Origin of the sequence: Deinococcus actinosclerus (assembly GCF_001507665.1) — a bacterium.
In the GTDB taxonomy this organism is placed as follows: Bacteria; Deinococcota; Deinococci; order Deinococcales; family Deinococcaceae; genus Deinococcus; species Deinococcus actinosclerus.
Genome location: NZ_CP013910.1, coordinates 1,054,569 through 1,109,989 on the forward strand (window position 1 = coordinate 1,054,569; position 55,421 = coordinate 1,109,989).

Here is a 55,421-nt window from a genome sequence, read left to right on the forward strand (position 1 = left end):
CCGGCGGAACCAGCCGCGCAGCCCGCCCTGCGGCTGGAACTCCCGCACCCTCGCGCCCACCAGCGCGCCGCCCGGCGTGACGCTCAGCAGCCCACCCTGCGCGCGGAACCACGCGGCCTGATCGAAGCCACCGGGGGTGCGGCGGCCCTCCGGGGCCAGCAGGCGGCCCGATACCCGCAGCCGCCCCGGTCCCTGCGTGGGCTTCGGCGCCAGGGTGAGGCGCGCAGGCGGGTCGCGCAGGGTCAGGAACTGCCCGTCCCACTCGCCCTGCACCGTCACCTGCGCCCCGAACCACGGTGTCAGGGTGTTCGGGCGGGTCAGGACCGCGTGCGCGGAGGCCCAGCCCGCCGCGCCGCCCAGCGCGACCAGCGCCAGCAGGACCGGCCGGGCGTGCCACAGCGCCAGTCCCGCGCCGGCCAGCAGCGCCGCCACGCCCCACGCCTGCCCCAGCGCCAGCAGGATCCCGCCGATCACGCCCGCCACCGCTGGAACTGGCCACGGCAGACTGCCCGCTCGGGCCCGGGGCGCGTTCAGAACGACACCAGCGGCCCCAGGGCCTTCAGCGCCGCCGGCCCGACGCCCTTCACGCGGTCCAGATCCGCCAGCGAGCGGTAGGGCCGGCCCGCCACGATCCGCGCCGCCAGCGCCGGGCCCACCTTCGGCAGGGCCTCGAGCTGCTCCAGGCTGGCCGAGTTCAGGTTCACCCGGCCCGAGATCAGCGGCGTGACGCTGGTCGTGGTGGGATAGACCGGCGCCTGCGGCGTGGTGGCGACAGGCGTAGTGGCGACAGGCGAGGTCGCGGCGGTCAGCGCGGCGCGGGTCACGGTCGGCACGCGCGGCTGCGGGAACAGGGCGGGCCCCAGGGTGAAGGCCGCCGCGAGCAGCACGGCCCCGCCCAGCAGGAGTGTCCAGGCGTCGGGCCAGGCTGCCCGGGATGTCCGGCGTGGCCTGGGCGCCGGGTGCCGGTCCGGGGGCACCGGACCGTGTCGTCCGGAGCCCGGGTCAGGGGCCGGCGGGGGCGCAGGGCGATGGGGGGTCGCCTCGGGGCTGGACATGCGGTCAGCTTAGAAGTCGGGGCGCAGGCGCGCTGCCGCAGATGCCCTTTGCCCGCCGGGCCCGGGTCATGCTACACTCCCGGAGTTTGCCTCCCGAGGGAGGCGTTCCCGCGTGACGCTGCGCGCCCGGCCAGGAGGCCGGCGGCTCCGCGAGAAGAAGAGGAGAGCACCATGAAGCGTACCTACCAGCCCAACAACCGCAAGCGCGCCAAGACCCACGGCTTCCGCGCCCGCATGAAGACCAAGTCCGGCCGTAACATCCTCGCGCGTCGCCGCGCCAAGGGCCGTCACCAGCTCACCGTCGCCGACGAGTAAGCTCCCCCACGGAGCGGCCCTCATCGCACAGTCAGACCTTCCCAGCGCCACCCAGGATCGGCCCCGCCGTCCGGTGGCGCTGGACTCGTTACGGGGCGACCGCGATTTCCGCAAGGTGCGCGCCCACGGCCAGGCGGTGCGCGATCCCCTCTTCACGCTGCGCGTCACCGAGTACCGCCCGCGCCACGGGGAAGTGTGGCAGCCGCGCGCGATCATCGGCATCGTGGTGAGCAAGAAGACCCTCAGGCGCGCCGTGGACCGCAACCGCGCCCGCCGCCGCGCCCGCGAGGCCCTGCGCACCCTGCCCGGCGGTCTCCCGGCCTGCCGCGCCATCCTGCTCCCCAACCCCGCCATCCTGACCGTGCCGTTCGCGGATCTCCAGGCGGCGCTGGAACGCGCGCTGAAACGCGCCCCCACGCGCGGCCGGGGCGGCAAAGCTGGCGGCGGCGGGAACCCGGGCGGGGGGCGGCGCGTACCTGCCCCCGTGCCCCCAGCCGCCCCCCAGCCCGCGCTAGACTCACCGGAACCCGACCCGCAGGGGGAACGCGCGTGAACGCGCCCCGCAAACTGATGGTCCGGGCCGTCCGTTCCTACCAGCAGCACCTCTCGCCCCGCAAGCCCGCGCCCACCTGCCGCTTCACCCCGACCTGCTCGGAGTACGCCGCGCAGGCCATCGAGCGGCACGGCGCCGTGAAGGGCGGCTGGCTGGCCGCGTGGCGCGTCCTGCGCTGCAACCCCCTGGTGCCCGGTGGGTTCGACCCCGTCCCCGAGCATTTCCCCAAGAGGCAACCCCGAAACCCATGAAGACACGACACCTGCTTCCAATCGCTGCCCTGGGCGGCATGCTGCTGCTCAGCGGCTGCGGTCAGACCGGCCCGCTGCCCACCTTCGGGAAGGCCATCACGCCCGAATGGATCAAGACCGACTTCGACGGTCAGCCCGGCGACGAATTCATCGCCACGAGCAACCTCCAGGACGTGGTGTTCAATGCCCGCGGTGAGATCATCGGCTGGTACGTCAAGGGTTACGCCGGCACCCCCTACATCAAGAAGAAGGGAGACGGCACCTACGACTTCAGCGCCCTGACCAACCAGAAGGGCATCGTGAACATGGTCGCCGGGCGCAAGGCCCTGGCCGTCGAGGACAAGGCCGCCGGGCTCGACCCCGCGCAGACGGCCGAGACGAGCGAACCGACCGGCCTGACCACCGACCTGAAGGCCAACCGTCAGGACGCCGTGTTCCGCTACACCCAGGGCGGCGTGACCGTCACGAAGACCGTCACGCTGCACCCCCGCAACTTCAAGGTCGACCTGAAGACCGAGGTCACGGGCGGCCCCGAGCGCGTGAACATCCTGTTCCCGGGTCTGGGCAAGGCCGACAACCCGCGCGTGCAGGCCTACGCGCAGGGCGGCGCGCAGCCTGCCGCCGTGCAGGGCAGCGGCACCCTGAGTGTCGAGAACGTCCAGTACGCCGCGCTGCAGGAAAACCCCAGCCAGATCGCGCACGCGCTGATCATCCGGCCCCAGGGCGGCACGCAGGTGAACACCACCCTGACGGGCGGCGCGCAGGGCCTGATCACGGCGTCCGTGCCGGCCAGCAGCAACCTGGAAGTGTACGGCGGCAAGAACGAACTGATCCACCTGTACCAGAGCGGCTACACCGAACTGCCGGGCCTGTTCAAGCCGAACTTCTTCGGTCAGATCAGCCTGCTGATCGTGAAGCTCATGGAGCAGCTGTACAAGTTCATCGGGAACTGGGGGCTGGTGCTGGTCGTCCTGACGATCCTGCTGCGCGCCATCATGTGGCCCCTGATGCAGGCGCAGGGCCGCACCACCGCCCGCATGCAGGTCATGCAGCCCAAGATCAAGGAGATCCAGGAGAAGTACAAAGACCGCAAGGACATGGACTCCCAGCGGGCCATGCAGGCGGAGATGCAGCAGCTGTACCGGGACTACAACTTCAACCCGGCCGGGTGCTTCTCCACCTTCATTCCGTTCCCGGTGCTGATCGCGCTGTGGTCCACGATCCGCAACTTCGAGTTCGACAGCGGCTTCCTGTGGCTCCCGGACCTCGCGATTCCCGATCCGTTCTACCTGCTCGCCGTGGTGTACCTGATCGTGAACATCGGGCAGCTGTACGTCATGACCCGCAAGAACCCGGATATGTTCCGCCAGCAGGCGTTCATCTACCTGATCTTCCTGTACTTCGCGCTGACCTTCCCGGCGGGCGTGACGATCTACATCATCCTGTCCACCCTGATCGGCATCGGGCAGCAGATCCTGATCAACCGTCAGGTCGAGAAGGAAACCGCCAGCATCGGCCAGAAGGTCGAGAAGGCCCCGGCCCGTCCGGCCACGAAGGCCAGCAAGACCATCGACGCACCCAAGAAGTAACGCCGAGGTCGCAAGTGAAAGCGCCCACCCCTGACTGCGGGTGGGCGCTTCCGTTCAGGTGTCAGGCCTTGTCGGAGTCAGCCTTCTTATCGGGATCGGTGGTGGCGCCGCTGGCGGGCAGGCTGCCCTGCATGCTCCCGAACGAGGACGGGTTCACGTCCGTGCCGCCCTGTGCGTCGGACCGGGGGTCGGTGGTGAGGCTCACCTGCTGCGCCTGCGAGGTGGTGTTCCCGGCGTCCGCATTCGCGTCGCTGACCCCGGTGTACTGGCCCTTGGTGGCGGCGTCCCCGGCGTTCTTGGGCGTGCCGGTGTTCCACTGGCCCTGGTCGTTGATGGTGTCCTGTGAGACGTTCGCGTTCGCCTGCCCGTTCGGTCTGCCTTCTCCCATGTCATGCCCTCCCGCCCCGCCTGCGCGGAGCACCTGAACTGAAGTGTGTCGCCCAGCGTAGGCCCCCGCAGGCGGGCGCCGGGTGGGGGCCGCGTTCACGAGACCTTACGGCCCGCGCAGGCTCAGCGGCCCTCGCCCTCGCCGCCCTCGCGTTCCCCGCCGAAGGTCGCCTCCAGGCCCGCTGCGAGCTGCTCCTTCTCCTGGGCGCTCAGGCGGGCGGTGGGGTGCAGGGGCAGGTAGGTCGGTTCGGGCATGCCACCACTCCGGACCTCCTTGGCCGCCTCGTCCGCGTCCCGGCCGTACCCAGGGACGTTCACGTTGAACCGGCTGCGGCCCTCGTCCACGTGCCGCTGCACCAGCCACGACACGGGCGCCACGTTGCTGTACCAGGGCCACACGGTCGCGTGGCTGTGGCAGTCCGCGCAGGCGCGCGTGAACAGCGCCTCGGTCTGCGGACTGTCCCACCTGGGCTGCGCCTGAACGGTGGGGTTGGCGTGCGCCCGGCCGTAGGGCACGAGCTGGATCAGCACGAACAGGGCGATCAGGCCCAGCAGCAGGCGGGGCAGCAGGGGGCGGCGGGCGGGATTCAGTCTCATAGGGTCCTCCGGGAAACGTCCGGGCTTCAGCGTCGGCGGCGCGGGCCGGGGCAGGATGTGGAGCGGCTTGCGGGAATGTTGGGGTGGTGCAGGGGACGGGGGCAGCCGACCACCGTCGTCACTGCCCCCGTGCGCCGCCCGCCTATACCCGGTGGCGCAGCAGGCGCAGGCCCATGAACACCACGAACACCGTGCCGCCCTCGTGCGCCAGGACGCCCAGCGGCAGCGGCACCTTGCCCGCCACGGCGAGCGGCGCGACGATCAGGATTACCCCGAACGCGAAGGCGAGGTTGGTGATCACGGTGCGCCGCGCGTCCCGGGCCAGCCGGACCGCGCCCGCCAGTTTCCCGAGGTCGTTCTGCATGAGCACCACGTCCGCGCTCTCGATGGCGACGTCGGTGCCCGAGGCGACCGCCACGCCCAGGTCGGCGCGGGCCAGGGCGGGGGCGTCGTTCACGCCGTCCCCGACCATGGCGACCGGGCCGGGCAGCTCCCCGATCAGGCGCAGCTTGTCCTCGGGCAGCAGGCCCGCGCGGAACTCGCTGAGGCCCACCTCGGCGGCCACCGTGCGGGCCACCTCCTCGCGGTCGCCGGTCAGCATGACGCGGTGCGTGACGCCGCTGGCCTTCAGGGCGTCCAGCGCGGGGCGGATGTCGGGCCGCAGGGCGTCCGCGACGCCCATCACGCCGCTCACGCGGGGGCCGACGCCCACGATGACGCTGGAGCTGCCGCGCGCGCCCATGTCACCCAGGGCCGCCTGCTGCGCGGCGTCCAGGGTCGCGCCCTGCCTCTGCGCGAGGCGGAGGTTCCCTGCCCACGCGACCTGCCCGTCCGGCAGACGGGCCTCGATGCCGTGCCCGGGAATCGCCTGCGCGTCCGTGACCGTCAGGGGGGTCACGCCACGCTCGCGGGCAGCGGTGACGATCGCCTGCGCGATGGGGTGCTCGCTGTGGGCTTCCAGTCCGGCGGCCAGCGCCAGGGCCTGCGCGTCGTCCTCTGCGTGCACGGCGGTCAGGGTCATGCGGGCCTGGGTCAGTGTGCCGGTCTTGTCGAACGCGACGGTCTGCACGCCCGCCAGGGCGTCCAGCGCGGCGCTGCTCTTGAACAGCACCCCGGCGCGCGCGGCGGCCGCCATCGCCGAGAGCATCACGGCGGGCGTGCTGATCACCACGGCGCAGGGGCTGGCGACCACCATGAATGTCATGGCGCGGTACCACGCGTCGTCCACGCTCAGGCCGAAGCCGTATCTGAGCAGGGCGTATGCGGCGGGCACGAGGGCCAGCACGATCATCGCGTACGGGCTCTCCCAGCGTTCGGTGAGGCTCTCGGTGCGGCTCTTCTGCGTCTGCGCCTGCTCCATCAGGCCCACCAGCCGCGCCAGGGTGCTCTCGCCTGCCGGGCGGACCACTTCGGCCTCCACGCTGCCGTTCAGGTTCACGGTGCCGGACGCCAGTTCCGCGCCGGGCACCTTGTCCACCGGGACGCTCTCGCCGGTGATGGGGCTCTCGTCCACGCTCGTCTGGCCCCGGATGACCCGCGCGTCGGCGGCGACGCGCTCGCCGGGCCGCACGACGAGCAGGTCCCCGATGCGGATCTCGCCCAGCTCGCACCACCTCTCCACGCCGTCCCGGCGGACGGTGGCGCCCTCGGGGTTCAGGTCCATCAGGGCCTGGATGGCGCTGGACGTGCGGCCCATCGCCCAGTCCTGCAGGGTGTTGCTCAGGCTGAACAGAAAGAGGAGGATCGCGCCGTCCGCCGCCTGCCCGATGCTCGCCGCGCCCAGGGCCGCGAGCACCATCAGCAGGTCCACGTCCAGTTTGCGCTCTGCGAACAGCGAGTGCAGCGCCTCGCGCCCGGCGGGAATGCCGCCCGCCAGGAACGCCGTGACGTACCCGGCCCACTGCAGGGCCGGGAGGTGCAGGAGGTACTGACCGGTCAGGCCCACGAGCAGGCCCGCCAGGGTCAGGGCGGTCAGGGTGACGGCGCGGCGCAGCTCCGGCGACATCGTGAAGTGCGGCTCAGGCCGGGCGCTCGGGGGGGTGAGGGTCTGGGTGGTCACGGGGGGCCTCCGGAGTGGGGGAGAGGGACGACCCTCCTTAATAGGAAGGATTCTCAATAAGAGAATTCTACTCCCCCCGCCCCCCGAACTCAACGCAGAACACCCACCGGAATGCTCGGCAATCCCGGCCCCAGAACAGGCGAGGGGGCCGCCCCCTTCCACGCGAGAAGAAGGCGGCCCTCCGTCAGACCGTCTGCCTGTTACTGCCCCTGACCCATCGAGAAGCCCGGCACGCCGTCGAAGGTGTACAGGTGCTCGGTCTTGATGAAATCCAGCCCGCTGCCCAGCAGCGCCGTTAGCAGCGCCACCACGTCCGCGTGCTCTACCGGCTCGTCCGCGCCCGCCAGGAAGCGGCAGCGCCAGTGGTCCGCGCGGAACGTCTCCGGCTGCCCGCCCGGCCAGACCTTCACGCCCCGGTTCGTGATCATGCTCAGCCGCAGCCGCCCGGTCGCCAGCGCCTCCAGCCGCGCGGCCAGCACCGCCGGGTCCCGGTCCGCCTCGGCCCACTCGAAGAACACGTCCGTGCCCACCAGGGTCTTCACCACGTCCCGGCGCCCCGGCTGCGGCGCGGGCGCCGGCAGCTGCCCCGGGCCCCGGCGCGCGGCGGGCAGCACCTGCGGCTCCTGCCCCAGCCGGGCGATCACGGCGTCCGCGAACTCGCGCGTGCCGACCCGCTCGCGGGTGTGTTCCCCCGCGATGTCGGCGGTGTGCACGCCGTCTTCCAGGGCGCGCAGCCACGCGTTCTGCACCCGCACCGCCACGTCGTGCTGCCCCAGGTGCCCCAGCATCATGACCGCCGCCTGCAGCAGCCCGCCGGGGTTGGCGACGTTCTGCCCGGCGATGTCCGGCGCGCTGCCGTGAATCGCCTCGAACAGCGCGAAGCTCGGGCCGATGTTCGCGCTGCCCGCCAGCCCCACCGAGCCCGTCACCTCGGCCGCCACGTCACTGATGATGTCCCCGTACAGGTTCAGGGTCACGACCACGTCGTAGCGTTCGGGGCGGGTCGCCAGCCGCGCGGTGCCGATGTCGATGATCTGGTGCTCCTGTTCGAGGTCCGGGTACTCGGCGCCGATCTCGCGGAACACCTGATGGAACAGGCCGTCCGTGAGCTTCATGATGTTGTCCTTGCTCAGCGCCGTGACCTTGCGCCGCCCGTGCGCGCGGGCGTACTCGAAGGCGTAGCGCACGATCCGCTCGCAGCCGTCCCGCGTGACGAGTTTCAGGCACTGCACGACCTCGCGCGTCTGGCGGTGCTCGATCCCGGCGTACAGGTCCTCCTCGTTCTCGCGGATGATCACCACGTCCGTGCCCGCGTGGTGGCTGGGTACGAACGGCGCGTAGGCGCGGCAGGGCCGGACGTTGGCGTACAGGCCCAGCGTCTTGCGCAGCGTGACGTTCAGGCTCTTGTACCCGCCGCCCTGCGGGGTGGTGATGGGCGCTTTCAGGAGCACGCCCGCCGCGCGCAGGGTCTCCCAGGTGTCGGGCGTGAAGCCGCTGGTGTGGCCCTCGCGGTACACGGCCTCGCCGATGCGGATCGGGACGGGCTGGATGCGCGCCCCGGCGGCGGCCAGGATCCGCAGGGTGGCGTCCATGATTTCGGGGCCGATGCCGTCCCCATGGGCGACGGCGACGGTGGTGAGGGGCGCGGCGGCAGTGGTCTCCAGGGTGAGTTGCGTCATGATTCCTCCAAAGAGCGACATTAAATACGCGAAAAGTATGTCGTATTTTGTGTGCTAAGGTCAACCTACCCATGACCACGCCCGCCCCGTGGACGTTCCTGACCAACCACACCCACGTCCTGCTGTGCCTCCAGCAGCGCCCCGGCGACACCCTGCGCGAGGTCGCCGTGCGCGTCGGCATCACCGAACGCGCCGTGCAGCGCATCGTCCGCGACCTCGAGGACGCCGGCGTCCTGACCCGCGAACGCCAGGGCCGCCGCAACACCTACCGCCTCCAGCCCAGCGCGCCCCTGCGCCACCCCCTCGAAGCCCACCACAGCGTCGGCGAACTCCTCGACCTGCTGCGCTGAGCAGGCCACCGGCGCGTGCCACTGTCCGGTCCCGGACACCGTCCGCCCGGCCCGGAACCGCCCCGGCACGGCCGCACCACGCCGTCCCGGCATCTGCCCGGACAGCCAGGCGGGACGCCGGGTGCACGCTCGCGCCGCCGCCCGGGCCGCCTGTGCCATACTCCCGGCACCCACAGTTCAACCGCCCCCGGCCCCGCAACGACGCGGTGGGCTGACCCACGGAGGTACCCCATGAAGAAGGCACTGTTCCTGAGCGTCCTGGCCCTGTCGTCCCTCGCCGCCGCCGAAATCCGCGTGGGCGTGATCGTCTCCGCGACCGGCCCCGCCGCCAGCCTCGGCATCCCCGAGAAGAACACCGTGGCCCTGCTGCCGCAGACCATCGCCGGGCAGCCGGTCGTGTACACCGTCCTCGACGACGCCTCCGACACCACCGCCGCCGTCACGAACGCCCGCAAACTCATCCAGGAAGGCAAGGTCGACCTGATCATCGGCACGACCACCACCCCCGCCTCCCTGGCCATGATCGACGTCGTGGCCGAGGCCAAGGTGCCCATGATCAGCCTCGCCGCCAGCGAGGGCATCATCAAGCCCGTGGACGCCAAGCGCGCCTGGGTATTCAAGACCCCCCAGACCGACGCCCTGATGGCCGCCGCCATCGTGCAGCACATGGTGCAGAACAAGGTCCGCACCATCGGCTACATCGGCTTCAACGACGCCTACGGCGAGGGCTGGGCCAGCGAACTCAAGAAGAACGCCGCCGCGCGCGGCCTGAAGGTCGTCGCGGAGGAACGCTACGGCCGCAGCGACACCAGCGTCACCGGCCAGATCCTCAAACTCGTGGCGGCCAGGCCCGACGCGATCCTGATCGGCGCGTCCGGCGTGCCCGCCGTCCTGCCGCAGAAAGCCCTGAAAGACCGCGGGTACGCGGGCAAGATCTACCAGACGCACGGCGTCGCCAACGCCGACTTCCTGCGCGTCGGGGGCCGCGACGTCGAGGGCGCGATCCTGCCCGCCGGGCCCGTCCTCGTGGCCGACCAGCTGCCCGGCACCAACCCCACCCGCAAGGTCGGGCTGGCCTACATGAACCTCTACGAGGCGAAGTACGGCAAGGACACCGTGAGCACCTTCGGCGCGCACATGTGGGACGCGGGCCTGCTCATGCAGAAGGCCGTCCCTGCCGCCCTGAAGAAGGCCAAGCCCGGCACGCCCGCCTTCCGCGAGGCGCTGCGCGACGCCCTGGAAGGCACCCGCAACGTCATCGGCGCGCACGGCATCTTCAACCTGAGCGCGACCGACCACCTGGGCCTCGACGCCCGCAGCCGCGTCATGGTGCAGGTCGTGGACGGCACCTGGAAACTGCTGCCCAGCCGCTGACCCTGCTCCCCCCGCCGGCCCGGCGCGCTCACGGCAGGTGAGGGCCGGGCCGGTTGCCCCGCCGCTGCGCCCAGCCGCTGCCCCCGCCCCCTCACTCCATCCGGGCTGCCCCCACGGGCGGCCGAAAGGCGCGAATCCCCCATGCAGATCTTCGACCCGAGTATCTTCCCGATCCTGGCGGCGGACGGCCTCACGAACGGCGCGGTGTACGCGCTGCTGTCGCTGTCGCTGGTGCTGGTGTTCGCCGTGACCCGCGTCATCTTCGTGCCGCTGGGCGAATTCGTCGTGTTCGGCACCCTGACCCTGGCCGCCCTTCAACTCGGCCGCGTGCCCGGCACCCTGACCCTGGTGCTGATCCTGCTCGGCCTCGCCGCCCTGATGGACGCCGCCGGGCACCTGCGCCGGCGGCAGGCCGGGCGCGCCGCCCTGACGCTGGGCGGCGCGCTGGTGCTGGGCGGGTGTGCCTGGGCGCTGACGCACTGGCTCGCGCCGCTGAAGCCCCCCCTCCCGGTGCAGGTGCTCCTGACCCTGGCGCTCGTCGCGCCGCTGGGGCCGCTGCTGTACCGCACGGTCTTCCAGCCGCTCCAGAACGCCACCGTCCTCGTGCTGCTCATCGCGTCCGTGGCCCTGCACCTCGTCCTGACCGGCGTGGCGCTGGTGTTCTTCGGCCCGGAAGGCTCCCGCACGCCACCCTTCGCTGAAGGGAACGTCACGCTGGGACAGGTGACGCTCAGCACCCAGAGCCTGCTCGTGATGCTCGTCTCGGCCCTGCTCATGCTGGCGCTGTACCTGTTCTTCGAGCGCACCATGCCCGGCAAGGCCCTGCGCGCCACCGCCGTCAACCGCCTCGGCGCGCGGCTCGTCGGCATCAGCCCGTCCGCCGCCGGCACGCTGACCTTCACGCTGGCCGCCCTGATCGGGGCGCTGGGCGGCATGCTGATCGGCCCGTCGGTCGCCATGACTTACGACAGCGGCTTCCTGATCGGCCTCAAGGGCTTCGTCGGCGCCATCATCGGCGGACTGGTCAGCTATCCGCTGGCGGCGGCGGGCGCCCTGCTGGTGGGCCTGATCGAGAGTTTCGCCTCGTTCAGCCTGTCGGGCTGGAAGGAGGTCATCGTGTTCACCCTGATCCTGCCCGTGCTGCTGTGGCGTTCCCTCGCCACCCGCCACACCCCGGAGGACGAGGAATGACCGTCCCCGCCGAGCCTGCCGCGCGGCGCGCCCTGCCGCTGCGCGCCGCGCTGAGCGTCCTGGCGGTCGTGATCGCCGCCGCGCTGCCCCTCGTCCTGCCGCTCTTTCAGGTGACGCTGCTCGTCAACGTCATCATCTTCGCCATCGTCGCCGTCGGGCTGGTCCTGCTCACCGGCATCCTGGGCCTGACGAGCTTCGGGCAGGCGGCCTTCATGGGCGTCGGCGCGTACACCACCGCCCTGCTGACCACCCAGGCCGGCTGGAGCCCCTGGCTGACCCTGCTCGCCGGCTTCGCCGTGACGGGCGTCATCGCGCTGATCCTGGGGCTCGTCACGCTGCGCATGCAGGGCCACTACCTGCCGCTCGCCACCATCGCCTGGGGCATCAGCCTGTACTACACGTTCGGCAACACCCCCGCGCTGGGCGGCTTCACCGGCCTGACCGACATCCCACCCATCGGGGTGTTCGGCGCGGCCCTGACCTCGCCCCGGCACTTCGCGTACCTCGCGCTGATCGCCCTGGGCCTGACCGGGCTGGGCGCGCAGTTCCTGCTGTCCTCCCGCACCGGCCGGGCCCTGCGCGCCCTGCGGGGCGGCCCCGTCGTCGCCGAGGCGTTCGGCGTGAACCCCTTCGCGCTGAAGGTGCAGGTGTTCGTCCTCAGCGCCCTGATGGCCTCGCTGGCCGGGTGGCTGTACGCGCACAGCCAGCGCTTCGTGAACCCCACGCCCTTCAGCCTCCAGGCCGGGATCGAGGCGCTGTTCATGACCGTCGTCGGCGGTCCCGGGCACGTGTGGGGCGCGCTGCTGGGTTCCGGGCTGATCACCACCCTGCGCGAGTGGCTGCGCGGCGCGCTGCCCGCCCTGATCGGCGCGCAGGGAAACTTCGAGGTGATCGTGTTCGGCATCCTGATCATCCTGACTCTGCAGTTCGCCCGGCGCGGCCTGTGGCCCCTGCTCGACCGCGCGCTGCCCGCCCCGCCCCCCGCGCCCCCGCCCGGGTGGGCGCCCTGCCCGTGCGGGCCAAGCCCCAGCCGGGCGCGCCCCTGCTGGAGGTCGAGCGGGCCGTCAAGCAGTTCGGCGGGCTGCGCGCCGTGTCCGACGTGAGCTTCAGCCTGCGCGCCGGGGAGATCCTGGGCCTGATCGGCCCGAACGGCGCGGGCAAGAGCACCCTGTTCAACCTCGTCACCGGCGTCAGCCCCGCCACGGGCGGCCGCGTCACCCTGGGCGGCCAGGAGGTCACGCGCCTCCCGGCCCGGCAGATCCACCGCCTCGGCGTGGCCCGCACCTTTCAGCACGTGCACCTGCAACCCGACCAGACCCTCCTGGCGAACACCATGATGGGCGGCTACGCCCGGGGCCGCGCCGGCCTGCTCGCCAGCCTCCTGCACCTCGAACGCGCCGAGGAAGCCGCGCTGCACCACGAGGCCCTGCGCCAGCTCGAGCGCGTCGGCCTCGGCCCGCACGCCTACACCCTCGCCGGGAACCTCGCGCTGGGCCAGCAGCGCATCCTCGAGATCGCGCGCGCCCTGGTTGCCGACCCCACCCTGCTCCTTCTCGACGAACCGGCCGCCGGTCTGCGCTACGGCGAGAAACTCGAACTGATCACGCTGCTGCGCCGCCTGCGGGACGAGGGCGTGACCATCCTGATCGTCGAACACGACATGAACCTCGTCATGACCCTCGTGGACCGGCTGGTGGTCATGAACTCCGGGGAAAAACTCGCGGAGGGCAGCCCGGACGAGATCCGCGCCCACCCCGCCGTGCGCGAGGCGTACCTGGGCGTCGACCTTGAGGAGGGCGCCGCGTGACCCCGCCCACCCCACTGCTCGACGTCCGCGACCTGCACACCCGCTACGGCCGGGTGGAGGCCCTCGGCGGCGTGAGTCTCCAGGTGCCCCAGGGGCAGATCGTCAGCGTGATCGGCGCGAACGGCGCGGGCAAGACCACCCTGATGAACGCCGTCATGGGCGTCCTGCCCGCGCAGGGCCACCTGAACTATGCCGGCGAGGACCTGCGCGGCGTGCCCCTCGAGGGCCGCGTGGCGCGCGGCATCAGCCTCGTGCCCGAACGGCGCGAACTGTTCGCGTCCATGACCGTGCAGGACAACCTCCAGCTCGGCGCGTACCTGCGCCGCCGCCAGCCCTGGCGCGCCGACCTCGACACCGTCTACGGCCGTTTTCCCCGCCTGCACGAACGCCGCACCCAGCTCGCCGGGACGCTCTCCGGCGGGGAGCAGCAGATGCTCGCCATCGGCCGCGCCCTGATGACCCGCCCCCTCCTGCTGCTCCTCGACGAACCCAGCCTGGGCCTCGCCCCGCTGATCGTGCGCGACATCCTGCGGATCGTGCAGCGCCTGCGCGACGACGGCGTGACCATCCTGCTCGTCGAGCAGAACGCCCGCGCCAGCCTCGCCATCAGCGACAGCGCCTACGTCCTCGAGACCGGACAGGTGACCCTCAGCGGCCCCGCGGCGACCCTGGCCCGCGACGAGAGCCTCACTGCCAGTTACCTGGGTGGGTAGACCGCCCATCCCCGCGGCCTGACGTCGCCCGCCGCAGCTACTCCAGCTGCGGCTGACGTTTCGGACTGAGGGAGCGGTCGAGCGTGCCGAGAAAGTAGGCGAACGTGAGTCCCTGACGCGGCAGCGTGGCGGAGGGTGCCACGTCCGGACGCAGGGGGGCCAGCCGGAAGCCGTCCTCGTACGCGTCGATCAGGGTCTCCAGGGCGACGTCGGCGGACTCGGCGGACAGGGACGTGTCCACGGCGAACTCGAGGAGCCGTCGCCGGATGGCGGAGCGCGCTGGGAGGGGCAGGGAGTTGGGCATCAGGGGAAGTTACGACTGGGGGGACATGCTGCACATCAGGTGCCAGTACGTCACGAGGGTATGCACCTGCTGTTGGAATTCGGTAAACGTGCCGGGCTTGATGAGGTAACTGACGGCGCCCTGCGCGTAGGCGGCGGTGATGTCCGCCGAGTCGGCGGACGTGGCCAGCACCACGACGCGCACCTGCGTCAGGGCAGGGTCGTCCCGGATGAGGTTCAGCAGGGTCAGCCCGGGTGAGCCGGGCATGTTCAGGTCCAGCAACACGAGATCCGGGGCCGCGCCGCTCGCGGCCTCGCGGCGCAGCCAGGCGAGCGTGTCACGGGGGTCGGGAAGGACATGCAGCCGGGCGAGATCGGCGTACGGTTCGAAGGCCGCTTCGGCCAGAAGCTGAGCCGCGGGTTCATCGTCAACCAGAAGAATCTGAAGAGGACGGAGAGGAGTGATGAGACTCATCCCTTGCAGGGTGGCAGAAGTGACAGGAGCCGCAAAGAGTGGCTGGACACTGCCAGAGCCTTTGTCTACTGATCGCCCGGCGCGACCGAGGCCGTGGCGGCTCCTGCGCGCCAGTCAGGCGTTCGGCACCACGCGCCGGCGCCCAGGCCCGAACGCAGGAAGGCGACCCGGAGGCCGCCTTGATTTCTTCACGCTGGGGCGCTATTCACCCGGGGGCAAGCCTGCGCCGCGTCCCCTATCTGGTTTCGGCGGCGAGGTTCAGCACGGCCTTTTTCAGTGTGACGGCCCCGGCTCCGGCGGCCAGCACCTCACCGGTGGCGCCGTCCACGATCCGGGCGACGGCGCGCGCGGCGCCGCTCCCGTCCGGTTCCACGCTGATCTCCAGGCGTTGCCCGTGCCCGAGGCTGGTGGCGGCGGTGTTCAGGCACCAGTCGGCCCAGTTGATCTTCTCGGGCGGCGGGGCGCTCGCCTTCGCCTCCTGTTTCTCGCGGTACGCCTGGGTCTTCTGGTCCACGTGGGTGCGGATGACCTCGAAGCGCTCGGGGTTGCTCAGGGTGTCGAAGGGCACCTCGTCGCCGCTGTCCGGGTGGTGCACCAGCGCGTCGGGCTGCAATTTCTTCACGACGCTCGCCATGATGCGCACCTCGGCGGCCGGGACGTCCCAGGGCGCGTCGTCCTCGTGGTCCGGCCCGGGCTGGGTGCCGGGGGCGGCGGTCTCCACGAGGCGCGCGACCACGCGCTGCTGTTCGGGTTCCAGTTCCGTGATGATCCGGGCGGCGGCGCGGTACGAGCGGGCCTGCGCCTCGTTCTTCGGCTGGATGCCCAGCGGATCGAGGACCCTGGCCACGTCGGACGCGTCGATCAGCCGGCTGGCCTGCGGGGGCGTGAAGCCCCAGCGGTCCTGCAAGTAGGCCTCGAAGGAGTCGTACGAGGCGCGGTAGAAGCCGTTGTCGCGGATTTCCGAGAGGGCCTGCCCGGTGCGGCGGAAGTCACGCAGGCCGTCCCGGACGGTCTGTTCCAGGGCCGAGAGTCGCGCGGACTCGTGGGGAGCGAGGGGAGCAGCAGAGGTCACCTGCTGAGTATGCCGAACGGAGCAGGTCGCGGCCACTGCGCGGCGTGAGGCCGCAGGCGGTGACGCGGCGCCGGACGCGGCCACGCGGGGGCGCCGGGGTCAGTTGATCTCGATCAGCTCCGCCAGCAGGAACGGCTTGAGGGTGTCGAGGACCAGCCGGGGCGGGGCGGCCGTGCGCTCCAGCAGGGTGCGGATGTTGCCGCTGTCGGAGATCAGGTTCAGGATGCGGTACTGGGTGCGGGTCACGGGTTGCGTCTCGCTCCACTTGGCGGTGAACCGCAGGCGCCGGTTCCAGTCCGGGAAGGTGCGCAGCAGCGGTTCCCACGCGGCGTTGTCCTCCAGCAGCCGGCGCAGCGCCGGGTCGCGGCGCAGGTTCATGGTGCGGTTGGGGGGCGGCTGATCCACCTCGAAGGTGAACACCCCGGCGTCCAGACTGGCCATGAACTGCAGCGCGTGATCGCCCCGCAGCCGCCCCGCCTCGGCGTGCGTGATCTCGCCGCGTTCCAACCACAGCTGCCCGCCGCGGACGTGATCCACGCTGAGCCGCCCGGCGCGTCCGCTGGTCAGGAACATCTGCATGACGGACAGGAAGGGAAAGACTGCCAGATCGCCGCGTACCATAGGTAAGGCCCAGTGTAGGGTGCCTGCCCCCGCCACGCGAGGGGGCCCCCCGGCGGGGGCGGGCGCGTGCGAAGATCGGCACATGCCTGAAGCCCTGAACGTACTGCTGTCCCTGTGCGTGGCGGACGCGCTGGGCGCCGCGACGGAATTCAAGTCTCCCGACGTCATCCACGCCCGCTACGGCGCGAGCTTCCGCACCTATCAGCCGGGCAGCGTGTTCGGCTTCGCGCCCGGCGAGGCCACCGACGACAGCCAGATGGTCGTCGCCACCCTGCTGGGCGCGGCGCGGGGCGAGGGGCACGCGGGCGTCCTGACGGCGTTCCGGGAGTGGCTGGCGGCCGCGCCGCCGGACGTGGGCGGCCTGACCCGGCAGGCGCTGCGCGTCACCTTCACGCAGCCGCAGCGCCTGGACGGCGGGGCGCTGGCCTGGGAGCGCGGTGGGTTCGACGGCGCCGGCAACGGCGGGCTGATGCGGGTGGCCGCCGCGTGGCTGCTGGGGCACCGGGGCGCGGCGCTGGCGCGCGAGTCGGCGGTCCTGACGGCCCTGACCCACGCCGACCCGCGCTGCGTGTCCGCGTCCGTGTTCCTGACGGCGTTCATGGAGGCGCTGGCGGCCGGGCAGCCGTACGCGGCGGCGGCGCAGGCCGGACTGGGCGTCATGGACAGCCTGGACGCGCGGGACGTGCTGGTGGACGCCGGGGTGCTGGGGCTGCACACCCAGGACGCCCACCGCGCCTTCCGGGGCCGCGAGCGTGAGGCGCGCGCGCAGGTCCGCGCCCGCGTGCGCTCGGGGCTGGAGGGCACGGTCACCTCCCAGAGCGGGTATGTTCTCGACACGCTGGAGGCCGCCGTGGCCCACGCCCGACGGGAGGACTGGTGGGCGTGCGTGGAACCCGCCGTGCTGGGCGGTGACGACAGCGACACGGTCGCGTGCGTGGTGGGCGCCGTCGTGGGCGCGCGGGGCCTGGCGGTCCCGCCGGAGTTGCTGCCCGGCCTGCGCCTGGGGCACACCTGGCCCGGCTGGCAGCGCGAGTGGCCGGCCGCCGGGCACCTGACGGGCGTGCTGGCCCGCGCGCAGGCGTGACCGGGCAGGAGTGCCTGACCCTGGTGCGCCGCAATCCGGTCAACGCAGCCATCCTGGACCGGCTGCCGGCTCTGGGCGCCCCACAGGCGCACCTGACCGCCGGGGCGCTGTTCGGCACCGTCTGGAACCTCCTGTCCGGCCAGCCGCCCGGCGCGAACATCGCCGACTACGACCTGTTCTACTGGGACGCCGATCTGTCCTACGAGGCCGAGGACGCCGTGATCCGCCGGGCCGACGCGCTGTTCGCCGACCTGCCCGGCACGGTCGAGGTGCGCAATCAGGCGCGCGTGCACCTGTGGTTCCGGGAGAAGACCGGCCTGGAGCGCCCCGCCCTGAGGTCGGCCCGGGACGGCATCGATCAGTTCCTGGTGGAGTGCACCGCGCTGGGCATCGACGCGCGGGGCGAGATCTACGCGCCTTTCGGCCTGCGTGATCTGGCGGCCGGGCGGCTGCGGCTGAATCGCCAGAACCACACGCCCGGGCTGTACCGCGCCAAGGTGGAGTCCTACCGGCAGCGATGGCCGTGGCTGACGGACTGCGAGGCCTGAGCCCTCACCCGGCGCCCCGCCGGCGTGGTATACTGTCAGGGTTGCCCGCTACGCACATGCACCGGCCAGCCGGGGCGCAGACGTGGCGGAGGAGGCACCCATGAAGAAAGATATCCACCCCAAAGTCGTTCCTACCAAGATCATCTACCAGGGCAAAGTCGTGATGGAAACCCTGAGCACCAAGCCTGAAATCCACGTGGACGTGTGGAGCGGCGTGCACCCCTTCTGGACCGGCGAAGAGCGCTTCGTGGACACCGAAGGCCGCGTGGACAAGTTCAACAAGCGCTTCGGCGACAGCTACCGCAACAAGAAGAAGTAAGCCTTCAGTGCCTGCGCCGCCCTGCCCGTCCGTGGCCGGGCGGTTCTGCTTGTGCCGTCCGCCCCGGGGCCGGCCTGCCGATCCCGCGCGTGATCTGCGATACTCGCGGGCGTGCTGAAGTCCCCCTACCACGGCGGTCACCTGGAAGTCATCGTCGGTCCGATGTTCAGCGGCAAGAGCGAGGAACTCATCCGCCGCGTGACCCGCGCCGTGATCGCCCGGCAGCGCGTCCTGGTGTTCAAACCTGCCCTGGACGACCGCTACCACGAGTCGGCGGTCGCCAGCCACGCCGGACGCACCGTGCACGCCACGCCCGTGCGCGGCGCCGCCGACATCCGCGCGCAGCTGAGCGGCGAGGGCACCCTGCTGCACGCCCAGGGCGAGGTGCTGCCCGACGTGGTGGGCATCGACGAGGTGCAGTTCCTGGACGACGCGATCATCCCGCTGGCGCTGGAACTGGCCGACGCGGGCGTGCGCGTCATCCTGGCGGGACTGGACCAGGACTTCCGGGCCGAGCCCTTCGGGTTCATGCCCGAACTGCTGGCCCGCGCCGAGAGCGTCGAGAAACTGACCGCGATCTGCACGGTCTGCGGCGCCCCGGCCACCCGCTCGCAGCGCCTGATCGGCGGCCAGCCGGCCCGCTTCGACGATCCCGTGGTGCTCGTGGGCGCGCAGGAGAGCTACGAGGCCCGCTGCCGGGTCCATCACGTTCTGCGCAGCTGACCCCGGCCTCCCGCGCAGGGTGAGCAGCGAACGAATCCCCTGGACAGCGTCAAAAACGCCTGGGGTCCGGCGCAGGTGGTGGTATGCTGACCCGGTGCCCCGCTCAACCATGTGGTCTCATCTGGTACTGATCGGCGCGACTGCCCTGCTGCTCTACGCCACCTGGCAGCACCACGCCGCGCTGATGATCGGCGCGGCGCTGCTGCTGGCCGCCGCCACCGTCGGCGCGACCGGCCTGCGGCGCCTCCTGCCCCTGACCGCGTTTGCGCTGGCGTTCGTGGCGGCGCTGCTGCTGCCCGGCCCGCGTCTGGGCGTCCTCGACCTGCTGGCGGCGCTGCTGGTGCTGGCTGGCCTGGGCTTCCGCATCCTGCAGGAGCAGATCACCGCCCGGCAGCTGGCCTGGCAGCGCAACACCATCGCGGCCCTCCAGGCGGGCAGTGAGCGGCTGGCCGACGCGCGCGACGCCGACGCGATCATCCGCGCCGGGATCGGCATCCTGGACAAACTGCAGGTCGCGCCGAACCTCGCGTTCGTCGCCTACCGGCACGGCACGCCGCACATCCTGGCCGCCAAGGGCGCGTTCGAGGCCTTTCTGGAGCGGCCCATCCATCCCAGCGACAACAACAGCCGCAGCGTGCAGGCCGACCACTGGGTGGCCGAGGAGGCGCTGGCGCTGCTGAAGAAGCCGCAGCGGCGCCGGTTCCACGTGGCGCCCGTGTACGGCCGGGCCTCGAACCACCTGGGCGTGCTCATCCTGACCCGCAGTGAGTCCGACCCCTTCGACGAGCACGAGAAGAGCGTCGTGGCGTCCTTCGCCCGGCTGCTGGGCGCCCAGCTGGGCCAGTGGCACGCCATCCGTGACCTGCGCGACGCGAACGACCTCACCCTGCGCTCCCTGGGCGCCGCGCTGGAACACCGCGACGACGACACGGGCGGGCACACCACCCGCGTGGTCACCATGAGCGTCCGCCTGGCCCGCCGGCTCGGCTGGGACGAGGATCAGGTCAAGGCGCTGCGCTGGGGCGCGTATCTGCACGACCTGGGCAAGCTGGCCATTCCCGACTCGGTGCTGCACAAGCAGGGCGCGCTGGACCCCGGGGAACGCCGCGTCATCCAGACGCACACCACCATCGGCTACGACATGCTCCAGGACCTGCACTTCCTGCCCGCCGAGACGCTGGACCTGGTGCGCTACCACCACGAACGCTGGGACGGCACCGGGTATCCCAGCGGCCTGCGCGGACAGAACATCCCCGACACCGCGCGGCTGTTCACCATCGTGGACGTGTTCGACGCCCTGACCAACGCCCGGCCCTACAAGCCGGCCTGGACGCGGGACCGCGCGGTCAGCGAGATCCGCATGCAGGCCGGCCGGCAGTTCGACCCGCAGTACGTTGAGGCGTTCCTGCGCATGATGGCCGAACACGACGAAGCGCACCTCGTGGTGTAGGGATCACGCCGGGGGGGCGCGCCCTCAGTCCAGGCCGAGGTCCGCGCGGGTGGGGGCGTAGGCGCCGGCGTGGGCGCACGCGGCGGCGGCGGCGTCCAGCCCCACGCGCAGGTGGTCGCTCCACAGGGCGCCCTCGCGCTCGGTGGCGCTGACCAGCAGCCCCGCGCACAGGGCGTCCCCGGCGCCCACGGTATCCACCACCTGCACGGGCGTGGCGGGCAGGTCGGCGCGGCCCGCGCTGTGGTACAGGCTCGCGCCCTGGGCGCCGCGCGTGATCACGATCGGCGCTTTCGGGTTCAGGCCCCGCAGGCGGCGCAGCACGTCCGCCTCGGACTGCCCGGGGAAGAAGAACGCCAGGTCCTCGTCACTGAACTTCATGAGATCGGCGCGCCTGGCGACCCGCTCGAACACCGCCGGGTAGTCCGGGTGACGGTGCGTGATGCGGGCGTTCGGATCGAAGCTGACGCGCACGCCCGCCGCGCGGGCCTGGTCGATCAGGCCCAGCAGGGTGTCCGCCAGGGGCCAGCGGCTCAGGCTGATGCCGCCCACGTGCAGCCAGCGCGCCGCGCCCAGCCAGCCGTCCGGCAGGCGCGCGGGATCGAAGTGCAGGTCGGCGCTGTTCTCACCCAGGAAGCGGTACGCGGGCGGGTTCGCGGAGTACACCACGGCCAGCAGGGTGGGGAAGGGCACGCGTTGCAGGAACCGCAGGTCCAGCCCGGCCGCCTGCGAGGCGTGCAGGAGATCGTCGCCGAAGTTGTCCTGGCCGACGGCCCCCGCGAAGGCGCTGGGCACCCCCAGGGACGCGCAGGCCCGCGCGACGTTCCAGCCCGCGCCGCCCGGGTGGGCGTGCCAGGCGTTCCCGCCGGCGGTCACGAGGTCCGTCAGGGCTTCACCGGCGCTGACAATCAGGGGCAGGGTGATCTGGGGCAGGGACATGACCCACCCATCCTAGCGTGATGGTCACGAGGCCAGCCGGCCGAGCCGGGCCCCCTGTCTGACCTGCCCGGCGACGGCCGGCCGGAGGCCCACCCCCGGTCATGGGCTGATCATGCTGGCCGGCGCATCCTGACCCCAGGTGCGGGCCGCGCCACCTCCGGGGGGAAGGTCACGGCCCGGCCCCACCTGATCGTGCAGTGCCCGCTCCGCCTGTCCCCCACCCAGGAGGTCACCATGTCGTCCGACGCCATCCCCGAGTCCCCGCGTCCCGTCCGTCCGCACGATCTCAACGCCCTGGAAGACGACATCCGGGAGCTGAACACCGCCCTGCGTCACCTGGGCAGCCTGAGCCTGGAGGAACTGATCAAGATCATCCGGCAACCCGGCTGGACGACCCCGGCCGAATACGAGCTCGTGCGGGGGCTGGTGCAGCAGATGCGCGCCCAGGTGACCCTGACCGGCGACCTGCGCGCCACGCTGCTGCGCGGCGCGCAGGTCGCCGGCGCGAAAGCCTGACGGCCCGGGTCGCTGGGGTCAGGTCCCCGGGGTCGACACCGGCAGGCGGTAGAGCACCACCCGGAAGTCGAACACGTCCCGTTCCCCCATGGGCTCGAACCCGAAGGTCTCGTACAGGCGCCGCAGGGCGGGGCGGGTGGCGGCGGTGTCCAGCTTCAGCCAGGGCCGCCCCGCCGCCCGCGTGACCTGCGCGGCGTGCCCCAGCAGCGTGTGTGCCAGCCCCTGCCCCTGGCAGGCGGGGTGAACCGCCAGCTTGTGCAGGTACAGCGCCTCGCCGGGCGGGTCGTCCGGCCAGAAGGGCGGGTCGGTGTCCAGCAGACTGAACGCTCCGACCGCCGCCCCGTCCCGCCACGCGACGTGCCAGGTGGAGGCCGGGTAATGCCGCGCCAGCCGCTCGGGCGTGACGCTCGCCGGCGGCCAGAGAGTCCGCCCCAGCGCCTCCTGGTGGAGGGCGGTGGCCCGGACCACGCCGGCGGCCGCCTGGAGGTCACCCTGCGTGAAGTGAAGCGGGCTGGTCATGCCGCCCAGCGTAGCGCGTCACCCGCTGTACTCGGGGGCCGGCTCGATCCCGGTCGCCCAGACGTCCTGGCCGCGCACGTCCAGCCGCACGCGGGGCAGCGGCGCGAGGGCCTTGCCGAACACCGCCTCGCCGGCCTTGAGGGGATCGAACACCGAGTAGTGGCAGCGGCAGCCCAGCTGCGGGTGATCCTGCCCGCCCGGCGCGCGGTAGTTGAACGCGAAGGCCAGTACCTCGGCGTCCCGCACGAGGTTCACGTTGCAGCCCAGGTGCGTGCACACCCGCGAGAAGCCGGCCAGGTGGCCCCCGGGTACCTCGACGGATCCGCGCGTGGGGGCGGGCAGGCGCAGCAGCGTGCAGGGCCGCCCGGCGTAGGTGAAAGTCACCTCGGCCCAGTCGGTCCCCAGCTGCGTCAGCGCGGCGAGGCGCTGCGGCGCGGCGTCCTGGAAGGCGGGTGCCCCGGGCGTGCGTTTGGCGAAGGTCACGCGCGAGGCGTACCAGCCCATGTACCCGAAGGTCCCGACCGTGCCGGCCACCGGCAGCAGCCACCAGCGTTCGAGCAGCGCCCGGCGCGTCACGCGGCGCGCCTTCGGGCCAGCGGCACCCGGGTCGGTCACTGGCCCTCCCGCTGCCAGCCCTCGAGGACGTTGAGCAGCGCGGCCAGTTCGGCCGGTTTCAGGTCCGGGTAGGCGGGCATGGCGCCCTTGCCCTGCGTGATGACCTGCGACAGCGCCGCGCGCGTCAGGGTGGACTCGCGCAGGCTGGGGCCCACGCCCCCGCCGCCCGCCGGTCCGTGGCAGGACGCGCAGCTCGCGGCGTACACCCGCAGGCCCGGATCGCTGGTGTTCAGCCGCGCGCGCAGCGCCGTGATCAGTTCATCCGCGTCGCGGCCCTTCGGGTCGAGCGTGCGGTAGCGTTCCAGGGCCGCCAGGGCCGCCTGATCCTCGCCGAAGCGGGCCAGGGCGAAGCCCAGCAGCAGCTGCGATTCCGGTTCCTGGGGGGCCAGCTGCGCCCCGGTGCGGATCAGCAGCGCGGCCCGCTGGGCGTCCTCGGCGCTGATGGCCTGCCCGGTCTGCTCGCCGCGCGTGAGCAGCAGGATACCCAGGCGCCGCAGGGCCTCGGGCTGGCGCGGATCGAGTTTCAGGGCGTTCCCGTATGCCGTGACCGCCTGATCGAAGGTGTTCGAATCGAACGCCGCCTTGCCCCACGCCAGGTAATCCTCCGTCCGGCCACGGCGCTGCGCCTGCGCCTTCAGGGCCGGGAGTTTCAGCGCCGCCTGCACGTTCGCGGCCTCGTCGGTGGTCAGGCTGGCGAGCTGCCAGCGCGGCACGAAGGTCACGGCGCCCACGGCAGTCAGCAGCGCCGCGCCGCCCAGCAGCGCCAGCGCCAGCGTGCGGGTGCCCCGGCGGGTCCGCGGGGCGGGCGGCAGGGCGTCCAGGCCGCGCAGGGCCAGCGCCGCGCGCCGCTCCAGATCGGGCCGGCGGGCCTCGTCGGTCAGGGCCGCGAGGTCCGCGTACAGCCGGTCCCGCTCGGCCCCCAGGCGCGCGCGTTCCTGTGCGTCCGGATCGTCCGGCGTGCGGGTGCGCAGCGGTTCGGTCACCAGCCACACGCAGGCCAGCGCCACCAGCGCCAGCAGCAGCACGTTCAGCAGCACCGGGCCCGTCACGACTCGCCGCCTGTGCGGGTGTCGCGCTGCACCTGTGCGAGGTACGGGTCGAACCCGCCCGCGTCGTTCAGCGGCTCATCCGGCAGGTTCGCCGCCGGGCGGCTGCGGCGCAGGAACGCCCACAGCACCCCACCGCCGACCGCCAGCGCTGCCAGGGGCGCGCCCCACAGCAGCAGGTTCCGGCCCGATTTGGGCGGGTCGAGCAGCACGAAGTTCCCGTAGCGCTGCGAGAAGTACACGTAGATGTCCGTGTCGCCCTTCCCGGCCGCGACCTGTTCACGTACCGAGTCGCGCATCTTGCCCGAGATGGTGCTGCGCGAATCCGCGATGGATTCCCCGGTGTCGCACAGCGGGCAGCGCAGGTTCTTCTCGATGGCGAGCGCCCGCGCCTCCTGCGCCGGGGTCAGGGACGGTGTGGGCGCCGTCTGAGCCAGCGTGAAGGTCCCGCTCAGCAGCGCGCCCGTGAGCAGCAGTGCGCGCGTCATAGCCCGGGCACGCCGATCTTCTCCAGCCCCACGTTCAGGCGCTCGCGGGTCAGGCCGCCCCGGTCCATGTGCTGCACCACGCCGTCCCTGTCGATGAACACGGTCTCCGGGACGCCCGACACGCCGTAGTTCACGCCGGTGTTGATCCCGGGATCGCGCAGGTTCGGGTACGCCAGCGCGTACTCCTGGATGAAGTTGCGGGCGTTGCTCTCGTTCGTCTCCTGAAACAGGATGCCCACGATCGCCAGTCCGCCGCCGCCGCCCTGCCGCTCGCTCAGTTCACGGAACATCGGGGCTTCCTCGCGGCAGGGACCGCACCACGACGCCCAGAAGTTCACGACGACGGGGCGGCCCTTCAGGCTCGCCAGGGACAGCTCGGGGCCGTCCAGGCTCTTCAGGGTGAAGGCGGGGGCGGGCTTGCCGACCAGCGGCCCGCCGGTCGCGTTGTTGCTGGCCGGGGTGCGCAGCGCGACCGCCAGCACCGCCACCAGCACGAACGCGATGGCCGGGGGCAGCAGGCGGCGCCACAGCGGCGCGGGGGGCTTGGGCGCCGGGGTCTGGGACGCGGGGGCGGACTTCGGGGCAGAGGGGGTGGATTCGGTCATCACAGCTCCGTCAGAGTCAGGCAGGAAAGGGAGGAGGGGCTCAGTCGGTGGCGGGCGCCAGCCGGGCCGGGGCGGCCTGCGGGGCGCGGCGCGGGCTCACCAGCGTGAACGCGGCTCCCACGCACACGAGCAGCGTGCCCCACCAGATCCACGACACCAGCGGCGACTCGATCAGGCGCACGCTGGCCCACTGGCCCTTCTGGGTGTCCACGTTCGTCAGGACGAGGTAGGTATCACCGGTCAGGCCGTAGCGCACCGCCGGGGCGGGGAAGGCCGTGTCGCCCCCCTGGATATAGGTATTCAGGCGCGCGCCGAAGGGCCGCCCGTCGATCAGCACGCGCGCCACCACCGACTTCCCGTCGGGGCGGGTGACGGTGTCCAGGTCGGTCAGGGTCAGGTCCTCATTCAGCAGGTGCGCGGGCCTGTTCAGGTTCAGGGTGACCTGCGCGTCGCGGCGGTACGTGCCGCTGAACGCCAGCCCCAGCGCCAGCACGATCAGGCCCGCGTGCGACAGGTACGCCCCGTAACGGCGCGGCTGCGCGCGCAGCGTGCGGCCCAGTCCGCCGGCCTGCCGCGCCGCGCGGGCGGTCAGCAGGCCCAGGCCCAGCAGGTTGTACGCACTCAGGGCCACCGTCGCCAGCACGCCGGGGTGGCGCACGCCCAGCGCCAGCGCCAGCAGCGCCGCGCCTGCGCCCGCGATCAGCAGGGGCCGCAGCGCCCGCCACAGGCCCTGCCCGTCCGCGCGGCGCCAGGGCAGCAGCGGCCCCACGCCCATCAGCAGCAGCAGGCCCAGGCCCAGCGGAATGGCGAACGCGTTGTAGAAGGCCGGGCCCACGCTGGCGTCCCGGCGGCCCTGCACGGCCTCCACGATGGTGGGGAACAGCGTGCCCACCAGCACCATCACCGCGAACACCACGAACAGCCAGTTCCCGGCCAGGAAGGCGCCCTCGCGGCTCAGCGCGGCGGGCGGGTCGTTGTCGTCGCGCAGGTGCGGCGCGCGCCACGCGGCCAGCAGCGTCCCGGCCAGCAGCAGGAACGCCAGGAAGCCCAGGAACACCGGCCCCACCGGGCCGCCCGCGAAGGCGTGCACGCTCTGCACGATGCCGCTGCGGTTCAGGAAGGTGCCCAGCACGGTGCTCGCGTACGCCAGCACGATCAGCCACACGTTCCACGACCGCATCAGGCCCCGGCGTTCCTGGATCTGGATGGAATGCAGGAACGCCGTGGTCAGCAGCCACGGGATGAAGCTGGCGTTCTCGACCGGGTCCCAGGCCCAGTAGCCGCCCCAGCCGAGCGTCTCGTAACTCCACCAGCCGCCCGCCACGATCGCCGCCGTCAGGAACGCCCAGGCGACCAGCGTCCAGCGGCGCGTGACGACCACCCAGTGATCCGACAGCCGACCCGTCACCAGCGCCGCCACCGCGTACGCGAACGGCACGCTCAGGCCCACGAAGCCCAGGTACAGCAGCACGGGGTGCACCGCCATCATCCAGTGGTTCTGCAGCGCCGGGTTCGGGCCGCGCCCGTCCGCGACCAGTGTCGCCACCGGCGTGAACGGCGAGGCCACCGTGGCGCACACGCCCACGAAGAACACCAGACTGGCGAACATCGCCGCCAGCGCCCAGGGCCGCAGTGCGTCGCGGCGCAGCGTGACACTCAGGATGAACGCGTACCCGGCCAGCAGCCACGCCCACAGCAGGATGCTGCCCTCCAGCGCGCCCCACAGGCCCGTGACCTTCACCCAGGTGGGCGAGGCGCGCATGGAGTGCTCGGCGACGAACCGCACCGTGAAATCGTCCCGCAGCAGCGCCGCGAGCAGCACCAGCGTGCCCAGGCTGACGAGCGCGAACACCGCCCAGGTGGCCCGGCGCGCGGCCTCCGTGACGCGCGGGTCACGCCGCGCGCCGCCCAGCAGCGCCAGCAGCAGCCCGGCCACGCTGAACAGCAGCGCGCCCAGCAGGCTCAGCTGCCCCAGCGCCCCGGACGCACTGGACGAAAACGAGATCAGGTTCAGCACATTCACTCCCACCCGGACCCCGCCGCAGGGGCGCAGTCCATTTGCAGCCTCAGTCGGCCGACTTGATCATGTCCTTCAGCTCGGCCTGCGTCTTCGGGACGTTGTATTCCTCGCTGTGCTTCACCACGAGGTCCGTCGCGTGGAACGTCTCGCCCTGGAACTCGCCGCGCACCACGACGCCCTGGTTCTCCTTGAAGAGATCCGTGACCGCCCCGCGGTACTGCACCGGGAAGCTCGCGCTGCCGTCGGTGACCGTGAAGCGCAGGTCCAGCGTCTGCGGGTCGTACTTCGCGGCCTTCACCAGCCCGCCGATCCGCACCGGGCGGCCCTGCAACTCGGCCTCCTGCTGCTGGTACTCGCTGGGCGTCACGAAGTACTCCAGCGACCTGTTCAGGTTCCCGAACGCGATGGTCGCGGTCAGGCCCACCAGCGCCGCCACGCCCAGCACCACCGGCAGCGGGCTGCGCCTGCGCCGCCGCGCCTGCGGCAGCGGCGTCAGGGGCGTGGGGGCGTCAGGGCCGGGCGCACTCACCGGGGGGCCTCGCTGACGTCCTCGCCGCGCACGGCGCGCAGCCGCATCCACATCCACACCAGATACCCGATCAGGACGCTGAACGTCGCCAGGTACGAGAACAGCACGTACCAGAAGTACTTATCCACGGGCCACCTCCACCCGGCCGGTCACGCCGGTCAGTTCGCGTTCCTCACGCGCTTCCTCGCGGGCGGCCAGGGTGCCGCGCAGGCGCAGCAGGAAGAAGTACAGCAGCGTGAACGACGCCACGCTGAGCAGCAGCGTCGGCAGGTAGATCGGCGCGGCGTCCCAGCGCACGCCCCCCAGCAGCTTCAGCGTCTGCGTCTGGTGCACGCCGCGCCACCACTCCACCGCCATGTAGTTCACGGGCACGTACAGCGTCCCCACGATCCCCACGACCGCCGACACGCGCGCCCGGCGCTCGGGGTCGTCGATCAGCGACCGGATCAGCAGGTACCCGCCGTACACCACCAGACTGAGCGCCGTGGTCGTCAGCCGGGCGTCCCACACCCAGTACGTGCCCCAGGTGGGCTTGGCCCACAGCATCCCGCCCACGATGGTCGCCAGCGTGAACAGCAGCCCGATCTCGCCGCTGGCCATCGCCAGCCGGTCCCAGTGGCGGCGGCGCTGGATCAGGTACAGCAGCCCGAACAGCCCCGTGCCGCCGTACGCGAGGTAACTCAGCCACGCCTCGGGCACATGCACGAACATCAGCCGCACCAGCGATCCCTGATTCACGTCCAGCGGAGAGGTCAGGCTCAGGCCCAGCACCACCGCCAGGCCCAGGAGGCTGGCCGCGCCCAGCACGGTCGTCGTGACGTCTCTTTTCATATCGCTCCTATTGTGCCGTCAACGCCGGGCGGGGAACCGTGAGGCCCGCCGCGCAGCGGTCAATTCCGGCCCGCAGCATCGCGCCCCGCGCAGGAAACCGGCAAGTGCGAGTGTCCCCGCCACGCTATGCTGCACGCACCCATGCCGAGAATCCTGCCCGCCGCGCTGCTCGCGCTGAGCGCCCTGCTGCCCGCCTGCGCCCCCACCCAGACCGGCCCCCTGCCCGACCCCGCCACGTACCGCCCCGGTCCGGGGGACACCGTCACCCTGCCCGACCTGGGCCCCGTCGGCCGCTGGATGATCACCAAGACGCTGGAGCCTGCCACCTGGCTGGGCGAACGGACCGGCGGGCGCACCCTGCGCGAACCCATCAACGTCCTGATCCTCGACCGCGCCGCGACCACGCCCGAGGCCGCCACCGCCCGCCTGAACGCCGCCATGACCGCCGCCGGGTACGGCCCGAAGAACATGCACAGCGACGGCTACAGCGGCCAGCTCGGCGGGCGCCTGTACCCGCAACTGCCCCCCAGCGGGCAGGGCCTCGCGTTCAGTGACGGCCCCTGGTACGCCAGCAACCACCACGGCCGCGTGTTCGGCCCCGCTCCCGTGCAGGGCGGTTACCTGTTCAGCGCCGCCGTCAGCCGCGAGGACATGCGCTGGCTCCCCAGACCCGGCCACACCTACAACAGCTTCACCGCCACCCGCGAGGACCTCGCCGCGCGCCTGAGTGCCACCGGCCTGTACCGCCGCGCCCCGAACGTGGACCTCGGCAACCGACTCGACACCCCCCAGGACACCACCGGGGACCACGACGGTCAGGCCGCGCTGCTCACCACCCCCTGAGAAAAGCGGTCAGGAGTTCCCGGGGACTGTTCTGCCGGAGCCTCTCCTGTCTTGCGGTCACCGGTGAACTCAGCCCTCGACCGCCGCCGGGAACAGCAGGGTGGCCAGGATGATCGTGCCCAGGTCGAACGCCGTCAGGAACGTCAGCCAGGTGGTGACCTCGGGACTCCAGCCGCCCTCCAGGAGCAGGCGGGTGGCCTGCACGGTCGCCAGGACCGCCGGGACCAGGATCGGGAAGGCCAGGGCGGGCAGCAGGGCCTCGCGCGCGCGGAGATTCACGGTGATGCTGCCGTAGAAGGTGGTGGCGGCCGCGAAGCCCAGCACGCCCAGCGCGGTCGTCAGCGCCAGCGCCGCCCACGGCAGGGCGCGGCCCGCCGCCGTGACCGCCTCGGACGCGCCGAACAGCACCAGACCCGTCGGCACGGTCACCGCCGCGACGAGCAGCAGGGGCGGCAGCACACCCAGCAGCTTGCCGAGATACAGCGCGCCGTGCGGCCCGGGGTACGCCAGCAGCTGCTCCAGTGCCCCAGCTTCCTGCTCCTGCGCGAAGGCCCGCTGGGCGCCCACCGCCGCCGCGAGGGCCAGCGCCGTCCAGATCGCCCCGGCGGCCAGCGGCGCGGTCAGGCGGGCGTCACGCGACACCACGCCGCCACTCAGGGCGAAGCCCAGGACCAGCAGCACGATCCCCGCGAAGAACGCCGTGGCGAGCAGCGTGTCGCGCGTGCGGCCCGCCACGCGCAGGTCCTTCGCGGCCACGGTCAGGGCCTGCCTCAGCGCGCCCTTCACGCGCCTCCCTCCTCGCGCAGCAGGCCGCCCGCGAGGCGCAGGGTGCGCGGCGCGACCACCTGCGCCAGCGCGGGCTCGTGCGCGGCGATCATCAGCGAGCAGCCCTGCCCGCGTAACTCCAGCAGCAATTCCTGCACCAGCGCCCGCCCCGCGTCGTCGAGGTTCGCGAAGGGTTCGTCCACCAGTGTGAGCGGCCGGGCCAGCAGGTGCGCGCGGGCCAGCGCCAGCCGCTTGCGCATCCCCGCCGACAGGAAGCGCGCCCGCCGCTGCGCCGCGCCCTCCAGCCCCACGCGGCGCAGCGCGCCCGGCACGTCCCCGGCCTGCGCGTGCATCCGCAGCGCGAACGCCAGATTCTCCGCCGCCGTCAGGTCCGGGTACAGCCCGCCGTCCACCGGCATGAGGTGAATGGCGTCGCGCACGCCGCGGCTGTCACGCAGGTCGAAACCCAGCACCCGCCCCTCGCCGCGCGTGGGCCGCAGCCCGGCACTCAGCAGGCGCAGCAGCGTGGTCTTCCCGGCGCCGTTCTCGCCCAGCAGCGTCACGCCCTGCCCGGCCGGAACGTCCAGCGTCACCCCGCGCAGGATCACCTCGCGGCCCAGCCGCAGCCACACGTCCCGCAGTTGCACCGCGAACGCCTCGCCCGGATCAGCTACCCCCCCTTCCGTCACAGGCGCAGCCACTCGGGCATGACCGAGAAGAAGAACGTCGCCAGCCGCGTGAACTGCCCGGTCAGCATCATCAGGCCCACCACGACCAGCAGCGCGCCCCCTACCTTCTCGAACACCCCCGCGAAGCGGTTCAGGCTCCGCAGGTTCACGCGGTGCCACAGCGCCGCCGCCAGCAGAAAGGGCACGCTCAGGCCCAGCGTGTACATCGCCAGCAGGGTCACGCCGCTGCCCAGGCTGGCGCTGCTCGCCGCGAGACTCAGGACGCTGCCCAGCGTCGGCCCCAGGCACGGACTCCAGCCGAACGCGAACGCCGCGCCCAGCGCCACCGGCCCGTACCCCCCGGCGTTGGCCAGGGCGCGCGTATCCCGCATCAGGAACGGCAGGCGGATCAGGCCCAGCATCACCAGCCCGAAGAAGATGATCAGCGCGGCCGACAGCTGCCCCAGCAGCGCCTTGTGCGGCGCGATCAGCGCGCCCAGACTGCTGGCCGTCGCGCCCAGCGCGATGAACACCAGCCCGAACCCCAGGATGAACCCCAGCGCGCGCGACCAGGGCTGCCGCTCGCCGCCCAGCACGCCCAGGTAACTGGGCACCAGCGGCAGCACGCACGGACTCAGGAACGACACCAGCCCCGCCAGGAACGCCACGGTCAGGGTCGGGGATGCACTCGTCATGCCCGGCAGTCTAGCGGGCCGGGCTCAGGCCGCCTGTCCCGACAGTGCGTTCTTCGGCCGGATGCATGGCAAGCTAGTGACGTGCAACGTCTTGCGGCTCAAGATCACCAGACGTTGACTTTCTCGCCAGATGAGCCTGTGCTAGCGATGGTTTTCGGCGAGCATGCCCGCAGCTTTGTAGTGGGCCCAACTGCAGCATTCATCGGTGCAGACGTGATGCTTCTAGGCATCGCGAATAGTGGTTGGCCTGAACAGTGAAAGTCGCAGTGGCTTCTGACCCACTTCCAGTCTGCACGTTTAAACGCGCGCCACGATGCAGGTTTTAAGGGGTACGGCAGATATACTATTAAATTTAAAAGTTTTAATATATATTTTGCTGAATAGAATATGCAGAAAACAAATCATCGAACATATTTTAAGGAAGAATCATCTTGAGGTGACGGGATGTCTAAGGTTATACAAACTAATAATCTAATCGATGAGAATGACCGCTTTGATTCAGTTTATGTAGATTGTCTAATAGACATAATGGAGCAGAGCTTGGATGATGATATGCTCTACAGTTTTGTGGGTATGGGTGGCATCGCTTTCTATGTCCTGTCAGAAGATCAGAAGAAATCTGTATATAACAGATTTGAGGCATATATCCTTAATATTAGCAGCGATGATTTAGAAGGAATCCCGAGCATCATTGTTGGCATTCACGCTTGGCAAATTTATATCGTAAATAAAGATGAACATCTCGCATGTCTGTCAGTAAATAACAGAAGCCATTTTATATCATTAATAGATCTAATTGAAAGATCGAATATGTCCTTAATTGATAAGGAGAAGCTGATTAGTTATACTAAATTTTTGCCTATATTACGTGTAATTGATCATTTTATTGCTGAAGAGCTGGATGATCTTTTAAAATCCTTTGAAGACTTGAAGAATACTGGAGAATCCGAAATAGAGCTCTATAATCTCTCTATTTACGCAATTCTTTACCTCCATCGCTTAATAAATATATTTAAGATACATTAAATTTAGATAAATATCGCAAACATGGGTTAAATCCCTTGCGGAATTGTGTAATTCCAGCGCGGACATCAGGCCGCGATAAGGAGCTGAGCAAAGTAGTTGACCTCGACAAAGCGTCTTCACCGGCTGAAATAGGACACTGTATGGGGTTTCTGAAGCGTGACGACCACAAGGAGGTCTGCGGCAGAGATTTTCTCATGTGGATGGAGCAGATTGGCTGGACTATGTGGCGTACTCCAACGGCTGAGGTTCGTGACTGCCTCATGGATCGGCAATCGCAGTGAGATCGGAACGGCCCATACGTACCGTCCCTTTGACATTTTTCACTGTTCAGGTCAACCACTATTCGTGGTTAGGCATGCGAATTGCACTCAGTGCTGGGGCGACACTTACTCTATATGACAATGATATTGAGACGGGCTACGAGATAATTGACCGTCGCTTGATCAACTGACAGATATCTGCGAATTTGAGCTGCTTGATGATGCATTCCGAATGGCAGGCTTTACAAGACATGCTCATGGGTGCGTAGACTAGACGTTCCAGACGCCACAGATGACAGTGGAGCATTGCCGTCAGCAGAAAGTACACTACGCCGTTTAGGGTTGGGCAAGGTTGTGAGCGAGTATGGCTAGGACGACACGGAGACGGAGCGACCGCAACGTTTTCGTCTGCACGGAGCGAATCTGAGCCTCGACCAAACCAGAGAACACCGTTTCAATGCGTTTTCGCAGTCGAGGGTGTCGGCCTGGCCGCCACCCCGTGTCATACCGGGTATTACTCTTCGGTGGGAACACGTAGCCCAGGCAGCAGTACCCCTTATCACCGATGATGCGTGGCCCGCCGAAGTCGGGCCACCGCCGGTTGAGCTCGTAGCTTACGGTCGTATCGTGCAAATTGGCTGGTCGGATCAGATACTGCACGATGGCACCTGAAGCGGTGACCCACGCGTGCAACTTGTATCCGTAGACGTCTCCCTGCGTGCCGTAACCCCAACGAGCACCGGGAAACGAACACCGCTTCCCCCGTTTGGGTCGGCAGACGGGCAGAGGCATGGAATCAACGATCACTTCCGTGCAGGACTGTGACGGGGTGGCGACCGCTTCAAGTCGTTCAAGCAATCGCTGTCCCCGTGTATACGCCTGCGTGTAGGAGGGAAGATCGTGTCGATCTTCCCTCAGGATGTTCCACCAGATGGACGGGAATGGATGTTTGAAGACCAGTCGGCTGAGCAACAGGGCGACCAGCAGGGCGTCACTCAATTTCTGGTGCGAACACCGCTTGAGGTCACTGAAATACCGTTTGGCCCAGCGGTGAAGCTGACGGATGACGGCTCGTCGGCCTAAACTGTGATGGAGACGGTATCTAGCCATACCGTCTCCATTTTTTGCTCTCTGGGAACCATTGAACAGGTCATAGCGAGAGCCCTAAACGAGGTACACTGTCTTGAGCGTCCACTCTGATCAATCCAACCGGCCGCTGAAGGTGCCCTCCCAGGCGTTCATGATCCGGCCGTCCTGCACGAGCAGCACCGTCGGATAGGCGCCCACCCGCAGCTGCCGCGCGAAGGTTGTCGCGGCCTCGCCCGTCCAGGCCTGCACGCCCGCCGGAGCGGGGGAGGGATAGTCTTCCGCATTCACGGCCCGCACCGGCAGGCCCGCCGCCAGCACCGCCGACCACAGGTCGCCCAGATCCCCGCAGTCGTGGCTGTACACGACCACGACCTCCTGCGCGGCCGCCGTCCACGGATGCTGCGGCAGCAGTTCCCCCAGGCGCACGCGCGCCTCGGCGGTCGAGATGCCCAGGGTCAGCAGCAGAGTCAGCAGGGGAGCGCGGCGCAACCTCATGCCTGCCATGATGCCCGCTTCACGCCGGCGCTGCATGACGAACCGGTGAGCGCAGCGTCAACAGGCAGCGTCCCCTCCGGACCGGCAGGGGACGCTGAGCGTGCGGGGTGTTACGGCGCGGCGGGCGGCACCGACTGCGTGGTCCCTGTGACCCCCTTGGCAGCTTTCACGGCCTCGGGGTCGGGCTGCTCGTCTTTCAGCGGCGCGGGATTCTCGTCCGGCGCGTACCCGGGCAGGTCTTCCAGACGGACCCGGCGCTGCACGATGTTCTGCGGCGGCGTGAACTCGGTCGCCAGGCGGTCGGTCGTGCGGTCCAGGCTGACCAGCAGCGTGTCCGGATCGGTGCTCGGGCGGAAGGTCGTCTCACGGTACGGCGTGGGGGGCGGCGCGTCCGCCTGCACCTCGGTGTTGGCCGCGTCGCGGTACTTGGGATCGAGCACGGCCAGCTTCACGTTCGGCAGGAACTGCTGATCCGGGGCGTCCACGTACTGGACGCCGGGCGGTTCGCTGAACTGCCGCAGCGCCTGCCCCTGGTGCGCGAGTTCCATCATGCGCCGCCAGACCGGGGCGTTCACGTACCCCGAGTAGTAGTAGATCGGCATGTCGCCGCCCTGCTGCTTCCCGACCCAGACGGCCCCGGTGTACAGCGGCGTGGTGCCCACGAACCAGAAGTCCTTCGGGCCGTTACTCGTGCCAGTCTTTCCGGCCACCGGCCAGTCCCCGAACTTCGCGCGGCTGGCCAGACCCCCCTGACGCTCGGTCAGGTCGTTCACGACGCCGCGGATCATGTCCAGGCCCAGCCACGCGATCTGCGGCGTCCAGACGCGCTTGCCCTGAACCGGCTGGCTGTTCACGTCGAACAGCACCGCGCCGCGCGCGTCGGTCACGCGGGTGATGTAGCGCGGCGCGCGGTACAGGCCGCCGTTCACGAACGGCGCGTAGGCCGCTGCCATCTTCACCGGGGTGGTCTCCACGGCGCCCAGCGCCGCAGCCAGACCGGTGCCGTCGTTCGTCTGGATGCCCAGCTCACGGATCTTCCCGAAGAAGGTCTGCAGCCCGATCCGGTCCGCCAGACGGACGGTCACGAGGTTCAGCGACCGGTCGAGCGCCTCGCGGATGGTCATGTCCCGGTAGGTGGTGGCACCCTCGAAGTTCTTCGGTTCGTACACGCCGTTCTTGCAGCCTGTGCACGGGAAGGACACGGGGCGGTCCTCCTCGCGGTGGGTCTGGTCCAGCCCCGTCGAGAGCGCCGTGGTGTACAGCAGCGGCTTGATGGTCGACCCGATCTGCCGCTGCCCCTGCGCGGCGTTGTTCCACGCGGCGGGCGGCTCGGTGCCGCGCAGTTTCTGGCCGATCATGCCCAGCACCTCACCCGTGTACGGGTTGATGATGGTCGCGCCTAGTGTCGCGCCCGGCGGCAGTCCCGTCGCCTCGCGGCTCGCGGTCTCCACCGCCGTCTGCACCTTCGGGTCCAGCGTGGTGTACACCCGCAGGCCGCCTGAGCCGTACACCACGTCCCGCCCGAAGCGCCGCACGAGTTCCTGCTCGACCTGCTGCGTGAAGTGCGGCGCGCGGGTCGTGACGACCGCCTTGAGTTCCTTCGCTGTGCGGTCCACCAGCTTGGCGGTCTTCACGTTGCCGGTCTCGTCGTACGTGACCTGCCAGCCGCGCGGCTGCACCTTTTCCCGCCACGCCGCGTCCATCTGCGCCTGCGTGATCCAGCCGTCCTCGACCATGCGCGAGAGCAGCACCCGCATCAGCGGCCGCACCTGATCGTACTGGAAGTACCGGCTGGCATTCGGCACCAGGATCGTCAGGTACGCCGCCTGCGCCAGCGTCAGCTCCTTGGGCGTCGTGCGGAAGTACGCCTGCGCCGCCGAGTAGATCCCGTACAGCTCCACCGGGCCGCCGTCTCCCCAGTAGATCGTGTTCAGGTACGTCTGGAGGATCTCGGCCTTCGTGAACGACCGCTCGACCTGCACGCTCAGGATCCACTCCTTGAACTTGCGGTCCGGCGTGCGGGCCTGCTGGTACTCGTCGAGCAGCAGCGTGTTCTTCACCAGCTGGTTGGTCAGGGTGCTGCCGCCCTGCACGCTGTCCCCGCGCGCCATACGCTGGAACTGCCGGCCCAGTCCGTACGGGTCCAGGCCGTAATGCTCGAAGAAGCGCCGGTCCTCGTTGCTGATCAGCGCGCCCAGCATGAACGGACTGATCTCGTCGAGCGTGACGATCGTGCGGCTGATCGCCTGATCTCCCACCTTCGGGATCAGGCTGCCCAGCGGCGCGCCGTCACGCGCGAAGATCTTCGTCTCCGATCCCAGGGACCGGGTGAGGTTGTCGAGTTCACGGTAATCCGGCAGTTCCCGCGCCCACTTCAGGCCGTACGTGGCCGCCACGCCCAGCGCGGCCACCAGCGCGGCCACCACGAAGGACGTCAGGAATTTCAGGAAGCGCAGGACGATCACGCCCGCCCCCACTCGCCTGCCACTGTCCACGCTGCACCCGTCAACGCCGTCGCGCCTCGATGAGCTGGTTCACGCGGCCGCGCAGGTTCTTGCCGGACAGCGGCTTGTACACGATGTCGTCCGCGCCGACCAGCTTGGCGTGATCCCGCGTCTGATCGTCATCGAACGCCGTGAGCAGCAGCACCGGCGTGTCCCGCAGCCGCTTGATCCGCTTGACCCGCGAACAGATCTCGAAACCGTCCATGAACGGCATCTTGACGTCCAGCAGCATCGCGTCGGGCGTGTGCTCCTTGAGGTACTCCAGGGCCAGTTTGCCGTCCTGCACGGCCACGATGTCGTGCCCGTCTGCGGACAGAATGACCTCCAGCATGGTCCGGATGGCCGGTTCGTCGTCCGCGACGAGAATGGTATACGCCATGCCGCCCATCATAGAGCAGGCCGGCAGGCCGCGCGCTGTGCCCTGTGGCCCTATTCAGAGCGGCCCGGCCGCCGCGTGCTCGCCCGGCCCCCGGCGGGGCGGCGCCGTTCAGAGCGGACGGAGTTGATTGGCCGCCGAAAAGCCCGCCGCGTCCATCCAGGCGACGTTGGTCAGGTGCCGCTGCCGGGCCTCCGCCAGGAAGGCAGCCGTGGCGAAGGTGGGATGGTGCGGCGACACGCTCAGCCGGAACACGGGCGGCGCGCAGGCCGGCAGGTTCAGGCGGTAGGTCTGAACGGCAGAGATGACCTCCTGCCCACGGTAATTCGTCCGGGTGGTGAAGTCGGAACGGTCGGCGTCGAAATAGTCTCTGGGTGGCCCCAGTTGCAGCACCACGTAGGGGCGCGTCTGAACCGGAACGCCGCGCCGCTCGAAGCGGACGGGGTACCGCGTGGGCGGGTCGGGGGAGAGGTCGCTGACCGCCTGCGCGAACGGTTCAGACACGATGAGCAGACTGGGCATGGTGGCGTGCTGGAGCCAGTCCAGTTCCTCGAAACGGTCGTTCCAGATCTCGAAGTGGAAGGCGTCGAGGCCCAGAGCCTGGCCCTGATCGTAGGCCTGAAGGTCAACGGTGAATTCGGACGTGTTGGCGACGTCCCCGCGCAGGTCCGGATCGGTCCAGTGCGCGCTCGAGTTGGGGGTGATGATCTTGACGTCGGTCATCGGATGCGTCCTTTATTGCCTGCGGTGTTCTCGGTCGTCATGGGGACGTTCCCGTCGATGATCCGCTGCTTGAGTGCCGCCTCGATACCGTTCAGTTCGTGCCGCAGCGCCGCGCGGATCTCCGCAACGCGCGGGTGCTGCTCAGTCCAGGTGTGCAGGGGCCCGAAGTCCGCCACCAGGGCATTCTGCGCGTCCTGAAGGGCCGGAATGACGACTTCCGTATCGTAGCGGCTGTGGTGGGACCAGTGCCCGACCTCCTGCCCGTCCAGGAGGCGGTAGAGGTTCCGCATGGGCATCTCGTGGTAGTTGGTCATGCGGTCGGGGCTGTACCCGATGAGTTCCATGGCCTTCACGCACAGCGGGTTGGAGGTGCTGACCTTGTCCGGGATCAGGTGGTGGATCGTGTGCCCGTCCAGCCCGAAGTCGATGTCGGCCCGCGCGCCAGGGTCCAGCTGGTACTTCTGGATGTAGTCGTACGTGATGCGGTTGCTGGGGTTGACCTGCACGGTGCCGTCCGGGCGGACGAGGAGAATGGCGGCCTTCATGTCGAAGGTGCCGTCCGCGTTGAGGCGGCCCACCACCTTGCGGCCTCCCTCGACCTCGAACGTCACGTACCGGTCCGGGAGCGCCGCGGCGTCGAAGGGTTTGCCCAGCAGCCCCTCGATTTCCGGGTGGTTGGCGTACAGCTTCCTGCGGCCCTCGATGACGCTCTCATCGATGAGGGTCTGCCCGTCGGCCCGCGCGGCGGCCTGCTCGTACTCCTGCGCGAGCCGCTGCAGGTCATGCGCTTCCTGCAGCAGCCGCTGGCGCTGCGGGGACGTCTTCGGAAGGCGCCCGGCCTCCTGGAACCGCCAGTGCGCCATGTCCTGATGCTTGGCGGCCTCCACGCCCAGCTCCCAGCGGCGCGTGCCGGGCCGGATGGGTGCGCCGCTGCCGAGCAGCGTCCGGACCCTGTCCGCCACGCGGCTGAGCGGACTGTTCTCCTGCCGCGCCTGCCGCGCGTACTGATCGTGCAGGGCGGCGTCCCGCGGCGCGGCGTGCGGGCTGAGCTCCACGGCCGTGCGGCCCTGCGTGTGCCCGGAGATGCGCCCGGGCGTCCCGGCCGGGAGCTGAGGATTGACGCGGGTGGGAACCGTGCCGTGCGGGTTGCCCGTCAGGTGGTTCACGCGGTCGCCCGCGGCGGTACCGACCCGCTCGCCGGCCGCGTGCGCGCGGCTCTGGAGCTGCCCGGCGCGGCCCGGGAGGCGGGTGGCGGCCGCGCCGACGCCGGTGCCGATGGCCAGCATCATCAGCGTCTCGGGGTTGCTGAGGTTCTTCAGGGCGTCCCCCAGGGACGCGCCGTTCATGACGTCCCCCAGGACGTTGCCGCCCAGGTCGAAGGTGGTCCCGACCGCGAACGTCCCGGCCTTCTGGGTCAGGCCGCTGCCGAGCAGGCCCGCCGCGCCCAGCTTCCCGGCGATCAGGCCGCCCGCGCCGCCCAGGGCGCCGCCCACCGCGCCGATCAGGGCGGCCTTCCCCACCCCCTCGAAGAGACCCTTCTGGAATCTGGCGTCCACGCCGATGTTGTCCACGGCGTTGTTCGCCATCTGGATGACGGCGCCGCTGGCCGCGCCGACCAGCGCCCCGCCCACCACGGCGCCGACCGCCCCGGCCGCGGCGCCGGCGCCCAGTGCGCCCGCCATGGCCCCGACCGCGCCGATCACGGCGGGGCCCGCCACGACCGCCACGACGATGATCACGGCGACCATCAGGGCGATCTTCACCCAGCCCTTCCAGCGGGGCTGCACCTGCGCGGCCGCCTTCTCGGCGTTCTCGCGGATGGCGGCGTCCTCCTGCGGGAAGTTCCCACGCAACCCCTCACGCAGCGGCGGCAGGGTGGCGCGCAATTCCTGCGGTAGGCCAGCCAGGGCCCTGGCGTACAGCGTCGACAGGCCCCGCTCCAGGCTGCTCAGGGTCCTGCCGGTGAGCTGCGAGTCCTGCTGCGCGCCCTGCGCGTGCGCCTGCGTCAGCGCCCTGAAGGTCGCGAGCACCTGCGTGAGCAGGCCCTGCATGCCCTGATCGAACCCGGCCGCCTGACCGCCCGCCTGCGTGACCCCCGCGCGGGCCACGCCTCCCAGCGCCTGACCGGCCTGCGCCGCCCCCCGGCTGAGGGACGCCGTGACCTGCGTGGTGCCCTGCCGCGCGGCCACCTGCGCGCGCCGCACGCCACCCACGATGCCCGCCTGCGCGCGGTTCAGGGTGGCCGCCAGGTCCTTCGGGTCCGGGGCGGGCGCGCGGCGCACCTGTGCGTCGAACGCGTGCAGTTGCCGCTCCAGCCCGCCGGCGAGACCCGTGAGACTCCGCCCGATGGCCGCCGACGCCCGCTGCGCCTGGGTATCCAGCGCCCCCCGCTGCGCGCCCGCCTGCGCGGCGATGGCGGCCAGCTGCGCGCCCTGCACACCGTCCAGGCCGCGCAAGGTCGCCGCCAGCTGGGTCTGAAGCGCGGCGCTCAGGCCCGCGTACGCCTGCGTCGCCTGCGCCCGCGCCTGCGTCTCGCGCGCCGTGAGGCGGCGCGTGCTGGCCGTCAGGTGCTCGCGCAGCAGCCGCTCGGTGTCCCGCAGCGCCAGGTCGATGTTCTTCAGGTCCTTCTCCAGCCCGCCGCCCGGACCAGTCAGGTGCTCTGCCTCCTCCTGCGCCTGATCACGGAAGCCCGGCGCGTACGCCGCGCCCACATCCCGCGCCGCGCCCGCCCGGGCCTTCCAGCGGTTGTCGGTCAGCGGCCCGTCGAGTAGGCTGTCATCCTGCCCGGTCACGTGCGACTCGTACGCGGCGGCCTGCGCCTCGGCGCGCGAGCGGGCCTCCGCCCCGACCTCATCCCCGGCGGCCAGATACGCGGGCGTCATACGGGTGTACTTGGCCCGCACCGCCTGCTTCTGGGTGTTCGCGTCCGTCCGCGCCGCCTGAAGGGCCTGCGTGTAACTGTCCTGCACCTTCGCCCGGGCGGCCTGGGTGGCCTGGGGCAGGGCGGCCAGGGCCGCCGCCCGCCGGGCAGTCAGGCCCGCGCGCACGGACGCGGCGCGGCTCAGGACGCGCGCCCTCTGCGCCGCGACCCCGGCCCGCAGGACGCGCCCCTGCGCGGACGCCGCGGCGTCCACCTGCGCGCCGGCCCGCGCCGCCGCCGCCTGCACCGCCCGCTGCGCCGTCTGCCCCTGCGCCCGCACGATCCCCACCTGCCGCGCGCCGCGCCCCACGAACGCCCGCGCCAGTGCGCTCGACGCCCGCCGCTGCGCCGCCAGTTTCCTCTTCACGTGCGTGTACGGCACGCCCGCCGCCCGCACCCGCTCCCGGCTGACCGGCAGCGCCGCGAACTGCGTGCCCTGCGGCACGCGCGCCGGTACCGCCACCTTGGGAACAGGCAGCACGTTCAGTCTGGCGGGCGGCGGGAGCCGCACCTCACGCGCCCGGACCTGCCCGGGTGGGTTCGGCGCCGCCGCCTGCCCCTGCGGGAGGGCCGCCACCTTCACTGCCGGAGGCTTGAGCAGTCGCGTCGCCTGCCGCTGCGCCGCCGCGAACGCCTGCACGTGCCCGCCCAGCGCGGGGCGCGCGCGGCGGTGCACCGTCCGGCGGGCCTGCACCGCCACCTGGGGCGGCCGCGCGGGCGGCAGCTTCGGCTCGGCCTTCACCGGACCCGCCTGCGCCGCCCCCGGGGGGGCCTGCTTGCGTTCCTTGAACATGCCGCCACTGTACCCGCCCAGCTGACCCGCCGTCTCACTTTTGCCGGGTCATGGCTGGCCCATGATCGCCACGCCGCTCGGCAGCGGTGGGTCACGGACAGGCGGAGACCGTCAGCCCGACCTCCAGCCACCGCCCTCGCCCCATGCCCAGAGTGGAGTACAGGGCCGAGCGCGACGCCCGCCGTCATGAAGGGGAAGGCGGGGCACCGTGGTCTCCCACCGCGCCCCGCCTCCTGCGTCCCGATTTACTCGAACTGCGCGAGGACCTGCGTGAGGCGTTCGCGCTGCGCGCCGAAGTCGGCCACGCGGCGTTTTTCTTCCTCAATGACCTCGGCGGGGGCGCGGGCGACGAAGCCCTCGTTGCTCAGTTTGCCCTGCGCCTGCTTGATCTGCTTGTCGAACTCCGCGAGGCGTTTCTTCTGCTTGCCGATCCAGTCGGCAATGTCCACGGTGCCTTCCAGCGGCGCGCGGACGGTCACGCCCTGCTCGACGAGGCTCAGGGTGCGGCCCTCCAGATCGGCCGTGAGGTTCACGCGGGCGATGCTCTCGACCACGCGGGCGTTCTCGTGCACGGTGGGGGCGAGGTTGCCCTCCACGGCGACGTTCAGGCGGTCCTGTGGGCTGAGGCCCAGTTCGCTCTTGAGGCTGCGGGCGGCAGCGACGGCGGCGCGCAGGGCGTCGAAGGCGCGGGTGGCGTCCGCGTCGTGCAGCGCCGCGTCGGCGGCCGGCCAGGAGTGCACGGCCAGCTGGCGGCGGTGGCCGAGCGCGCCGTACAGTTCGCTCGTCACGAACGGCATGAAGGGGTGCAGCAGCTTCAGAATGTGTTCCAGCGTGGCCTTCAGCGTCACCAGCGTGGACAGTTTGCCTTCGCTCAGGGCGGGTTTGGCGGCCTCGATGTACCAGTCGCAGAATTCGTCCCAGGTGAAGGTGTACAGCGTGCGGATCGCCGCGCCGATGTCGAACGCGTCGAGCTGCGCGGTGGCCTCGGCGGTCACGGCGTTCAGGCGCGACAGGATCCAGCGGTCGGCCAGCGTCAGGTCGGCGCGGGCGCGCACGGCGCTCAGGGCGTCGCGGCTGCGCAGGGTCTCGCCCACGCTGTCGTCCAGCGCGCCCTGCACGTACTGGATCAGGGCCTCGTCGGCCTCGCTGCCGCTCGTCTGGAGGTTCGGGAGGGCCTCGCCGAGGCGCAGCATCGCGAAGCGCGCGGCGTTCCACAGTTTGTTCGCGAAGTTGCGGCCCTGCTCGAAGCGCCGGGGGTCGTGCTTGATGTCCTGCCCGCCGGTGGACAGGAAGCTGAACGCGAAGCGGCTGGCGTCCACGCCGTACTGGTCGAACAGTTCCAGCGGGTCGATGCCGTTGCCCTTGCTCTTGGACATCTTCTGGCCCTTCGCGTCGAGGTACAGGCCGTGCAGCATCACCGTGCTGAAGGGGGCCTGACCGGTCAGGCCGTACCCGGCCATCTGCATGCGGGCCACCCAGAAGAACAGGATGTCGTACCCGGTGACGAGGACCTGGGTGGGGTAGAACTTCCGGAAGTCCTCACTGTCCGTGTCGGGCCAGCCCAGGGTGGAAAACGGCCACAGGTTGGAGCTGAACCACGTGTCGAACACGTCCGGGTCGCGGCGCAGGTTCAGGTGCGCGTAGCGGGGATCCTGATCGCAGTCCAGGTCGGGGTTCTCGGGGTCTGGGACATACAGGTTGCCCTGCTCGTCGTACCACGCGGGAATCTGGTGCCCCCACCACAGCTGGCGGCTGATGTTCCAGTCGCGGATGTTCTCCAGCCAGTCGCGGTTCACCTTCGCGTACCGCTCGGGCACGAGCTGCATCTCGCCCCGCTCCAGCCCCGCGAGGACCTGCTCCGCGAAGGGTTTCATCTTCACGTACCACTGCTCGCTGATGATCGGCTCGACCGGCACCTTCGTGCGTTCCGACAGGCCGATGGCGGTGTCGTGATCCTTCTCCTCCAGCAGGTCGCCGCCCTCGGTCAGGGCCTTCACGACCGCCTTGCGGGCCGCGAAGCGTTCCAGGCCCTGGAACTCGGCGGGCACCAGCTCGTCACGGGTCAGGTTGCCGTGCAGGTCGATCACGCTGGGCCGGCTCAACCCATGCCGCTCGCCCACCTCGAAGTCGGTCGGGTCGTGCGCGGGCGTGATCTTCAGCGCGCCCACCCCGAACTCCATCTCGACCGCCTCGTCCGCGATGATCGGGACAAAGCGGTCCGTCAGGGGAATGCGGGCCTCCTGCCCGACCAGATGCGCGAAGCGCGGGTCCTCGGGGTGCACGGCGATCGCCTGATCCGCGAAGATCGTCTCGGGCCGCACGGTCGCGATGCGGATCTCGCCCGCCTCACCGTTGCTGGCCGCCGCGTTCGGGTCCCGCAGCTTGTACGACAGGGTGTACATCTTACCCTTGCGGACCTCGCGGTCGATCTCCAGTTCCGACAGGGTCGTCTGGCTGGCCGGGTCCCAGTTCACGATCCGTTCGCCCCGGTACGCGAAGCCCTCGTGGTACAGCTTCACGAACTGGTGGCGCACCGCGCGCGAGAGGCCCTCGTCCATCGTGAACCGCTCACGCGTCCAGTCGGCACTGACGCCCAGGCGCGACAGCTGCTCCAGGATCATCCCGCCCGACTCGGCCTTCCACTCCCACACCTGATCCAGGAACTTCTCGCGGCCCAGGTCGTGACGGCTGACGCCCTGCTCGCGCAGCTGCCGCTCCACGACCACCTGCGTGCTGATGCCCGCGTGGTCCATGCCCGGCAGGTACAGCGCCTCGAAGCCCGCCATGCGCTTGTAGCGGATCAGCGTGTCGATCAGCGTGTTGTCCAGCGCGTGTCCCAGGTGCAGGTTCCCCGTCACGTTCGGCGGCGGGATCACGATCGTGAACGGCTCCTTGCCGCTCGTCGCGTCCGCGCGGAACGGCTCGTTGCGCCACTTCGCGGCCCAGCCGGGCTCGACGGCCTTCGGGTCGAACTGCTTGGCGAGGACGGACGCGTCGTTCTCGGGCGTGGGGATCTGGTCAGGGGTATGCGGGTCGGTCATGCTTGAAGCTCCTTGTGCAGCAGTTGGTTGAGGTGGGGGAGGGCGGCGTCCAGTTCCCAGTTCAGGCCGGGCGCGTGCAGCGGCGCCCAGCGGAACCGGAAGGTGTACCGGCCCTCGGCGAGGTGATCCCAGGTGTCCGGCGTGCCAGCCGGGGCGGTCAGGGCGTAGGCGTGGCAGACCTGCCGCGTGAACCGCTCCGGCAGCTGCGCCTCCCACAGGTAAGAGGTCAGGAAGGTGGGATGGGTCAGGCCGGACTCCTCATGCAGTTCGCGTGTGGCGGCCCGCTCCGGGGTTTCCCCCGGCTCGACCCCGCCCGCGACGACCTGCACGCCTGCCCCGCCGTCCGGAATGTGATCGAACACCAGCAGCTCCGGGCCGCCGGAACCGGCGCGCGTAACAAAGCACACGACCTTCTCCCGCAGTGCGCGCGCCGCCGCGTCCCGCCGGGCCTGCTGTTGCGTGTCGTAGAACGTGACCATCCTTTTCCCACCTCCTGACCGGGGAGGGAAACGAAAAACGTCCCGTCCGCCGGATGAACTTCCGGATGCGGACGAGACGAGGATGTCCCGTGGTACCACCGCGTTTCCCCGCCTGCATGGGGGGCACTCGCTGCGCGCTGTATCGGGCGCACCCGGAGGCTCTACGCCCCCCCGCGTGAGGGGGTTTCTGCCGTCGTGCTCGCGGGTGACGTTCGCCGGGGGCCGGTCCACCTGCCCTCTCAGTCGCGGGGCGGGTTTCCTGTGGGGGCCTGACCCGGGTACTCCTCCCGGTCACTGCATCCGGGAGTGTACGCGCCGGGGGCGGCGCATTTCAATCCGCACGCTGACAGAGGCCCCGCGTCCGCCACCGGGGGCGTGCCGTCAGGACGGGCCGGGCCCGGCGTGGATGGACAGGGTGTGGGTCCGGCCCAGCGGCCCGGCGCGGTAGCGGCAGCGGGCCGAGTGGTACGCGCGGCCCGTCACCTCGGCGTCGCCCGGCAGGACCGCTCGGCAGTCCCCGACCCTCAGTTCCGAGCCGTCCCACCGCAGGACCCCATGAAAGACCTTCATGTTGTCCTGGACCATGCAGGGCAGGCCCACCAGACTGTTCAGCACGTTCTCCGGATGGCTCAGGGGCAGGGACAGCAGGGGCGGCTGGCGGCTGAACGTGAGCTGCAGTGCGAGATACCAGACGTACCCGTCCGTGAACTCGTGACCGACCGACACCACCTCGCTGCCGGACCCGGACCACGCCGAGGACTGAGCGGGCGCGGCCTCCTGCCAGCGGCGCAGCAACTCCCTGCGGAGCTCCGGGGTGACCGGCGGGAGCCGAACCCGCAGGGACTCGTCGGTCTGATCCGTGTCGGTCAGGCCACTGCGGGTGAACCAGAAGGACTCCGTGGCGATCCAGTCGGGCGCGGCCGCCAGCGCCCCGGCCAGCGTCGTGAAGCGCAGCGGCGGCGTGTACGCCGGGGGGTCCACCGACCCGAAGCCCTGCGTGTAGGGGGACGTCCAGCTGGCGTACAGGTCGAACCACGCCTCGTCCTGCCAGCGTGGGTACGGCACCGGACGGTCTGCCCTCGGGGTTCCTGACATGGGCTCATTCTGCGGTGTGCTGGGCCTGCGGGCGGTCAGGAGTGGAGAGCCCCTGACGGGCGCGCGGGGCAGGCCGGACCGTCCGGTGAGGGTGATGGGACCCTACATGCCCCAGGGTGGGCGGTTCAATCCGCCGGCTGGGGCGTAGGCAGCGTGGGGGCAGGCCGGGCATCCTGCGGGCGTGATCCCTGAAGGCCTGACCCTGTATCACCGCGCCGTGCGGGACGTGCGCGGCGACCACCTGCTGCCCCTGAGCACCCTGCGGGAGCGGTACCCGGACGTGTACGCCCGCGAGGCGGCCAAGTACGTGGGCCGCGAGGCGCTGATGCAGGAGCGTGTCGGGCGGCTGGACTGCCGGTGGACCGACGTGCTGTTCTTCTCGCCCGTGAATCCGGGGCCGCTGCTGGACGCCGCGCGGCAGAGCGGGCGGGTGATTCCCCCCATCCGGTACTGGACGCTGGACGCCGCGCAGCTCGACCCCGCGCGGGCCTGCATCTATCTGGCGCGTCCCTGGCCGGGGGGCGTGAAGCCCGCTCCCGACCCGGCGGACGAGCTGCCGTTCACGCCGCAGACGCTGCGCGAGCACTCGGCGGCGCCTGCGGCCACCCTGGCCCGCCTGCGCGCCCTCCCGGACGGCGCCCCCCTGATCCTGTGGCTGGACGTGCCCCACGTCCTCTACCGGGGCGAGGTGCCCCTGGGCGCGCTGGGCGAGGTGCGCTGTTAGCCTTCGCCGCCTTCCGGGAGGCGCTCGAAGCGGTACAGCAGGGGTTTTTTCAGCAGGCCGCGCGGCACGGTCACGGTGGCGCTCTGGTAGGGGAGGCCGCTGACCTGCGCGGACGCGCTGAACAGCTGCGTGTCCTCCCCGATGCGGGCGGCGCGGTCGCTGACGTCCAGCGGGCCCTGCGCGCGGCTCAGGACGTCGTAGGGGTGCTCGATCAGCACGGTGAGTTTCACGGGCTGCCCGATCAGGCTGCGCAGGGGGTTGGCGGCGCTGGCGAACGCGGCGCGTACGGGCTGCGCCTGCCGCTCGCGGGTCACGCGGACCATGAGGCCGTACTCGCCGACCGGGAAGGTCAGGTCGCGGATCAGGGTGACGCCGTCGCCCTCGGCCTCGCGGAACGCCGAGAGGAGCGCGTCGCGGCGGTTGCGGACCAGCGTGACGGGCATGGCGCGCTCCATGGGGAACTCGCCCCGCTGGAGCAGACGCTCGGCGTGCTTCAGGGTGTCCTCGCGGGTGCGGAACGTGCGGTGCGTGACGGGCTGCGCCTCGTGCCATACCCCGCTGGAATCGCGTTCCATCCAGGCGATCCACAGGTCGAACTGATCCTGGAACTGCCAGGAGGGGTGAGGCTGCGCGGCGCGCCGGGTAGGGACGTCCCGGCTCAGGTCCTCCCGTGGGGTGGTGTCGGTGCGGCTGGTGGGGCGGGAGATGGCGCTCATGAGTCCTCCGGTGCCGCCATCATGCCGGAAATGACCCGGCGTGTGTGAAGAAGTGCCCCGCGACAGCGTGGCGGATGGGCCGGGTCCGGTCCCCGCCGCACCCGTGTTGTCTCTAAGGGGGTTACGATATCCGGTTTTCGTGCCTATTCCGGTAACGCCCGCTCACACATGGAACATTTATGATGGAAGAACCGCCCCCTGTGGGCAAGGAGGAAACCAAGCATGGCGATGAACCTGTTCGGGACGCGCGACGTCCTCACCACGCAAAGCGGCCAGAAACTCTACTACTACAACCTGAACAAACTTCAGGAGCAGGGCCACGACATCAGCCGCCTGCCCGTCTCCATCAAGGTGCTGCTCGAGAGCGTCCTGCGCGAAGCGAACGACTACGACGTGCGCCGCGAGGACGTCACCACCGTCGCCGGGTGGAAACCCGTCAACGAGGAAGTCGAGATTCCCTTCAAGCCCGCCCGCGTGATCCTCCAGGACTTCACCGGCGTGCCCGCCGTCGTGGACCTCGCCGCCATGCGCAGCGCCATGGTCAAACTCGGTGGCGACCCCAGCAAGATCAACCCGCTGATCCCCGTGGACCTCGTCATCGACCACTCCGTGCAGGTCGACGAGTTCGGCACCGACTTCGCGCTGGCCAACAACATGGCCCTCGAATTCGAGCGCAACCGCGAACGCTACGAGTTCCTGCGCTGGGGCCAGCAGGCCTTCGACAACTTCGGCGTGGTGCCCCCCGCCAGCGGCATCGTGCACCAGGTCAACCTGGAGTACCTCGCCAAGGGCGTCCAGAGCCGCCCCGAAGACGACGGCGTCGTCGTGTACCCCGACAGCCTCGTCGGCACGGATTCTCATACCACCATGATCAACGGCCTGGGCATCGTCGGCTGGGGCGTCGGCGGCATCGAGGCCGAGGCCGTCATGCTCGGCCAGCCCATCTACATGCTGATGCCCGAAGTCATCGGCTTCAAGATCACGGGCGCCATGCCCGAAGGCGCCACCGCCACCGACCTCGCGCTGCGCGTCACCGAGATGCTGCGCGCCAAGGGCGTCGTCGGTAAGTTCGTCGAGTTCTACGGCGCGGGCCTGAGCAACATGACCCTCCCCGACCGCGCCACCATCGCCAACATGGCCCCGAGTACGGCGCGACCATGGGCTTCTTCCCCGTGGACGACGAGGCGCTGCGCTACCTGCGCCGCACCGGCCGCCTGGACACCGAAGTCGAACTGGTCGAGGCGTACTACAAGGCCCAGGGCATGTACCGCACCGACGAGACCGCCGACCCCGTCTTCACCGACACCATCGAACTCGACCTCGGCACCATCGTCCCCAGCCTGGCCGGTCCCAAGCGGCCCCAGGACCGCGTGGACCTGTCCGGGATGCACACCGTGTTCAACGAGGCCCTCACCGCGCCCGTCAAGGCCCGCGGCTTCGAACTGCCCGCTGACAAGCTGGACGCGCAGGGCACCATCGGCGGCACCGACATCAAGATCGGCCACGGCGCCGTGACCCTCGCCAGCATCACCAGCTGCACGAACACCAGCAACCCCAGCGTGCTCATCGCCGCCGGTCTGGTCGCCAAGAAAGCCGTCCAGCTGGGCCTGAAGAGCAAGCCCTGGGTCAAGACCAGCCTCGCCCCCGGCAGCCGCGTGGTCACCGAGTACCTCGAAGCTGCCGGGCTCCAGAGCTACCTCGACCAGATCGGCTTCAATACCGTCGGCTACGGCTGCATGACCTGCATCGGCAACAGCGGCCCCCTCCCCGAACCCGTCGTGGAAGCCATCCAGGAAGGTGACCTCGTCGTCGCCAGCGTCCTGTCCGGCAACCGCAACTTCGAAGGCCGCGTCAACCCGCACATCAAGGCCAACTACCTCGCCTCCCCGCCCCTGGTCGTCGCGTACGCCCTGGCCGGGACGGTCGTGAACGACATCGTGAACGACCCCATCGGCACCGGCCCCGACGGTCAGAGCGTGTACCTGCGCGACGTGTGGCCCACCACCGCCGAAATCCAGCAGGTTATGGACCAGGCCATCAACGCCGAGATGTTCAAGAAGGTCTACGACGGCATCGAGAAGAGCAATCAGGACTGGAACGCCATCCCCGTCGCCGAGGGCGCGCTGTACGACTGGAAGGAAGACAGCACCTACATCCAGAACCCGCCCTTCTTCGACAACCTCGCCGGTGGCCCCAGCGACATCGTCAGCATCGAGGGCGCCCGCGCCCTGGTGAAGGTCGGCGACTCCGTCACCACCGACCACATCAGCCCCGCCGGGTCCTTCAAGGCCGACACCCCCGCCGGGAAGTTCCTCACCGAACGCGGCATCCAGCCGAAGGACTTCAACTCCTACGGCAGCCGCCGCGGCAATGACCGCATCATGACGCGCGGCACGTTCGCCAACATCCGCCTGAAGAACCAGCTTGCCCCCGGCACCGAAGGCGGCTTCACCACCGACTACACCACTGGCCAGGTCAGCTCCATCTACGACGCTTCTCAGAACTACAAGGCCAGCAACATCCCCCTGGTCATCTTCGCCGGCAAGGACTACGGCATGGGCAGCAGCCGCGACTGGGCCGCCAAGGGCACCTTCCTGCTCGGCGTGAAGGCTGTCATCGCCGAGAGCTTCGAGCGCATCCACCGCTCCAACCTCGTCGGCATGGGCGTCCTGCCCCTGCAGTACAAGAACGGTGAAACCGCCGAGAGCCTGGGCATCCAGGGCGACGAGACCTTCGACGTGATCCTCCCCGGCGACCTCAAACCCCGCCAGGACGTCAGCGTGAAGATCACCGCCGCCGACGGCCAGAGCCGCACCATCACCGTGCAGTGCCGCATCGACACCCCTGTCGAGATCGACTACTACAAGAACGGCGGCATCCTCCAGACCGTTCTGCGCGGCATCCTCGCCAAGGGCAACGAAGTCAAGGCGTAAGCCTGAGAGCCTGACCTGAACGGCCCCCACCCGGGAGACTGGGTGGGGGCCGCTCATGTGATGTCGTCTGCCCGCGCTCTGCCGGAAGGACCTTGAAACAGAGCTTCCCGGGCCGCCGCTGCATCAGAAAGGGCCCGTCCAGCTGGACGGGCCCTTCAGGGTGAACGGTGCTTAGCGGCGGGTGGTGGTGCGGGTGGTGGTGCGGGTGGTGGCGGCGCTGCGGGCGCCCATCACGCTGGCCCCCAGGGTCAGGCCGGCGGCGAGCAGCCACGCCCAGCCGGTGGTGCTGGCGGCGGTGCGGGCGGTGCGTTCGGTGGCGTCGGCGATCTGCTGGGCCTGCTTCTCCAGGCGGTCCACTTCGCCGGTCACGACCGTGCGGACTTCCTGCGCCTGCGCTTCGCTCAGGCCCTGGCGCTGCAGGCGGGTCACGAACTGCTCACCGGTCAGGGCGTTCTTGATGGCGGTCACGCGCGCCCCGGCGAAGTCGGTGATGTTGCTCAGGTCCTGCTGGCCCAGGTCGTACTGCGCGCGGCGGAAGATCCCGGTCACGACGTTGCTGGTGGCCTGCACCTGCTGCTCGTTCAGCTGGGCGTTGTTGTCGGCGATCAGGTTCACGATGTCCTGCTCGTTGATGCCGCTCACGAAGTCCTGCACGCCGCCGTTCTGGGCCGTGGCGGTCCCGGCGGCGGCGGTGGCGGTCGCGCCGGCCCCCAGGAGGTTGCTGGCGGCGCTGGTGGCGCTGCCGAGCAGGCGGCTGGCGCTGTTGAAGGCGAAGATGGTGCTCAGCAGGATGATCATGCCGGCCGTGACCAGACCGGTCAGGGTGGCGTCGTCGTGGGTCATGGCGGCGATGCCGTCGTCGTTGCGGGTGGCGGGCGCGGCGGCGCGCACGGCGGTCAGGCCTGCCACGTATGCGCCGACCAGGGCGGCGATGCCGGACCAGATGGCGGCGGCGATGCCGACGCCGGAGAGGGTCAGGCCGGTGAGGGCGGTGATGACGGTGCCCAGGGCGATCAGGGTGAAGGTGGTCACGAGGCCCATGACCATCCCGGCGAAGACACCCCGCCAGGAGAGGCGGTGGGACAGACGATCTGCGTTCAGAGTCATGCTGCTGATCCTAGAAAGTTCTCAGGTCAGTGACTGCTTTCCGGAAGATTGCCCCAAAAGCGCGTGAATGGTCGGTCAAGGCCCGGGTCACCCTCTGAAGCGCCTGAGGGGGCGGGCGCTGGGGCTGGTGGGCGTCAGGCACCTGAGCTGAGCGGCACCACAGCGCCGACTGCATCCGGTGCAGGTGATCAGGGAACACGTGCTGGAGCAGGTGAAGAGCGGATGAGCTGCCGCTGTGAGCGGGCCCTGCCCCGGCGTGAAGGGTGACCGGAGCCGGACGGGAGGTGAACGCCGCGCGCTATGGTGCCGCCATGGGTCGGAAGGAACGTGAGCAGGCCAGCTGGATCGAGGACACACAGACGGAGCCGCTGGACGTCTGCGTGCTGTGCGGACGCGAGGGCGAGATGACGGATCATCACCTCGTGCCCAAGTCGCAGGGACGCCGCCAGGGCGTGAAGCTGGGTGAGATTCCCACCGTGAAGATGTGTGCCGCCTGCCAGGGCTTCTTAGCCAAGACGTTCAGCAACGCGCAGCTGGCGAATGAGCTGAACACCGTGGAGGCTATCCAGGCGCGCGAGGAGGTGCAGAAGTTCGTGAAGTGGGTGCAGAAGCAGCCGCTCTCACGGGGCGTGCGCGTCCACTGACGGCCGCTTGTAGCCCTGCCCCAGCGCCTTCTGGGTCAGCAGGGCAGGGGAGGCGCCCGAGCAGTCTGGGTCGGGGGAGCAGTCAGCGCCGCTCCCCCTCACGGGACCGGTCTCCTGATCAGTACGTGGCGATGCGGTCACGCAGCAGCTCGAAGAAGCCGTCGGCGTTCACCCGGGTCATGACCTGGGCGTTGGGGGCGTTCCCGGTGACGTGCCAGAGGTCGGCGACGGTGCGGCCGTGGCTGGGGCCGCCGCTCAGGTCGATCTGGACATGCATGGGCTGCACGGTGAACAGGTCGGGGCGCAGCAGGTACGCGACGGTCAGCGGGTCGTGCAGCGCGCCGCCGTCCCAGCCGTAGCGTTCAAGGTGGTGTTCGGCGAAGAAGGCCAGCAGGTCCGCCACGAACGCGCCGGTGGGGGTGTCCAGGTCGCGGAACAGCTCCACGCGGGCGGGGTGGGCGATGGCCTGATGGGAGGCGTTCAGGCCGATCATGGTCAGCGGCACCCCGCTGCCGAAGACGACGTGCGCCGCGTGTGGGTCGGCCAGGGCGTTGAATTCGGCGGCGGGCGTCCAGTTGCCGGTGTCGGTGCTGCCCCCCATCCACACGACCTCCCGCACCAGGGGGATGATGTCCGGCGCGAGTCGGAAGGCCAGCGCCACGTTCGTCAGCGGTCCAGTGGGCACCAGCGTGACCTCGCCGGGGTGGGCACGCACGGTGCGGATGATGAACGCGGCGGCGTGCTCGTCCTCGGTGCCGCGCGTGGGCGCCGGCAGGTGCGGACCGTCCAGGCCGCTCTCGCCGTGCACCGCCTCGGCGCTGATCCGCTCCTGCACCAGCGGCCGGTCCGCGCCGGCGTAGACCGGCACGTCGGAGCGGGCGATCTGGCGGGTGATCAGGGCGTTGCGGGTGGTGCGCTCCAGGCCCACGTTGCCGAATACGGTGGTCAGGCCCAGCACGCGCAGCTCCGGGCTGGCCAGCGCCAGCAGGATGTTCACGGCGTCGTCGTGACCGGGGTCGAGATCCAGGATGACGGGGCGGGGCGTGGTCATGACCGTCAGTATGAGCGTTCGTGAAGGGACCTGTACCCGCCGGGGGGACGTCCTGCGCGGCCCGAACGTGAACTCATAGTAAGGTTGGTGCCATCTCTGTCAGGGGCAGGTCAGTACACTGGAACGCATGAAAGGCCTGCGCGAATTCGTTGACTGGCTGCGCGAGGTGCTGACCGGCAGCCCTCAACCTCAGCCGGTGCCGGTTCCCGTGCGTGTGCGCGAGCGCCGCTGACGGGCATCCAGCGTTCTCCCTGTTCTTCTTCCTGACGTGACTTTCCCGCCCACCCGCGTGGTGGGCGTTCTGCTGGCCCGCAGTCGGCGTGGACAGGTCCGGGCCGCGTCAGATTCGGGTGGGCGGGGGACGCTATGCTGCGGGGCGTGCAGGCAGGCGCAGCGGACAGCGACTATGGAATGGGAGAACTCAGGGCGCTGATCGCGTCCCGCCCCGAGGCAGACCGGGAGCGGGTGGAGGCGGCCTTCGTGTTCGCCCGCGACGCCCACGCGGGCGTCAACCGCAAGAGCGGCGAACCGTACATCACCCACCCGGTGGCGGTGGCGGTCATCCTGGCGCGGCTGGGCATGGACACCGACAGCCTGATGGCCGGGCTGCTCCACGACACCGTCGAGGACGTGGACGGCGTCACCTTCGAACTCGTCGAGCGGGATTTCGGCCCCGACGTGCGCCGCATCGTGGAAGGCGAGACGAAGGTCAGCAAGCTCAGCAAGCAGGGCTCGCAGGCGGCCGAGGTGCGCGAGTCCGGCCGGGACGTACAGGCCGAGAACCTCCGCCAGATGCTGATCGCCATGACGAGCGACATCCGCATCATCGTGGTCAAGCTCGCCGACCGGCTGCACAACATGCGCACGCTGGGCTCCATGAAGCCCGAGAAGCAGCAGCGGATCGCGCGCGAGACCATGGACATCTTCGCGCCGCTCGCGCACCGCCTGGGGATCGGGCAGATCAAGTGGGAACTCGAGGACCTGAGCTTCCAGTACCTCTACCCCGATGAGTACGCGTACCTCCAGTCGCGGCTGCGCACCCGCCAGGAGGAGCGCCAGACACTGATCGAGAACGCCGTGCAGCAGCTCCAGGACTCCCTGACCGACGATCTGGAGCTGCCGGAGTGGGTGTCGGACATCGACATCGCGGGGCGCAGCAAGCACCTGTGGAGCATCCACAACAAGATGCAGCGCGAGGGCAAAGGCCTGGAGCAGATCTTCGACCTGCTCGCCATCCGCGTGATCCTCACGCCGCGTGACCTCGTGGTGCCGCCCGGCACGGACGAGAAACGCCGCGAACGGGCCGAGGAGACCCGCGAGAAACGCATCTGCTACCACACGGTCAGCATCGTGCACAGCGTCTGGACGCCGCTGCCGGGCCGCTTCAAGGACTACATCGCGGTGCCCAAACCCAACGGGTACCAGTCGCTGCACACGACCGTGATCAGCCCCAGCGGGCAGCCCATTGAGGTGCAGATCCGCTCCCGGCGCATGCACGAGGTCGCGGAGTACGGCGTCGCCGCGCACTGGATGTACAAGCAGGGCAGCCAGCTCGCGCAGCGCGACCGCGAGAACTGGATCGCGCAGCTGCGCGAACTCCAGAACGAGATCAACGACGCCTCGGACTACATGGACGCCGTGAAGGTGGACATCCTGTCGCAGCGGGTGCGGGTCTTCACGCCCAAGGGCCTCGCGATCAGCCTCCCGGCGGGGAGTACCCCGGTGGACTTCGCGTACCACATCCACACCCGCATCGGCGAGACGACCGTGGGCGCGCGCGTGAACGGCTCCATCGTGCCGCTGTCGCACCGGCTGGGCAACGGCGACATGGTCGAGATCGTCACCAGCAAGAACGGCCACCCCAGCAAGGACTGG

General features: G+C 70.3%; 56 protein-coding genes and 1 pseudogene (2 of these 57 cut by a window edge). 22 read left to right on the forward strand and 35 right to left on the reverse strand.

Features of this window, described 5'->3' with window-relative positions:
- Positions 1–483 carry the 5' portion of a DNA internalization-related competence protein ComEC/Rec2 gene (locus tag AUC44_RS05095; RefSeq protein ID WP_082688953.1) on the reverse strand. 1,656 nt of this gene lie to the left of the window's left edge, so the window shows 483 of its 2,139 coding nt (coding positions 1–483); the start codon lies at positions 481–483; the stop codon falls past the left edge of the window.
- A 47-nt stretch (positions 484–530) separates the two neighbouring features.
- The gene (locus tag AUC44_RS05100) at positions 531–887 is read right to left on the reverse strand and encodes a ComEA family DNA-binding protein (RefSeq protein ID WP_231724536.1); all 357 of its coding nucleotides are present in this window, start codon (positions 885–887) and stop codon (positions 531–533) included.
- Positions 888–1,226: 339 nt separating this feature from the next.
- Between AUC44_RS05100 and rpmH the strand changes: the two genes are divergently transcribed.
- The 4 genes from rpmH to yidC all read left to right on the forward strand — a co-directional run bounded on the left by rpmH (position 1,227) and on the right by yidC (position 3,763).
- Positions 1,227–1,370: a 50S ribosomal protein L34 gene (gene rpmH / locus AUC44_RS05105; RefSeq protein WP_046844501.1), complete on the forward strand. Its 144-nt coding sequence runs from the start codon at positions 1,227–1,229 to the stop codon at positions 1,368–1,370.
- Positions 1,371–1,443: 73 nt separating this feature from the next.
- Positions 1,444–1,923 (forward strand): ribonuclease P protein component, encoded by a 480-nt coding sequence (rnpA, locus tag AUC44_RS05110; protein WP_062157680.1) that lies wholly within the window; start codon positions 1,444–1,446, stop codon positions 1,921–1,923.
- A 17-nt stretch (positions 1,924–1,940) separates the two neighbouring features.
- Positions 1,941–2,174, forward strand: coding sequence for a membrane protein insertion efficiency factor YidD (gene yidD / locus AUC44_RS05115; RefSeq protein ID WP_062159690.1), 234 nt, complete (start codon positions 1,941–1,943; stop codon positions 2,172–2,174).
- Positions 2,171–3,763 carry a YidC/Oxa1 family membrane protein insertase gene (yidC, locus tag AUC44_RS05120; RefSeq protein ID WP_062157681.1) on the forward strand — a complete coding sequence of 531 codons (1,593 nt, stop codon included), beginning with the start codon at positions 2,171–2,173 and terminating at the stop codon, positions 3,761–3,763. The genes yidD and yidC overlap by 4 nt, the downstream gene beginning before the upstream one ends.
- A gap of 61 nt (positions 3,764–3,824) precedes the next feature.
- On the opposite strand, the gene AUC44_RS05125 is transcribed toward yidC, so the two are convergent.
- From AUC44_RS05125 to AUC44_RS05140, 4 genes are all read right to left on the reverse strand, one after another.
- Positions 3,825–4,151: a hypothetical protein gene (locus AUC44_RS05125; RefSeq protein ID WP_157445172.1), complete on the reverse strand. Its 327-nt coding sequence runs from the start codon at positions 4,149–4,151 to the stop codon at positions 3,825–3,827.
- A gap of 122 nt (positions 4,152–4,273) precedes the next feature.
- Positions 4,274–4,747, reverse strand: coding sequence for a heme-binding domain-containing protein (locus AUC44_RS05130; RefSeq protein WP_062157683.1), 474 nt, complete (start codon positions 4,745–4,747; stop codon positions 4,274–4,276).
- 142 nt (positions 4,748–4,889) lie between these two features.
- Entirely contained in the window at positions 4,890–6,806 is a 1,917-nt protein-coding gene (locus AUC44_RS05135; protein ID WP_062157684.1) for a heavy metal translocating P-type ATPase, read from the reverse strand.
- 200 nt (positions 6,807–7,006) lie between these two features.
- Positions 7,007–8,485 carry an NADP-dependent isocitrate dehydrogenase gene (locus tag AUC44_RS05140; RefSeq protein WP_062157685.1) on the reverse strand — a complete coding sequence of 493 codons (1,479 nt, stop codon included), beginning with the start codon at positions 8,483–8,485 and terminating at the stop codon, positions 7,007–7,009.
- 71 nt (positions 8,486–8,556) lie between these two features.
- Here AUC44_RS05140 and AUC44_RS05145 point away from each other — a divergent pair, with 71 nt between their 5' ends.
- The 6 genes from AUC44_RS05145 (at position 8,557) to AUC44_RS05170 (ending at position 13,920) form a co-directional block, all read left to right on the forward strand.
- Entirely contained in the window at positions 8,557–8,835 is a 279-nt protein-coding gene (locus tag AUC44_RS05145; RefSeq protein WP_062157686.1) for a helix-turn-helix transcriptional regulator, read from the forward strand.
- A 231-nt stretch (positions 8,836–9,066) separates the two neighbouring features.
- The gene (locus tag AUC44_RS05150) at positions 9,067–10,209 is read left to right on the forward strand and encodes an ABC transporter substrate-binding protein (RefSeq protein WP_062157687.1); all 1,143 of its coding nucleotides are present in this window, start codon (positions 9,067–9,069) and stop codon (positions 10,207–10,209) included.
- Positions 10,210–10,350: 141 nt separating this feature from the next.
- Positions 10,351–11,400, forward strand: coding sequence for a branched-chain amino acid ABC transporter permease (locus AUC44_RS05155; RefSeq protein ID WP_062157688.1), 1,050 nt, complete (start codon positions 10,351–10,353; stop codon positions 11,398–11,400).
- Positions 11,397–12,503 carry a branched-chain amino acid ABC transporter permease gene (locus tag AUC44_RS17260; RefSeq protein ID WP_062157689.1) on the forward strand — a complete coding sequence of 369 codons (1,107 nt, stop codon included), beginning with the start codon at positions 11,397–11,399 and terminating at the stop codon, positions 12,501–12,503. The genes AUC44_RS05155 and AUC44_RS17260 overlap by 4 nt, the downstream gene beginning before the upstream one ends.
- A complete protein-coding gene (locus tag AUC44_RS17265) occupies positions 12,413–13,207 on the forward strand; it encodes an ABC transporter ATP-binding protein (protein ID WP_335338682.1) in 795 nt (264 codons plus the stop codon). The genes AUC44_RS17260 and AUC44_RS17265 overlap by 91 nt, the downstream gene beginning before the upstream one ends.
- On the forward strand, positions 13,204–13,920 hold the full coding sequence (locus AUC44_RS05170; protein WP_062157690.1) for an ABC transporter ATP-binding protein: 717 nt from the start codon (positions 13,204–13,206) through the stop codon (positions 13,918–13,920). The genes AUC44_RS17265 and AUC44_RS05170 overlap by 4 nt, the downstream gene beginning before the upstream one ends.
- A 37-nt stretch (positions 13,921–13,957) precedes the next feature.
- On the opposite strand, the gene AUC44_RS05175 is transcribed toward AUC44_RS05170, so the two are convergent.
- From AUC44_RS05175 to AUC44_RS05190, 4 genes are all read right to left on the reverse strand, one after another.
- Positions 13,958–14,224 (reverse strand): hypothetical protein, encoded by a 267-nt coding sequence (locus tag AUC44_RS05175; RefSeq protein ID WP_062157691.1) that lies wholly within the window; start codon positions 14,222–14,224, stop codon positions 13,958–13,960.
- 9 nt (positions 14,225–14,233) lie between these two features.
- A complete protein-coding gene (locus AUC44_RS05180) occupies positions 14,234–14,677 on the reverse strand; it encodes a response regulator (protein WP_062157692.1) in 444 nt (147 codons plus the stop codon).
- A 235-nt stretch (positions 14,678–14,912) separates the two neighbouring features.
- Positions 14,913–15,749 (reverse strand): hypothetical protein, encoded by an 837-nt coding sequence (locus AUC44_RS05185; RefSeq protein ID WP_231724537.1) that lies wholly within the window; start codon positions 15,747–15,749, stop codon positions 14,913–14,915.
- A gap of 99 nt (positions 15,750–15,848) precedes the next feature.
- Positions 15,849–16,370 (reverse strand): DUF4388 domain-containing protein, encoded by a 522-nt coding sequence (locus AUC44_RS05190; protein WP_062157694.1) that lies wholly within the window; start codon positions 16,368–16,370, stop codon positions 15,849–15,851.
- Between the two features lie 82 nt (positions 16,371–16,452).
- Here AUC44_RS05190 and AUC44_RS05195 point away from each other — a divergent pair, with 82 nt between their 5' ends.
- The 5 genes from AUC44_RS05195 to AUC44_RS05215 all read left to right on the forward strand — a co-directional run bounded on the left by AUC44_RS05195 (position 16,453) and on the right by AUC44_RS05215 (position 20,494).
- The gene (locus tag AUC44_RS05195) at positions 16,453–17,454 is read left to right on the forward strand and encodes an ADP-ribosylglycohydrolase family protein (RefSeq protein ID WP_062157695.1); all 1,002 of its coding nucleotides are present in this window, start codon (positions 16,453–16,455) and stop codon (positions 17,452–17,454) included.
- Positions 17,451–18,002 carry a nucleotidyltransferase family protein gene (locus AUC44_RS05200; protein ID WP_062157696.1) on the forward strand — a complete coding sequence of 184 codons (552 nt, stop codon included), beginning with the start codon at positions 17,451–17,453 and terminating at the stop codon, positions 18,000–18,002. The genes AUC44_RS05195 and AUC44_RS05200 overlap by 4 nt, the downstream gene beginning before the upstream one ends.
- A gap of 100 nt (positions 18,003–18,102) precedes the next feature.
- Positions 18,103–18,321: a 50S ribosomal protein L31 gene (gene rpmE / locus AUC44_RS05205; protein WP_046844910.1), complete on the forward strand. Its 219-nt coding sequence runs from the start codon at positions 18,103–18,105 to the stop codon at positions 18,319–18,321.
- A gap of 111 nt (positions 18,322–18,432) precedes the next feature.
- Positions 18,433–19,044: a thymidine kinase gene (locus tag AUC44_RS05210; RefSeq protein ID WP_062157697.1), complete on the forward strand. Its 612-nt coding sequence runs from the start codon at positions 18,433–18,435 to the stop codon at positions 19,042–19,044.
- A gap of 94 nt (positions 19,045–19,138) precedes the next feature.
- A complete protein-coding gene (locus tag AUC44_RS05215) occupies positions 19,139–20,494 on the forward strand; it encodes an HD-GYP domain-containing protein (protein WP_335338683.1) in 1,356 nt (451 codons plus the stop codon).
- 24 nt (positions 20,495–20,518) lie between these two features.
- On the opposite strand, the gene AUC44_RS05220 is transcribed toward AUC44_RS05215, so the two are convergent.
- Entirely contained in the window at positions 20,519–21,430 is a 912-nt protein-coding gene (locus AUC44_RS05220; protein ID WP_062157699.1) for a carbohydrate kinase family protein, read from the reverse strand.
- A 234-nt stretch (positions 21,431–21,664) separates the two neighbouring features.
- Here AUC44_RS05220 and AUC44_RS05225 point away from each other — a divergent pair, with 234 nt between their 5' ends.
- Complete coding sequence (locus AUC44_RS05225; RefSeq protein WP_157445174.1) at positions 21,665–21,946, forward strand: hypothetical protein; 282 nt, start codon at positions 21,665–21,667, stop codon at positions 21,944–21,946.
- Between the two features lie 18 nt (positions 21,947–21,964).
- On the opposite strand, the gene AUC44_RS05230 is transcribed toward AUC44_RS05225, so the two are convergent.
- Genes AUC44_RS05230 through ccsA form a run of 9 tightly spaced genes read right to left on the reverse strand, consistent with a single transcriptional unit; the run spans position 21,965 to position 28,599 of the window.
- Positions 21,965–22,465: a GNAT family N-acetyltransferase gene (locus AUC44_RS05230; protein ID WP_062157701.1), complete on the reverse strand. Its 501-nt coding sequence runs from the start codon at positions 22,463–22,465 to the stop codon at positions 21,965–21,967.
- Positions 22,466–22,483: 18 nt separating this feature from the next.
- Positions 22,484–23,080, reverse strand: coding sequence for a Rieske (2Fe-2S) protein (locus AUC44_RS05235; protein WP_062157702.1), 597 nt, complete (start codon positions 23,078–23,080; stop codon positions 22,484–22,486).
- Complete coding sequence (locus tag AUC44_RS05240) at positions 23,077–24,129, reverse strand: c-type cytochrome (protein ID WP_231724538.1); 1,053 nt, start codon at positions 24,127–24,129, stop codon at positions 23,077–23,079. The genes AUC44_RS05235 and AUC44_RS05240 overlap by 4 nt, the downstream gene beginning before the upstream one ends.
- Positions 24,126–24,614 (reverse strand): cytochrome c-type biogenesis protein, encoded by a 489-nt coding sequence (locus AUC44_RS05245; RefSeq protein ID WP_062157703.1) that lies wholly within the window; start codon positions 24,612–24,614, stop codon positions 24,126–24,128. The genes AUC44_RS05240 and AUC44_RS05245 overlap by 4 nt, the downstream gene beginning before the upstream one ends.
- A complete protein-coding gene (locus AUC44_RS05250; protein ID WP_082688956.1) occupies positions 24,611–25,219 on the reverse strand; it encodes a TlpA family protein disulfide reductase in 609 nt (202 codons plus the stop codon). The genes AUC44_RS05245 and AUC44_RS05250 overlap by 4 nt, the downstream gene beginning before the upstream one ends.
- Positions 25,220–25,259: 40 nt before the next feature.
- A complete protein-coding gene (locus tag AUC44_RS05255; RefSeq protein WP_062157704.1) occupies positions 25,260–27,236 on the reverse strand; it encodes a heme lyase CcmF/NrfE family subunit in 1,977 nt (658 codons plus the stop codon).
- 49 nt (positions 27,237–27,285) lie between these two features.
- A complete protein-coding gene (gene ccmE, locus AUC44_RS05260) occupies positions 27,286–27,768 on the reverse strand; it encodes a cytochrome c maturation protein CcmE (RefSeq protein WP_062157705.1) in 483 nt (160 codons plus the stop codon).
- Entirely contained in the window at positions 27,765–27,896 is a 132-nt protein-coding gene (locus AUC44_RS17185; protein ID WP_257721370.1) for a hypothetical protein, read from the reverse strand. Before AUC44_RS17185 ends, ccmE begins: the two co-directional genes overlap by 4 nt.
- Complete coding sequence (gene ccsA / locus AUC44_RS05265) at positions 27,889–28,599, reverse strand: cytochrome c biogenesis protein CcsA (RefSeq protein WP_058976099.1); 711 nt, start codon at positions 28,597–28,599, stop codon at positions 27,889–27,891. Before ccsA ends, AUC44_RS17185 begins: the two co-directional genes overlap by 8 nt.
- A gap of 141 nt (positions 28,600–28,740) precedes the next feature.
- Here ccsA and AUC44_RS05270 point away from each other — a divergent pair, with 141 nt between their 5' ends.
- Positions 28,741–29,442, forward strand: coding sequence for a hypothetical protein (locus AUC44_RS05270; RefSeq protein ID WP_062157706.1), 702 nt, complete (start codon positions 28,741–28,743; stop codon positions 29,440–29,442).
- A gap of 69 nt (positions 29,443–29,511) precedes the next feature.
- On the opposite strand, the gene AUC44_RS05275 is transcribed toward AUC44_RS05270, so the two are convergent.
- Genes AUC44_RS05275 through AUC44_RS05285 form a run of 3 tightly spaced genes read right to left on the reverse strand, consistent with a single transcriptional unit; the run spans position 29,512 to position 31,570 of the window.
- Positions 29,512–30,228, reverse strand: a complete 717-nt coding sequence (locus AUC44_RS05275; protein WP_231724539.1) for a heme exporter protein CcmB — start codon at positions 30,226–30,228, stop codon at positions 29,512–29,514.
- Positions 30,225–30,896 carry an ABC transporter ATP-binding protein gene (locus AUC44_RS05280; RefSeq protein WP_062157707.1) on the reverse strand — a complete coding sequence of 224 codons (672 nt, stop codon included), beginning with the start codon at positions 30,894–30,896 and terminating at the stop codon, positions 30,225–30,227. The genes AUC44_RS05275 and AUC44_RS05280 overlap by 4 nt, the downstream gene beginning before the upstream one ends.
- Positions 30,893–31,570, reverse strand: coding sequence for a cytochrome c biogenesis CcdA family protein (locus AUC44_RS05285; RefSeq protein WP_062157708.1), 678 nt, complete (start codon positions 31,568–31,570; stop codon positions 30,893–30,895). Before AUC44_RS05285 ends, AUC44_RS05280 begins: the two co-directional genes overlap by 4 nt.
- 528 nt (positions 31,571–32,098) lie before the next feature.
- Between AUC44_RS05285 and AUC44_RS16440 the strand changes: the two genes are divergently transcribed.
- Positions 32,099–32,596: a hypothetical protein gene (locus AUC44_RS16440; RefSeq protein WP_157445176.1), complete on the forward strand. Its 498-nt coding sequence runs from the start codon at positions 32,099–32,101 to the stop codon at positions 32,594–32,596.
- A gap of 596 nt (positions 32,597–33,192) precedes the next feature.
- Here the strand turns inward: AUC44_RS16440 and AUC44_RS16125 are convergent.
- The 9 genes from AUC44_RS16125 to AUC44_RS05325 all read right to left on the reverse strand — a co-directional run bounded on the left by AUC44_RS16125 (position 33,193) and on the right by AUC44_RS05325 (position 46,371).
- Positions 33,193–33,966, reverse strand: a complete 774-nt coding sequence (locus tag AUC44_RS16125; protein WP_082688957.1) for an IS982 family transposase — start codon at positions 33,964–33,966, stop codon at positions 33,193–33,195.
- Between the two features lie 90 nt (positions 33,967–34,056).
- Positions 34,057–34,440, reverse strand: a complete 384-nt coding sequence (locus AUC44_RS05290; protein ID WP_231724540.1) for a penicillin-binding protein — start codon at positions 34,438–34,440, stop codon at positions 34,057–34,059.
- 110 nt (positions 34,441–34,550) lie between these two features.
- The gene (locus AUC44_RS05295; protein WP_062159695.1) at positions 34,551–36,902 is read right to left on the reverse strand and encodes a transglycosylase domain-containing protein; all 2,352 of its coding nucleotides are present in this window, start codon (positions 36,900–36,902) and stop codon (positions 34,551–34,553) included.
- A 43-nt stretch (positions 36,903–36,945) separates the two neighbouring features.
- Positions 36,946–37,332, reverse strand: coding sequence for a response regulator (locus AUC44_RS05300; RefSeq protein ID WP_062157709.1), 387 nt, complete (start codon positions 37,330–37,332; stop codon positions 36,946–36,948).
- A gap of 99 nt (positions 37,333–37,431) precedes the next feature.
- Entirely contained in the window at positions 37,432–38,043 is a 612-nt protein-coding gene (locus tag AUC44_RS05305; protein WP_062157710.1) for a hypothetical protein, read from the reverse strand.
- Positions 38,040–41,756, reverse strand: a complete 3,717-nt coding sequence (locus AUC44_RS05310; protein WP_062157711.1) for an AHH domain-containing protein — start codon at positions 41,754–41,756, stop codon at positions 38,040–38,042. The genes AUC44_RS05305 and AUC44_RS05310 overlap by 4 nt, the downstream gene beginning before the upstream one ends.
- A gap of 245 nt (positions 41,757–42,001) precedes the next feature.
- Positions 42,002–44,797, reverse strand: a complete 2,796-nt coding sequence (locus AUC44_RS05315) for a valine--tRNA ligase (protein WP_062157712.1) — start codon at positions 44,795–44,797, stop codon at positions 42,002–42,004.
- On the reverse strand, positions 44,794–45,276 hold the full coding sequence (locus AUC44_RS05320; RefSeq protein ID WP_062157713.1) for an NUDIX hydrolase: 483 nt from the start codon (positions 45,274–45,276) through the stop codon (positions 44,794–44,796). The genes AUC44_RS05315 and AUC44_RS05320 overlap by 4 nt, the downstream gene beginning before the upstream one ends.
- 381 nt (positions 45,277–45,657) lie before the next feature.
- Complete coding sequence (locus tag AUC44_RS05325; RefSeq protein ID WP_157445178.1) at positions 45,658–46,371, reverse strand: hypothetical protein; 714 nt, start codon at positions 46,369–46,371, stop codon at positions 45,658–45,660.
- 181 nt (positions 46,372–46,552) lie between these two features.
- On the opposite strand from AUC44_RS05325, the gene AUC44_RS05330 reads away from it, so the two are divergent.
- On the forward strand, positions 46,553–47,095 hold the full coding sequence (locus AUC44_RS05330; protein ID WP_062157715.1) for a hypothetical protein: 543 nt from the start codon (positions 46,553–46,555) through the stop codon (positions 47,093–47,095).
- On the opposite strand, the gene AUC44_RS05335 is transcribed toward AUC44_RS05330, so the two are convergent.
- Positions 47,092–47,811 carry a hypothetical protein gene (locus tag AUC44_RS05335; RefSeq protein ID WP_231724541.1) on the reverse strand — a complete coding sequence of 240 codons (720 nt, stop codon included), beginning with the start codon at positions 47,809–47,811 and terminating at the stop codon, positions 47,092–47,094. The two genes, AUC44_RS05330 and AUC44_RS05335, sit on opposite strands and share 4 nt — an antisense overlap.
- 222 nt (positions 47,812–48,033) lie before the next feature.
- Between AUC44_RS05335 and acnA the strand changes: the two are divergent.
- Positions 48,034–50,744, forward strand: a pseudogene (acnA, locus tag AUC44_RS05340) (aconitate hydratase AcnA).
- Between the two features lie 171 nt (positions 50,745–50,915).
- Here acnA and AUC44_RS05345 read toward each other — a convergent pair.
- A complete protein-coding gene (locus AUC44_RS05345) occupies positions 50,916–51,851 on the reverse strand; it encodes a hypothetical protein (RefSeq protein WP_062157716.1) in 936 nt (311 codons plus the stop codon).
- Positions 51,852–52,162: 311 nt separating this feature from the next.
- On the opposite strand from AUC44_RS05345, the gene AUC44_RS05350 reads away from it, so the two are divergent.
- Positions 52,163–52,495, forward strand: a complete 333-nt coding sequence (locus tag AUC44_RS05350; RefSeq protein WP_062157717.1) for a hypothetical protein — start codon at positions 52,163–52,165, stop codon at positions 52,493–52,495.
- A gap of 118 nt (positions 52,496–52,613) precedes the next feature.
- On the opposite strand, the gene AUC44_RS05355 is transcribed toward AUC44_RS05350, so the two are convergent.
- A complete protein-coding gene (locus AUC44_RS05355; protein ID WP_062157718.1) occupies positions 52,614–53,546 on the reverse strand; it encodes a nucleoside hydrolase in 933 nt (310 codons plus the stop codon).
- Positions 53,547–53,957: 411 nt separating this feature from the next.
- Here AUC44_RS05355 and AUC44_RS05360 point away from each other — a divergent pair, with 411 nt between their 5' ends.
- Positions 53,958–55,421: the 5' portion of a RelA/SpoT family protein gene (locus tag AUC44_RS05360; RefSeq protein WP_062159698.1), read on the forward strand. Its footprint extends 801 nt past the window's final position; only the first 1,464 of its 2,265 coding nucleotides appear in the window; it begins with the start codon at positions 53,958–53,960; its stop codon lies beyond the right edge, outside the window.

Excerpts from the sequence above, each read along its gene's own strand:
- AUC44_RS05180 (WP_062157692.1), bottom strand. The coding sequence starts at position 14,677 with ATGAGTCTCATCACTCCTCTCCGTCCTCTTCAGATTCTTCTGGTTGAC.
- AUC44_RS05325 (WP_157445178.1), bottom strand. The coding sequence starts at position 46,371 with ATGTCAGGAACCCCGAGGGCAGACCGTCCGGTGCCGTACCCACGCTGG.
- AUC44_RS05150 (WP_062157687.1), top strand. The coding sequence starts at position 9,067 with ATGAAGAAGGCACTGTTCCTGAGCGTCCTGGCCCTGTCGTCCCTCGCC.
- AUC44_RS05335 (WP_231724541.1), bottom strand. The coding sequence starts at position 47,811 with ATGAGCGCCATCTCCCGCCCCACCAGCCGCACCGACACCACCCCACGG.
- AUC44_RS05230 (WP_062157701.1), bottom strand. The coding sequence starts at position 22,465 with ATGACCAGCCCGCTTCACTTCACGCAGGGTGACCTCCAGGCGGCCGCC.
- AUC44_RS05140 (WP_062157685.1), bottom strand. The coding sequence starts at position 8,485 with ATGACGCAACTCACCCTGGAGACCACTGCCGCCGCGCCCCTCACCACC.
- AUC44_RS05245 (WP_062157703.1), bottom strand. The coding sequence starts at position 24,614 with ATGACGCGCGCACTGCTGCTCACGGGCGCGCTGCTGAGCGGGACCTTC.
- AUC44_RS05250 (WP_082688956.1), bottom strand. The coding sequence starts at position 25,219 with ATGACCGAATCCACCCCCTCTGCCCCGAAGTCCGCCCCCGCGTCCCAG.
- AUC44_RS05225 (WP_157445174.1), top strand. The coding sequence starts at position 21,665 with ATGTCGTCCGACGCCATCCCCGAGTCCCCGCGTCCCGTCCGTCCGCAC.
- AUC44_RS05300 (WP_062157709.1), bottom strand. The coding sequence starts at position 37,332 with ATGGGCGGCATGGCGTATACCATTCTCGTCGCGGACGACGAACCGGCC.
- AUC44_RS05290 (WP_231724540.1), bottom strand. The coding sequence starts at position 34,440 with ATGAGGTTGCGCCGCGCTCCCCTGCTGACTCTGCTGCTGACCCTGGGC.
- AUC44_RS17260 (WP_062157689.1), top strand. The coding sequence starts at position 11,397 with ATGACCGTCCCCGCCGAGCCTGCCGCGCGGCGCGCCCTGCCGCTGCGC.
- rpmH (WP_046844501.1), top strand. The coding sequence starts at position 1,227 with ATGAAGCGTACCTACCAGCCCAACAACCGCAAGCGCGCCAAGACCCAC.
- AUC44_RS05130 (WP_062157683.1), bottom strand. The coding sequence starts at position 4,747 with ATGAGACTGAATCCCGCCCGCCGCCCCCTGCTGCCCCGCCTGCTGCTG.
- AUC44_RS05320 (WP_062157713.1), bottom strand. The coding sequence starts at position 45,276 with ATGGTCACGTTCTACGACACGCAACAGCAGGCCCGGCGGGACGCGGCG.
- AUC44_RS05310 (WP_062157711.1), bottom strand. The coding sequence starts at position 41,756 with ATGTTCAAGGAACGCAAGCAGGCCCCCCCGGGGGCGGCGCAGGCGGGT.
- ccsA (WP_058976099.1), bottom strand. The coding sequence starts at position 28,599 with ATGAAAAGAGACGTCACGACGACCGTGCTGGGCGCGGCCAGCCTCCTG.
- AUC44_RS05175 (WP_062157691.1), bottom strand. The coding sequence starts at position 14,224 with ATGCCCAACTCCCTGCCCCTCCCAGCGCGCTCCGCCATCCGGCGACGG.
- AUC44_RS05345 (WP_062157716.1), bottom strand. The coding sequence starts at position 51,851 with ATGACTCTGAACGCAGATCGTCTGTCCCACCGCCTCTCCTGGCGGGGT.
- AUC44_RS05125 (WP_157445172.1), bottom strand. The coding sequence starts at position 4,151 with ATGGGAGAAGGCAGACCGAACGGGCAGGCGAACGCGAACGTCTCACAG.
- AUC44_RS16440 (WP_157445176.1), top strand. The coding sequence starts at position 32,099 with ATGGAGCAGAGCTTGGATGATGATATGCTCTACAGTTTTGTGGGTATG.
- AUC44_RS05220 (WP_062157699.1), bottom strand. The coding sequence starts at position 21,430 with ATGTCCCTGCCCCAGATCACCCTGCCCCTGATTGTCAGCGCCGGTGAA.
- AUC44_RS05355 (WP_062157718.1), bottom strand. The coding sequence starts at position 53,546 with ATGACCACGCCCCGCCCCGTCATCCTGGATCTCGACCCCGGTCACGAC.
- AUC44_RS05270 (WP_062157706.1), top strand. The coding sequence starts at position 28,741 with ATGCCGAGAATCCTGCCCGCCGCGCTGCTCGCGCTGAGCGCCCTGCTG.
- yidC (WP_062157681.1), top strand. The coding sequence starts at position 2,171 with ATGAAGACACGACACCTGCTTCCAATCGCTGCCCTGGGCGGCATGCTG.
- AUC44_RS05305 (WP_062157710.1), bottom strand. The coding sequence starts at position 38,043 with ATGACCGACGTCAAGATCATCACCCCCAACTCGAGCGCGCACTGGACC.
- AUC44_RS05145 (WP_062157686.1), top strand. The coding sequence starts at position 8,557 with ATGACCACGCCCGCCCCGTGGACGTTCCTGACCAACCACACCCACGTC.
- AUC44_RS05190 (WP_062157694.1), bottom strand. The coding sequence starts at position 16,370 with ATGGTACGCGGCGATCTGGCAGTCTTTCCCTTCCTGTCCGTCATGCAG.
- AUC44_RS05155 (WP_062157688.1), top strand. The coding sequence starts at position 10,351 with ATGCAGATCTTCGACCCGAGTATCTTCCCGATCCTGGCGGCGGACGGC.
- rpmE (WP_046844910.1), top strand. The coding sequence starts at position 18,103 with ATGAAGAAAGATATCCACCCCAAAGTCGTTCCTACCAAGATCATCTAC.
- AUC44_RS05315 (WP_062157712.1), bottom strand. The coding sequence starts at position 44,797 with ATGACCGACCCGCATACCCCTGACCAGATCCCCACGCCCGAGAACGAC.
- AUC44_RS05195 (WP_062157695.1), top strand. The coding sequence starts at position 16,453 with ATGCCTGAAGCCCTGAACGTACTGCTGTCCCTGTGCGTGGCGGACGCG.
- AUC44_RS05350 (WP_062157717.1), top strand. The coding sequence starts at position 52,163 with ATGGGTCGGAAGGAACGTGAGCAGGCCAGCTGGATCGAGGACACACAG.
- AUC44_RS16125 (WP_082688957.1), bottom strand. The coding sequence starts at position 33,966 with ATGGCTAGATACCGTCTCCATCACAGTTTAGGCCGACGAGCCGTCATC.
- AUC44_RS05285 (WP_062157708.1), bottom strand. The coding sequence starts at position 31,570 with ATGACGAGTGCATCCCCGACCCTGACCGTGGCGTTCCTGGCGGGGCTG.
- yidD (WP_062159690.1), top strand. The coding sequence starts at position 1,941 with ATGGTCCGGGCCGTCCGTTCCTACCAGCAGCACCTCTCGCCCCGCAAG.